Annotated in this window: 33 protein-coding genes (1 of these 33 cut by a window edge); 27 read left to right on the top strand and 6 right to left on the bottom strand. The window is 42.0% G+C overall.

What is annotated here, in order from left to right:
• Window positions 1–148: 148 nt before the first annotated feature.
• Window positions 149–1,582: an IS1182 family transposase gene (locus ACKLNX_RS04565; protein ID WP_412971398.1), complete on the top strand. Its 1,434-nt coding sequence runs from the start codon at window positions 149–151 to the stop codon at window positions 1,580–1,582.
• Window positions 1,583–2,079: 497 nt separating this feature from the next.
• Here ACKLNX_RS04565 and ACKLNX_RS04560 read toward each other — a convergent pair whose 3' ends face one another.
• Window positions 2,080–2,760, bottom strand: coding sequence for an AAA family ATPase (locus tag ACKLNX_RS04560; protein ID WP_411693139.1), 681 nt, complete (start codon window positions 2,758–2,760; stop codon window positions 2,080–2,082).
• 173 nt (window positions 2,761–2,933) lie between these two features.
• Between ACKLNX_RS04560 and ACKLNX_RS04555 the strand changes: the two genes are divergently transcribed.
• The 4 genes from ACKLNX_RS04555 to ACKLNX_RS04540 all read left to right on the top strand — a co-directional run bounded on the left by ACKLNX_RS04555 (window position 2,934) and on the right by ACKLNX_RS04540 (window position 7,431).
• The gene (locus ACKLNX_RS04555) at window positions 2,934–3,683 is read left to right on the top strand and encodes a glutathione peroxidase (protein WP_412971397.1); all 750 of its coding nucleotides are present in this window, start codon (window positions 2,934–2,936) and stop codon (window positions 3,681–3,683) included.
• Window positions 3,684–3,839: 156 nt separating this feature from the next.
• Window positions 3,840–4,955 (top strand): alpha/beta hydrolase, encoded by a 1,116-nt coding sequence (locus ACKLNX_RS04550; protein WP_412971400.1) that lies wholly within the window; start codon window positions 3,840–3,842, stop codon window positions 4,953–4,955.
• Window positions 4,956–5,039: 84 nt separating this feature from the next.
• Entirely contained in the window at window positions 5,040–6,272 is a 1,233-nt protein-coding gene (locus ACKLNX_RS04545) for an energy transducer TonB (protein WP_412971396.1), read from the top strand.
• Window positions 6,273–6,369: 97 nt separating this feature from the next.
• Entirely contained in the window at window positions 6,370–7,431 is a 1,062-nt protein-coding gene (locus ACKLNX_RS04540; protein ID WP_412971395.1) for an acyltransferase family protein, read from the top strand.
• Here the strand turns inward: ACKLNX_RS04540 and ACKLNX_RS04535 are convergent, their stop codons facing one another.
• Both ACKLNX_RS04535 and ACKLNX_RS04530 read right to left on the bottom strand, forming a co-directional pair.
• Window positions 7,432–7,707: an RNA recognition motif domain-containing protein gene (locus ACKLNX_RS04535; RefSeq protein ID WP_412971394.1), complete on the bottom strand. Its 276-nt coding sequence runs from the start codon at window positions 7,705–7,707 to the stop codon at window positions 7,432–7,434. It abuts the gene before it with no gap.
• 135 nt (window positions 7,708–7,842) lie between these two features.
• Entirely contained in the window at window positions 7,843–9,057 is a 1,215-nt protein-coding gene (locus ACKLNX_RS04530) for a dipeptidase (RefSeq protein ID WP_412971393.1), read from the bottom strand.
• Window positions 9,058–9,447: 390 nt separating this feature from the next.
• Here ACKLNX_RS04530 and ACKLNX_RS04525 point away from each other — a divergent pair, with 390 nt between their 5' ends.
• The 20 genes from ACKLNX_RS04525 to mutT all read left to right on the top strand — a co-directional run bounded on the left by ACKLNX_RS04525 (window position 9,448) and on the right by mutT (window position 33,253).
• A complete protein-coding gene (locus ACKLNX_RS04525) occupies window positions 9,448–10,212 on the top strand; it encodes a SapC family protein (RefSeq protein WP_412971392.1) in 765 nt (254 codons plus the stop codon).
• 280 nt (window positions 10,213–10,492) lie between these two features.
• Complete coding sequence (mraZ, locus tag ACKLNX_RS04520; RefSeq protein ID WP_412971391.1) at window positions 10,493–10,951, top strand: division/cell wall cluster transcriptional repressor MraZ; 459 nt, start codon at window positions 10,493–10,495, stop codon at window positions 10,949–10,951.
• Complete coding sequence (rsmH, locus tag ACKLNX_RS04515; protein WP_412971390.1) at window positions 10,948–11,886, top strand: 16S rRNA (cytosine(1402)-N(4))-methyltransferase RsmH; 939 nt, start codon at window positions 10,948–10,950, stop codon at window positions 11,884–11,886. Before mraZ ends, rsmH begins: the two co-directional genes overlap by 4 nt.
• Complete coding sequence (ftsL, locus tag ACKLNX_RS04510) at window positions 11,883–12,215, top strand: cell division protein FtsL (RefSeq protein WP_411693130.1); 333 nt, start codon at window positions 11,883–11,885, stop codon at window positions 12,213–12,215. The genes rsmH and ftsL overlap by 4 nt, the downstream gene beginning before the upstream one ends.
• Window positions 12,205–14,010 (top strand): peptidoglycan D,D-transpeptidase FtsI family protein, encoded by a 1,806-nt coding sequence (locus tag ACKLNX_RS04505; protein WP_411693129.1) that lies wholly within the window; start codon window positions 12,205–12,207, stop codon window positions 14,008–14,010. Before ftsL ends, ACKLNX_RS04505 begins: the two co-directional genes overlap by 11 nt.
• Window positions 13,997–15,562: a UDP-N-acetylmuramoyl-L-alanyl-D-glutamate--2,6-diaminopimelate ligase gene (locus ACKLNX_RS04500; RefSeq protein ID WP_412971389.1), complete on the top strand. Its 1,566-nt coding sequence runs from the start codon at window positions 13,997–13,999 to the stop codon at window positions 15,560–15,562. Before ACKLNX_RS04505 ends, ACKLNX_RS04500 begins: the two co-directional genes overlap by 14 nt.
• Complete coding sequence (locus ACKLNX_RS04495; protein WP_412971388.1) at window positions 15,559–16,968, top strand: UDP-N-acetylmuramoyl-tripeptide--D-alanyl-D-alanine ligase; 1,410 nt, start codon at window positions 15,559–15,561, stop codon at window positions 16,966–16,968. Before ACKLNX_RS04500 ends, ACKLNX_RS04495 begins: the two co-directional genes overlap by 4 nt.
• Window positions 16,962–18,050, top strand: coding sequence for a phospho-N-acetylmuramoyl-pentapeptide-transferase (gene mraY, locus ACKLNX_RS04490; protein ID WP_411693126.1), 1,089 nt, complete (start codon window positions 16,962–16,964; stop codon window positions 18,048–18,050). The genes ACKLNX_RS04495 and mraY overlap by 7 nt, the downstream gene beginning before the upstream one ends.
• The gene (gene murD, locus ACKLNX_RS04485; protein ID WP_412971387.1) at window positions 18,051–19,475 is read left to right on the top strand and encodes a UDP-N-acetylmuramoyl-L-alanine--D-glutamate ligase; all 1,425 of its coding nucleotides are present in this window, start codon (window positions 18,051–18,053) and stop codon (window positions 19,473–19,475) included. It abuts the gene before it with no gap.
• On the top strand, window positions 19,475–20,773 hold the full coding sequence (gene ftsW, locus ACKLNX_RS04480; RefSeq protein WP_412971386.1) for a cell division protein FtsW: 1,299 nt from the start codon (window positions 19,475–19,477) through the stop codon (window positions 20,771–20,773). The genes murD and ftsW overlap by 1 nt, the downstream gene beginning before the upstream one ends.
• Window positions 20,763–21,998, top strand: coding sequence for an undecaprenyldiphospho-muramoylpentapeptide beta-N-acetylglucosaminyltransferase (gene murG / locus ACKLNX_RS04475; protein WP_412971385.1), 1,236 nt, complete (start codon window positions 20,763–20,765; stop codon window positions 21,996–21,998). Before ftsW ends, murG begins: the two co-directional genes overlap by 11 nt.
• The gene (gene murC / locus ACKLNX_RS04470; RefSeq protein ID WP_412971384.1) at window positions 21,995–23,455 is read left to right on the top strand and encodes a UDP-N-acetylmuramate--L-alanine ligase; all 1,461 of its coding nucleotides are present in this window, start codon (window positions 21,995–21,997) and stop codon (window positions 23,453–23,455) included. Before murG ends, murC begins: the two co-directional genes overlap by 4 nt.
• Complete coding sequence (locus ACKLNX_RS04465) at window positions 23,452–24,444, top strand: D-alanine--D-alanine ligase (protein WP_412971383.1); 993 nt, start codon at window positions 23,452–23,454, stop codon at window positions 24,442–24,444. Before murC ends, ACKLNX_RS04465 begins: the two co-directional genes overlap by 4 nt.
• Before the next feature lie 186 nt (window positions 24,445–24,630).
• Window positions 24,631–25,335: a cell division protein FtsQ/DivIB gene (locus tag ACKLNX_RS04460; RefSeq protein WP_411693411.1), complete on the top strand. Its 705-nt coding sequence runs from the start codon at window positions 24,631–24,633 to the stop codon at window positions 25,333–25,335.
• 17 nt (window positions 25,336–25,352) lie between these two features.
• Window positions 25,353–26,582 (top strand): cell division protein FtsA, encoded by a 1,230-nt coding sequence (gene ftsA, locus ACKLNX_RS04455; protein WP_411693120.1) that lies wholly within the window; start codon window positions 25,353–25,355, stop codon window positions 26,580–26,582.
• An 81-nt stretch (window positions 26,583–26,663) separates the two neighbouring features.
• Window positions 26,664–27,821: a cell division protein FtsZ gene (ftsZ, locus tag ACKLNX_RS04450; RefSeq protein ID WP_412971382.1), complete on the top strand. Its 1,158-nt coding sequence runs from the start codon at window positions 26,664–26,666 to the stop codon at window positions 27,819–27,821.
• Between the two features lie 150 nt (window positions 27,822–27,971).
• Entirely contained in the window at window positions 27,972–28,886 is a 915-nt protein-coding gene (gene lpxC / locus ACKLNX_RS04445) for a UDP-3-O-acyl-N-acetylglucosamine deacetylase (RefSeq protein WP_411693118.1), read from the top strand.
• A gap of 194 nt (window positions 28,887–29,080) precedes the next feature.
• The gene (locus ACKLNX_RS04440) at window positions 29,081–29,953 is read left to right on the top strand and encodes a M23 family metallopeptidase (RefSeq protein WP_412971381.1); all 873 of its coding nucleotides are present in this window, start codon (window positions 29,081–29,083) and stop codon (window positions 29,951–29,953) included.
• A 159-nt stretch (window positions 29,954–30,112) separates the two neighbouring features.
• Window positions 30,113–32,809 carry a preprotein translocase subunit SecA gene (gene secA, locus ACKLNX_RS04435; protein ID WP_412971380.1) on the top strand — a complete coding sequence of 899 codons (2,697 nt, stop codon included), beginning with the start codon at window positions 30,113–30,115 and terminating at the stop codon, window positions 32,807–32,809.
• A gap of 54 nt (window positions 32,810–32,863) precedes the next feature.
• Entirely contained in the window at window positions 32,864–33,253 is a 390-nt protein-coding gene (gene mutT / locus ACKLNX_RS04430; RefSeq protein ID WP_412971379.1) for an 8-oxo-dGTP diphosphatase MutT, read from the top strand.
• 39 nt (window positions 33,254–33,292) lie between these two features.
• Here mutT and ACKLNX_RS04425 read toward each other — a convergent pair whose 3' ends face one another.
• Window positions 33,293–36,367 (bottom strand): efflux RND transporter permease subunit, encoded by a 3,075-nt coding sequence (locus tag ACKLNX_RS04425; protein WP_412971378.1) that lies wholly within the window; start codon window positions 36,365–36,367, stop codon window positions 33,293–33,295.
• Window positions 36,368–36,378: 11 nt separating this feature from the next.
• Entirely contained in the window at window positions 36,379–37,536 is a 1,158-nt protein-coding gene (locus ACKLNX_RS04420; RefSeq protein ID WP_412971377.1) for an efflux RND transporter periplasmic adaptor subunit, read from the bottom strand.
• Between the two features lie 218 nt (window positions 37,537–37,754).
• Here ACKLNX_RS04420 and ACKLNX_RS04415 point away from each other — a divergent pair, with 218 nt between their 5' ends.
• Both ACKLNX_RS04415 and ACKLNX_RS04410 read left to right on the top strand, forming a co-directional pair.
• Window positions 37,755–38,366, top strand: a complete 612-nt coding sequence (locus ACKLNX_RS04415) for a TetR/AcrR family transcriptional regulator (RefSeq protein WP_412971376.1) — start codon at window positions 37,755–37,757, stop codon at window positions 38,364–38,366.
• Between the two features lie 121 nt (window positions 38,367–38,487).
• Window positions 38,488–40,179, top strand: a complete 1,692-nt coding sequence (locus tag ACKLNX_RS04410; protein WP_412971375.1) for a diguanylate cyclase — start codon at window positions 38,488–38,490, stop codon at window positions 40,177–40,179.
• Window positions 40,180–40,297: 118 nt separating this feature from the next.
• Here ACKLNX_RS04410 and ACKLNX_RS04405 read toward each other — a convergent pair whose 3' ends face one another.
• A protein-coding gene (locus ACKLNX_RS04405; RefSeq protein WP_412971374.1) for an aspartoacylase crosses the window boundary here: on the bottom strand, window positions 40,298–40,833 show its 3' portion. It continues 364 nt past the right edge of the window; only the last 536 of its 900 coding nucleotides appear in the window; its start codon lies beyond the right edge, outside the window; its stop codon occupies window positions 40,298–40,300.

Here is a 40,833-nt window from a genome sequence, read left to right as displayed (position 1 = left end):
CATCCCAGACTGTGTGAAAACTCCGTTTTGATCACCTTTTGAACTAAGTAGGCTGTGCTTATGATCAAACAGTCTTAGCAGGTGATCCAAGTCAATGTGTGTATTTAGTATAATTAAGCGGTAAACCAAAGCAGAAGGTTAACCGCAAATGTCACATCACATAAAAGGCCAATCAAGAACCCAAGCTACCCTGTTTCCTGAAGCGTTAGATGACTTCGTCACTGAAGAAAATCCTGTTCGCGTTATCGACGTATTTGTGGATAGCTTAGACTTAGGAAAACTAGGGTTTGAAAAAGTGACAACTAAAGCGACAGGCCGTCCTTGCTATCACCCCGGTACAATGCTCAAGCTCTATATTTATGGTTATCTTAATCGCATTCAGTCGTCCCGACGACTTGAGAAAGAGACACATCGAAACGTTGAATTAATGTGGTTACTAGAGCGCTTGCAACCTGACTTTAAAACCATTGCCGATTTTAGAAAAGACAACGGAGAAGGCATAAAGAACACCTGTCGTCAGTTTGTTCAACTGTGTAGAGAGATGAACATGTTCACCGATGCAGTGGTGGCGATAGACGGCAGTAAATTCAAAGCAGTGAACAATAAACAAAAGACCTACACGCCTAAAAAAGCAAAAGACTTGATTGCTAGGTTCGACGCTAGCATTGCGCGTTATCTGGATATTTTAGCGGACAAAGATAAGCAAGAAATATCAGATGAAGAAGCGGGTGTCATGCATGAAAAAGTCGCATGGATGAAGATGAGGTTGGCAGAGCTGGCCGACATCGAAGCTCAAATACAAGCAGCACCAGACAAACAGGTATCGCTGACTGACCCCGACTCAAGGCTCATGAAAGCCAACAATATGACCAAACAAGTTTGCTACAACGTACAATCAGCAGTGGATACCAAACATCACTTGATCATTAGTCACGATGTGACTCAAACAACGGACAGAGGCAAGCTTCACTCCGTCGCAAGTTTGGTGCAAGAGACCTTAAAAACAACCGATATTACCTTCATCGCAGACAAGGGTTATTACAGCAGAGAAGATATTAAAAACGTGCTCGATACAGGGTCGGAAATGCTAGTCCCCAAAAGTGATACATCGGGCGCTGCAAAAGCGGGGATATTTAATAAAAACGAGTTTATTTACGATAAAGACAACGACCACTTTACCTGCCCCGCAGGCAATATATTATCTCATCGTCGCAATTCCGTTGAACATGGGATGGAGCTAAAAATCTATGTAAACCATATCGCCTGCCGCGATTGTCAGATACGGTCAAAGTGCACTCGTTCTCAATACGAACCAAGAAAAATGAGGCGGTGGGTGCATGAAGACATGATTGACAGCATGCATCAGCGTTTAAAGCGGGCAAGACACACATCGCTAATAAGAAAACAAACCGTTGAACATCCATTCGGCACAATAAAAATGTGGATGGGCGCGACACATTACCTCACCAAACGCATTAAGAATGTGAGCACAGAGACGAGTTTGCATGTACTTGCTTATAATCTGAAAAGAATGATGACGATAAAAGGTAACTTAGGGTTGATGGCGGCAATTCAACAATAGAAGTGTAGAATTGGCACTGAAACGGCTGAAAATCCATCCCCATCACCAAAAATGAGGGATACCTCAGATAAAATACAATCTAATCTAAATTAGTAATGTCGTGCTCAAAACACTAAAAATGGCTCGTATCATCTAAAAAGTGAGAATGCTTGCCGAACAAGTCATTGATAATGAGTTTTTACACAGCCTCATCCAAATGCGGTCGTATCCGATACATCCAACACTTCATTTGAAACTTCCCACCGTCATCACCGCGAAGGCGGTGACCTCCAACTATTTAAGAAATGTTTCGATAATAATAGGTTTTATGTTATTGAACTAACTTTCTTTTTTTGAATTATCTATGCTGTTTTGGGGGTTACCGCCTTCGCGGTAATGACCTAGGGTGTTTGAATGTAAAGGAGTTCAATCCGTCCGTTTTCTGCCTCTAAGAAGCGAATAGCGTGGCATTGCCTAGCACCCATCAGCCAAGCCCCCACCGGTCGTGCACTTCTAAATTAAGCGTACTGCATACGTATTTCTGGAGAATTTTCCATTTCATTATTGAGGACTAATGCAAACAAGCTACGTAATTCATCAGCAGCTTTGCCCTTGGGTTCACTCTCAAGTACTGATAAGCCACTCTCTTCACTGTCATCGTATATATGGCGTTCATGCAACACGGCATCTGCAATTGGAATGTCAAATAAACTTGCGGTTTGTTTTGCATCATTCACACGCGTTTGCTGATTTGGTTGAGAAGGACATTGCGTAAAAACGATATGCGCAGCGAGTTGTTGATTGACCATTTTACAACTGTTAACTAATTCATCTAAATGCACTAAAGTTTTTAAATCCCTGCGTTTAGGTCGCATTGGCAGTAGCGCAACATCAGCGGCCGACAGCGTTGAACGTAGGGCGAGTAAATCTTGTGCGCCGCAATCGACGATAACATATTGATACTGACTGTTATAACCAAGTAATTGATTTCTAATTTTGCCATTTAATTGAACACAGTCTATTGGTAAGGCATTGAAGTTGTTATTTCTCAATTTTATCCAATCTGCCGTTGTACCTTGGATATCACAATCAACGAGCAAAACACTTGCGACTTTGTCTACTGCTAGATAAGTAGCAAGATTCTGCGCGATACAGCTTTTACCACTTCCGCCTTTCTCACCACCGACTAAAATTATCATAGTTCACCCTTTTGAATGGTATTAAGATTAATAAGTTGTCAACCAACGTAAAAACGCTATACCTAATTACATATGTGATATTGACGTAATGAAAGTAACCCCTATACTGGCTTTATTGTGAATATCTATTAATATTTAAGCATGTAACTCAATACCCTAAATAGAGGATTATAATGGCTCAACCAACAAGTTTACCTAATCATGAAGGCAAGCAAGTCCCCGACGTTACTTGGCCTGTAAGAAGTGGCGACGAATGGAAGAAGATGTCGTCTAAAGAGCTCTTCGGCGGCAAGAAGGTGGTGTTATTCTCACTTCCGGGTGCGTTTACGCCGACATGCTCGTCTACACACCTTCCTCGTTACAACCAATTAGCGAGTACATTTAAGAAATTAGGTGTTGATGAAGTTTGCTGCATGTCTGTCAATGATACTTTTGTTATGAACTCTTGGTTGGCAGACCAAGAAGCTGAAAACATTACCGTTATCCCAGATGGTAATGGCGAGTTCACAGCTGGCATGGATATGCTTGTCGATAAAAGTGATATCGGTTTCGGTAAAAGGAGCTGGCGCTACTCTATGTTCGTAAATGATGGTGTCGTAGAGAAAATGTTCATTGAACCTAATGTACCCGGCGACCCATTTGAAGTGTCTGACGCTGATACAATGCTTGCCTATTTAGCACCTGATGCGAAAGCGCCTGAAGAAGTGTCATTGTTCACTAAACCGGGTTGTTCATTTTGTGCTAAGGCGAAAGCCATGCTCAAAGACGCAGGTTACGATTACGAAGAAATCGTGTTGGGAAGCCAAGCGACACTTGCATCACTTAAGGCTGTCTCGGGACGTGATACGGTTCCTCAGGTATTTATTGGTGGTAAGCATATTGGTGACAGCAACGATCTGGCTGCCTACCTACAAGGCGCTTAATAAGCCTTTAAGTATTTGCTAAATACAATTAGAAGGGCATAGTTTGAAAAAACTGTGCCTTTTTGTTTTTGCATATCAAAAAATACCGTAGACTACTAAGTGCAAGCAGCACATTACTATTAGTAGCGAGTGATTCATAAAAAGGAAAGTAAATTGATGGATGGTGATACCACCAAGATTGCAACAACGAACTGCTTAACATTCTGCATTATCAGCATGATTAGCCTGCTTCTTACTTGGCCAAGTCAAGCTCAAGAAGCGGTAGGGAATAAGCTTGCACTTCCCGTTCAACTTTTCGAAGATTTTTCAAATTTGAATGAACTTGAACTAGGCTCAGTGCGCGAGTGTGAAGACAATGTAGGTCTATACGAATATAAGGTTTGTTCAGATGCCCTGCGTAATGAAGGGAATGCGCCTTTCATTCTCTATGCAAAAGGTGCTCCCAGCGCTGATGGGAAAAGAAAAGTAGCCCCTATCGTTGTATTGTTTCACGGCTTATCCGACTCGCCTTTTTCGTTGCGAGGGGTAGCAGAGCACCTTAATAATCAGGGGTTTACTGTTGTCGTTCCTTTAACTCCCGGACATGGAAAGTTGAATGCTAAGGAAGATATGCGCGACCCAAAGCTAAAGCAGCGCTGGTATGATTATGTTGACACTATCATGTCCTTGGTTTCCCCTTACTCTGATAAAACTTTTGTTGGAGGCTTTTCCACAGGCGGAACACTAGCCACTCGTTATATGCTTTTGCACCCTGAGGAAGTCGATGGTTTGCTGTTATTTTCCGGCGCATTAGCGTTGTCGAAGAACGCCGAAAACTTAGGACGTATTTGGGGTATGAAATGGCTCGCAAAAATTGTTGATGGTGACTTTATTAGCGAAGGCCCGCATCCTTATCAATATCCAGATGTTGCCGGTTATGCAGGTTTAACACTAGCCGATGTGGTTTTTGAAGTGCGAGAACTATTGGATACGACCCAAGTCTCAATGCCCATATTTGTTGCTCACTCTTTTGCTGACACTATTGCACCCTATCATGGGGTTGAGAATCTAATGTTGAAAGTAGATGGCGAGCATCAAGTAATGACGATTGATAAAAGTTATGATACTTGCCATCGTGATCTAGTATTAAATTCCATCATGATGGTTGACTTGAAAATTGACAAAACCAAGTTGAATATTAGTGAACGTTGCGCCGTTCCTAAGCCCAATCCTTTATTTAAGAATATGATGGCGATGCTGGATTACTTTTTTAAGCAGCAATTGCTAGAATAAAATTTGAGCGCCGTGATGCGCATATGTTTATTTGATAAATGGATATTATTAGGCGATTAAGTTTCGCTACTTATAAGGATATATATGAAGTTAATTCTTGCTAGCCTGTTTTTTACTACGCTTATTTGCCAATCTGCTTTTGTACTAGCTACTAGTGTTCCACAATCCGAGGGTGCAATGTTGGCTGAGGGTTCTCTACCCGCTGAGGGCTCTTTATCCGCTGAAGGCTCTTTGCCTGCTGAGGGCTCTCTACCCGATGAAGGCTCTCTACTAGCTGAAGGCTCTTCCCTCCCCAATAACGTCGATGAAATTGTCGTGGATTTACAAGAGGATGGTAGAATTTATACACCAACTCAGGAGTCGGGATCGCTAGAAATGTCCTACCCCATGTCGGCGCAGCGTCTTAAAGCGGAAGGTTACATTGAACTTAGTTACGACGTTGATGAGCAAGGTAAGCCGATTAACTTGCGCTTTACGCGTATTAGCGGTATCGATATTTTTGAAACACTCATCGAAAAAAATATCAATGATTGGGAGTATATACCTGCCACAATGGATGGTGTTCCTATCGTCCAGAAGAATTTAAGTCGCTCCTTTACTTTTGCGTTAACTAAATTAAGTGATAAATTTCCCGAACCTTTGATGCGTAGAGAGTTTGCTCATACTTATCTTAGAATGCGTAAATTGTTGAAGGAAAAAAAGTATGAGGAATTAGGCGAAACTCTCAATAAAATGGAAGAAGCCAACATTATTCGGTTTTCTGAGAATCGACAACTTTCTCTAGTTAAATTCACATACTTGGATAAGGTTGGTGCCAGCGTTCAGGACAAAATTCTAACGCTTGAACGAGCGATTAAGGATATTGCGAGAACGGAAAAAACCAAAAAATCACACAGTAAAATTAAAGCGATGTTATTCAAACTCTATGTGAACAATCAACAATATCTTCAAGCCTTGATTCAATATAATGCTCTCAGAAATAGTGACTTCAGTGAGGACTTGTTGCCCGACTTAGCGCCTTTGCTAGAAGTCGCCAATGCCAAATTAAGATCCGGTGAGCCGTTGAAGGCTGCTGTTAAAGTGGATGCTACTGATATAGCAGCGCACTACCTTTCGCGTCGGATGTTTAAGATAGATGCGGACGAGGCCATTAGTTTTACCGAGCTTCGTTGCGGCGATTTCAACGTCAGTTTTGACTACACCAAAGACACTTTGTATCAATTGCCGTTCGACTGGAATAGCTGCAAACTGGTTGTAAGTGCACCTGAAGGAACCTTGCTGACTATTTCTGAGTCTGCTATTTACGATTCGCTTTAAGGATCGAAGTGCACCGTAATATTGCTAAATAATATAAATAGCTTTAAGGCTAAAAAGCCGTAAGATGCATAAAAAGAGATTGAAAAAGGAAGTTTAAATGAGCAAAGCATTTTTTCCTTCAATTCACGCTTTTCGCGGCTTCGCCATAATTAATATTGTTGCGATTCATGCTATTGAATTTGTTTTTTACTTTGCAGGTACGAGCAATAGCCCTCATAAGGCAGATTTAACAGCTTTCGTTTGGGGTGAAAGCATACTGTTTCATGACTCAACACTCTATTTTACTTTTATCTCTGCAATTTTATTTTCTTTAATATTAGAAGAGCGTGGTTATTCCCGCTTTTTTAAATCAAAAATAACCAACGTTTTTTTGCCCTATCTCTTTTTCACCTGTTTTTTTACTTGGCGGCAATGGGGATTTGATGGCTCGCTCACCTACTTTAGTGGCAGCTTACTTGAGTACTTTCTTTTAGTAGGAAAAAACCTCATCACGGGTGGCGCTATCTTTTCGTTTTGGTATATCCCAGTTTTATTTGTACTTTTTCTTGCAACGCCACTTTTTGCAAAACTTTTAAAAAGTAATCAGGCAAGGTACTTGGTTATTCTTTTAATTCTGATGCCGCTGGTTTGCTCTCGCGCTTGGCCCGATATAACTTGGACAAACTTTGCCTATTTTTTAGGTGCTTATATGCTGGGTATGTTGGTTGGGGCAAACTACCGTCAAACCATTGATCTGATCGAGCGATATCTCACTTCATTCATTTTGCTGGCAGTGGCTTCAACGTTGAGCTTAGTTGGCTTATTTTATTTGGAGAGCCCTAGTTGGGGAATAGTCACCTTCACTGAGTCAGCCTGGTACATACAAAAAATTGCATTTTCCGCATTAGTCATTTTGTTATTTGAGCGCACTATGGGGAATGTGCCAGCTTGGCTAAACTTACTAGGCAATTATGCGTTTACCATTTATTTTTTGCATGCTTATCTGTTATTTGACATGTACAAGCATATGAATAGCCTAATCACGCCACCCACAAGTACACCTATCATTTTAGCTCTTGCACTATTAAATGTTGTTTTTGTGATTACACTCGGTGTCATAATTACTCACGGCTGTAAATTACTTTTAGGTAAGTGGTCGCGGAATATTATAGGGGCTTAATTAGCTCTTTTCGTCTTTCGGCGCTGATTCGGCATGCGATTGCTCAGCTTTTTTCACGCGAATTTTACTACCATCGAGTTCCATATTATTAAGTTGGCCAATAGCAATTTTTGCTTCGCCAACTTTAGGCATCTCAACAAAAGCGAAGCCCTTAGACTTTCCTGTTGCTTTATCCATAACTAAATTACACGACTGAACTAAACCTATGTCAGTGAATAATGATTTGAGGGAGTCTTCAGTAGTGGAACGAGCTAAATTTCGGATTATTAGTTTCATAATATTGTTTCATCATAAGAGTTTTCGCAATTATACATGAAGCAATGAGGCATGTTTCAACTAAAGTGGTTTTGATCACTTTAGTTGAAACAGTTTACTTAAGAAGTGTCGCGAATCCGCCCTAAACAGCCAAGTCTAGCTTGCTTTAGCGACAGCTTCGACTTCGCGCCAAACTCTAAGTACGTTTTCGTTGAGTACTTTTTTAATGTCGGCTTCAGAGTATCCACGCTCTAACATGCCTTCGACTAGGTTCGGAAAATCAGAAACGTCTTTCAGATTAATCGGCAAGGAATCACCCACGCCGTCATAGTCTGAACCGATACCGACATAATCAATACCAACCAATTTCACAACATGATCGATATGGTCAAGCACGATATCTAGGCTTGCAAAAGGATAAGGGCTCTCGGTATTGTATTTTTCAATAAAGTCTTTTACTTCCTGACTATCTTGACCAAATACCTTAGCTAACTCTTCTACTTTTTTCCCGCGGTTATCACGCCAGCTTCGAGCGACTGGGCTAACAAAACCTGAACCAAAGTTGATCATGATAACGCCTTGGTTTTTCGCTAAGGCTTTTAACATATCATCGTCCATGTTGCGTTCGAAGCCCGGTGTAAATTGGCGTAATGAGGAGTGTGATGCAATCACTGGGGCACGGCTAATATCAATTGCCTGATAAAACGCAGCATCTGATACATGTGAAATATCCACGATAATGCCAAGCTTGTTCATTTCAGCAACCATCTCTTTTCCAAAAGGGCTAAGACCTTTCCACTGTCTGCGCAAGTCGTAAGAGGAATCACTGATGTGATTGCTTTGACTGTGCGCTAATGTGATATAGCGTATGCCTCTCTCATAAAACGTGCGAAGTGTGTCGAGTGAGCCTTGTACAGGCGAACCATTTTCCATTCCCATAGGTAATGAAATTTTATTGTCTTTGAAGTTTTGCTCTACATCAGCAACGGTGTATGCGAGGGCAAACTTATCTGGAGCTCTACCGACAATCGCCTCAACATAGTCTATTAGTCTATGTGCTAAAGCCGTCGATTCATCTGAATTATCTAAACTAGCGGGTACATAAATTGACATGAAAGGAGCATCTAAGCCGCCTTCAACTGCTCGAGGATAATCAAAATCACCACTTTCTGTCGCTTTTGTGACGTCTACCCATTGATTTTGTATGCGATAGGGCACATCTATATGTCCATCAACAATAATATTTTGTTGTGTGATTCGTTTCGCCGCTTGCGCGTTTGTCTCGTTACTTTGCATCGTGCTAGTTGCATTGCAGGCTGAAAGCATTAGTGCTGACACTACAGTGAGGATAGCGGTAGATTGTTTTCGCATTGGCAGTCCTTTTGGAATAGTTATTTATAGTTGTTATTTTTGTTCAATTGATTAAAACCGTATTTATTTTAGTCGCGACTAAAAGCAATAGGAAAACACAATTAGAATAAAAATTGTACGTTTTACATGGCTGACTTCGGTTGTTGTGGAAGCATTGTGCAACTTAATGGAAAAAAAGCCTAATTTTACTTGTTAATATTAGGTTACAGAGTGACTTCCAAATTTGTTTAAGCGATAATAACGGTCTTTATCCTTTGGGTAAAATTCGAATTTTTCATCGTCATGAGGCTGGTTAATCCTAGCAGGTTCATGGCAGTTTCATGACTGAACGATGTAAGGCTATCGATTAGAAATAGCCACATCAAACTTAAGTAAGAGAATTATAACAACATGGCTATTAATTACATTCCGTTAGACAAAGATAAGCATAAAGATCTAAAAATCATTCCTCGTATCGATCTTGAGTTTTCCAAAGAAACTCACCTTGCTGCAGCAACTATTCGTGAGTTCGCACATTTAGCATCAACTATGCCAGTAGTTTTCATCGAAGATCCAACAAATAAAAACATTCACACTGTTGCAATGTTAGGTGTTGATCAAAATGTAAACTTGTTCTGGGCTGAAGACAGATGGCAAGGACCACATGTTCCATTGAACATTCAACGTTACCCATTTGATATTCGCCCAGACGGCGACAAGCTAGGTGTATTCTTTGATGAGAACAGTCATTTAGTTGCAGATGAAGGCGAAGCTTTGTTCACTGAAGATGGTGAACCAACAGAATTCTTGAAAAATCGTCAGCAGTTTTTAGCTGAGTTAGCAAACAGTGAAATGCTTAACCAACGTTTCGTAAAACGGGTTGTAGAGCTTGATTTGTTAGAAAATGTACAAATCGGTATTCAATATCAAGACGGCACTGCGCGCAACGTGACAGGCATCATGAGCATCGATGAGAAGAAGCTAAATGAACTAGATGACGCGGTTATCCTTGAATTGCACAAAGCTGGTTTCCTTGGCGCAATGTACGCAATTATGATGTCATTAGCACAATTGAACCGTTTGGTTGAATTATCAAACAAAGGTGACAAGCCAATTAGAACAGTTCAAATTAGACCTGTTCCGAAAGAAGGCGAAGAAGAGAAGCCTAAAGCTTAAAATATAAGCAGTTAATAACTAACGTAAAAACCACCTTAGGGTGGTTTTTTTATGCCTGAATTTCATGCAAGGCCTGTGTTTATATACAGTCTGGACTTTCTAACTATTTAGCTTTTTTAATGCAAATGTGCTTGACAGTGGGGCATGATGGTACCTAAACTGTCAAAAGTGGGTCAAAGTGGCGAAAAATGGTTTTTTCGGTCAAAGTGCAACCAGCTTCATACAAAAATAATAAAAATAAAAGAATATGAGCTAACAATAATAATAAAAGGCTAGGGGAATGTTCCGCGGCGCTAACGCAATCAATCTGGACAGCAAAGGTCGACTAACGATACCTACAAGGTATCGACAGTCGCTGTTGGATGATTGCCAGGGACAGCTGGTCTGCACGATCGATATTTCTCAGAACTGTTTGCTACTTTACCCACTCCCCGAATGGGAAGAAATTGAGCTTAAACTCAGTAAGCTTTCAAGTACTAATCCTCAAGAACGTCGTCTTCAACGCCTGTTACTCGGGTATGCAATGGAAGGCGAAATGGACAAAAGCGGTCGCATCCTAATTGCGCCGACGCTTCGTCAACACGCCGCTCTGGACAAACAAATTATGTTAGTTGGTCAACTCAATAAATTTGAGATTTGGGACGCGGATAGTTGGCAGCAACAAATCTCTGAAGACATTGAAACGGAAAAGCATGGTCAATTCGAGCTTACTGAACGTCTTCAGGATTTCTCACTATGACCTCTGATTCTTTTATTCATCGTTCCGTACTTCTTCAAGAATCAATTCAAGGCCTAAACATAAAGCCCGATGGTATTTACATTGACGCGACTTTTGGACGCGGAGGCCATAGCGCCGAAATTCTCAAACAACTTTCAAGTGAAGGTAGGCTTATTGCATTGGATCGTGATGATACTGCAATAGAGTCTGCAAAACGTTTTATCGACGACCCTAGATTCAGCATTCATCATGTCGCATTTTCAAACATTGAAGACGTGGTCAACGAACTTGAGCTGATGTGCAACATTGATGGTGTACTAATGGATATAGGGGTGTCGTCCCCACAACTAGATGATGCCTCACGAGGCTTCAGTTTTCAAAAAGATGGTCCGCTAGATATGCGGATGGATCGCTCTACTGGCATGAGTGCAGCAGAATGGCTGAATGTCGCTAGTTTAGAAGAGATCACCATGGTATTAAAAACCTATGGTGAGGAAAAATTCGGTAAGCGAATAGCGCATGCAGTGCTAGAACAGCGAGCTATAAAGCCATTGGAAACAACGGCAGAATTCGCGCAATTAATAGATAAAGCTGTTCCGGTCAAAGATAAATTTAAGCATCCTGCTACACGCAGTTTCCAAGGTGTTAGGATATTTATTAATGGTGAGTTAGATCAGCTAAATCAAGGCTTGGAGGGCGCAGTAAAGGTGCTTAAAAGCGGTGGTCGTCTGGCGGTCATCAGTTTTCATTCTCTTGAAGATAGAGTGGTGAAACGCTTTATTAGAAGCCTCAGCAAAGGTAAGGATGTTCCACACGGCATGCCTATCATGCAGCATGAAATAGATGCTGACAAAGTGATTAAAGCTGTGAGCAAAGCCATTAAGCCCACTGCTGAAGAAATTGCCGAGAATGTTCGCTCCCGCAGTTCCGTATTAAGGGTGGCCGAAAAGTTATGAATATGCCACGTACCAACTTCAATTTGCTACTTCTCATTACGTCCGATTTAGGTCGTAATTTGTTTAAGGTAGCGTTGTTTATTGCGGTTGTTGCGACAGCTTTGGGAGTTGTTTTAAGCGCTCATCATAATCGTCAACTTTCAATGCAGCACGAAAAATTAATTCAAGAAAAAGATGAACTTGACGTTGAATGGCGTCATTTGATCATCGAGCAAAGTGCATTAACAGAACATAACCGTATCGAACAGTTAGTGAGTGAGCAATTAAATATGCGTCGTCCTGGTCCTGAGGACGAAGTTTTGGTGCGAGGGAAACCGAATGGCAGGTAACGCGAATAGGCGTGTATCTGCTAAAAGAGGAACCAGCAAAGACCGCCAAGCGAAACAAAACATATCTCCCATACTCATGCAGTGGCGTTTTCTAACGGTACTTTTTAGTGTTATTTTGGTATTCGTTTGCTTAGCGGCGCGAGCGGCTTACATACAAGTAATTGAGCCAGACCTTTTAATTAAGCAAGGTGATAATCGGACAATTCGCGTCAGAGACAACCCAAGTTATCGTGGCCTAATTACCGATCGTCATGGTGAACAATTAGCAGTGAGCGTGCCTTCTAAAGCGATTTGGGCCGACCCTAAAGTGGTTCATGCTTACGACAGTGAAACAGGTGAAACTCAGCCTTTGGATGAGCGTCGCTTTCAAGCACTTGCCGAAGTGCTCGGGCGTGATGTCGAGAGTTTGTATAGCAAAGTCGATAACCCAAAACGTCGTTTTGTTTATATTCAACGCCAGGTTACGCCAGCAATGGCTAATTTTGTAGAAGAGTTAAGCATTCCTGGTATTTATTTACGTAATGAATCGAAACGTTATTATCCTACAGGCGAAGTATCTTCTCATGTTATCGGCTACACAAATGTTGATGATAAAGGCATAGAAGGCATTGAAAAGCTTTACAACGAATGGTTAACAGGTACGCCAGATAAACGTAAAATTCGTCGTGATGCTAAAGGCCGTCAGGTTGAAATTATTGAACAACACGTTGGTGAGAAAGCGGGTGACTTAATGCTCACTATCGATCAGCGTATTCAAGCATTGGCGTATCGTGAACTCAAGGAAGCAACCTTATACTTCAAAGCTGCTTCAGCGTCGGTAGTCATCGTTGATGTGCATACGGGTGAAATTCTAGCGTTAGCAAATACGCCTTCATACAACCCGAATGACCGTGCAACAGTGTCAAATCACCGCCTGCGCAATAGAGCAATTACCGATGCATTTGAACCGGGTTCTGCATTGAAGCCACTCGCTGTATTGGCGGCTTTGGAATACGGCACGGCACAAAAAGACTCTATTGTGGATACATCTCCAGGTTGGATGCGTTTGGGCGGCAGTCGAATTGAAGACCCGCGCAACTACGGCAAAATTTCATTAACGGAAATCATTCAAAAGTCGAGCAACATGGGGACGTCTAAGTTGGCGCTCTCTGTTGACAAAAACTTCCTCATGGATACCTATTACAATATGGGCTTGATGAGTGATACCGGCAGTAATATGGTTGGTGAATCTGACGGTATATTCCATGAGCGCAACCGTTGGTCGGATCATGAGCTTTCTTCTCTTTCCTTCGGCTACAACATTTCAGTGACTACAGCGCAGTTGGCTAGAATGTACGCCACTATTGCCAATGGTGGCGTAAAAGTACCTTTATCTATTATTAAATCAGATTCACCTGCACTTGAATTGCCTGAACGAGTCGTAAGTGCTGAAAATGCTCTAGCAGTGCTTGAAATGATGGAAAGCGTGACGCAAGAAGGTGGCTCTGGTGTTAAAGCGAAGGTGCCTGGTTATCGTATCGCGGGGAAAACAGGTACAAGTCGAAAAGCTGTAGCCGGTGGTTACGGTGAGGAATACGTTAATATTTTTGCTGGTGTTGCTCCGGTTTCAGACCCTCAAATCGCGGTGGTTGTTTTAATCAATGAGCCAGGTGGCGACTTATACCATGCTGGCGATACGGCAGCTCCTACATTCGCTGCCATCGTATCTGGGACATTACAAATGCTCAACGTTCCACCTGATGACAACACTAAGACAGCTAGAATTTACCGAGGAGGTCAGAATGACGTCCAGTAATGTAAAGCTCAACATACGACCAATCGCCCGTTTACTGGCGATTTTTGACATTGTGATAGACGATGTAGAAATTGACAATATTGTACTCGATAGTCGCAATGCAAAGCACGGCTCTTTATTTATCGCACAACAAGGTATCAAAGAGAATGGCAGCCAATATATTGATGATGCACTAAGTAAAGGTGCCGAACTTGTACTAGTTGATGCAGAAGATATTGAGAAACACGGCAAGATAGAGCATGTTGATGGCGTACAAGTGATCAGTTTTTTTGAATTGGACAAGCAACTCGGTTTCATTTGCAGTGCTTTTCATCAGCATGTAACAAGCATATTACAATGTGTCGCTGTAACAGGCACGAATGGTAAAACATCGGTGGCGCATCTATGCGCTCAATTATCGGCAAGCTGCAATGAAAGTGCAGGAACTATTGGCACGATGGGCGTAGCTTTGTATGCTCAGAATCAAGCACCAGTAAAAATTTCAGAAACGATTAATACCACACCAGATATTGCATCAATGCATGAATTTGCTCATTTGCTTAAGCATCAAGGAGCTCGTCGATTGTGTATTGAAGCTTCTTCCCACGGGCTTCACCAAAATAGATTGAGCGCCTTCAATATTGAAGTCGCTGCTTTCACCAACTTAACTCAAGACCATTTGGACTATCACTCAAACTTTGAAGATTATGCAGCAGCTAAACGACTGTTATTACAACAACCTGGCCTGCGTTACTTGGTTATAAATGGTGATGATAAAGAAAGTCACAATTGGTTAAATGAAACCCCAGAACATACAACTATTTGCCTTTGTTCAGTCAAGCATACCTCTGCGAATAGCTTACTGGATGCTTATTGTGAACATCAGCATCAACTCAAGTTCTGTTTGGCCTTGAACCCGCAGTATACTTCACAAGGTAGCACTTTTGACATCGAATCTAGTTGGGGAAGTGCGTCAGTATCACTCCCTCTAATTGGCCAATTTAATATTGCAAACGTGCTCACCGCTTTTAGTGCATTGCTTTTACAAGGTCTTAGCTTCGACAGCTTGATTAAAGCACTCTCATCCTTGCAAGGCGTGCCTGGCAGAATGGAAGTATTCAAGTCTTCTTCGCACGGCAATATTATTGTTGACTATGCACACACTCCAGACGCTTTAGAGCAAGCTCTAACTGCGGCTCGTAAGCATGTGAGTGGTAGTTTGACAGTCGTTTTCGGTTGCGGAGGTGATCGCGACCATTCAAAGCGCAGCTTGATGGGAAGTATTGCAGAAAAGTGCGCGGATAAAGTAGTCCTGACTCAGGACAATAGCCGCAATGAAGACTTAGAAAATATCATTGCTGATATACAGCAAGGCATTAAAGATACATCAAAACTAAAAATAATATCAAAACGAACTGCTGCAATTGAACAAGCTTATCTCGACAGTCAAGTTGACGATCTGATTCTAGTCGCAGGAAAAGGCCATGAAGAGTACCTCGAGTTAAACTCCGTGCGCGAGTATTACAACGAGAGGGAATACGTCAAACAGTTAACCATGGAGTTAAGAGGATGATTTCCGTTTCATTATCTTGGATTGCTGAAAAAGTAGAAGGCACGCTTAACACAAAAAGTGTCGAAGAATTACACGTGAAAGGCGTAAGTACCGACACGCGTACTTTAGAACCCGGTGATTTATTCATCGCTCTAGTTGGTCCTAATCACAATGCTCATGAACACCTTTTTAAAGCTTTAGAAAAAGGTGCTGCCGCGGTTATTGTTAGCGAAGCGGTCGATTGCCCCTTGCCCCTAATTATGGTTGAAGATACTAAAATCGCACTCGGCAAATTAGGTGCAGCTGTTAAACAAGAAGTAAATCCTAAAACAGTAGCGATTACTGGTAGTAGCGGTAAAACAACTGTGAAGGAAATGGTTGCCTCTATTTTATCAGTCAAAGGTAAGGTGTTGTTTACTAGTGGTAATTTCAATAACGATATTGGTGTTCCTCTCACTTTACTAAGATTGGAAAAGCAACATGAGTACGCAGTGATAGAAATGGGTGCTAATCACCTAGGCGAAATTGCATACACTACGAATCTAGTCCAACCTGATGTCGCGACTATCGTTAATGCGGCAGCCTCACATTTGGAAGGTTTTGGCAGCTTATTCGGTGTCGCCAGAGCAAAAAGTGAAATCTTCAAAGGTTTAGGCACATCTGGTACAGCGCTTTTAAATCGCGATAGCCAATTCTATTCATACTGGGAAGGTAAGACCTCGCATTTGAACTGCCAAACATTTTCACCTGACACCGACGAAGGCGACTATCGTGCCGAAGATATCGCAATGGGCATGGATGGTTGTGCTGAATTCGAACTTGTTTGCCCAACGGGTCGAGCAGCAATCCGATTAAGTATTCCGGGCACTCATAATGTGGGCAATGCACTCCTTGCTGCAGCCTTGGCCATCAACGTAGGTGCGAATTTAGAAGAAGTTCAATTGGGCCTATTCAATATGCGTGAAGTTGGTGGGCGCTTGAATGTTAAGCAACTAACCAATCAAATTCGCTTACTAGATGATACCTATAATGCCAACGTTGCTTCGGTTAATGCAGCGATAGATTTACTTGCAACCTTCCCGGGAAATCGTGTTCTAGTTCTGGGCGATATGGCCGAACTAGGTGACAAAGCGCGTTATTACCATGAGCAAGTTGGCGAGTACGCAAAATCTAAAGGCATCTCTTCCATCTATACGTTAGGCATATTGAGCGAAAGCGCCAGTGCAGTTTTTGATGAAAATGGTTTTCACTTCGACGATAGAGAGTCACTCGTCAAGATGCTGAATGAAAATGTGTTTTATGAGCAACGAGACATCAGTATTTTAGTAAAAGGCTCAAGAAGTGCAAAAATGGAATTAGTAGTAAAAGCAATCGAGGAAAGCCCCGTGGGAAAGTTCGAAAGGCGTAGGGAGCGTATAGCATGTTAATTTGGCTAGCCGAATGGCTAACACAGTTTGACGCTGGTTTTAACGTCATACAGTATTTGACCCTACGCGCAATATTAAGCACCTTGACGGCTTTGCTTATTGCAATTCTCATCGGTCCTAAAATGATTCGTGGTTTGCAAACTATGCAAATTGGGCAAACCGTGCGAGATGACGGCCCTCAAAGCCATTTGTCAAAAGCGGGTACGCCAACGATGGGCGGCCTGTTGATTCTTGCTGCCATCTTGATCAGTGTATTACTTTGGGCTGACCTGACTAATAAGTACGTACTAGTTACTATCTTCGTAATCGTTGCCTATGGTTTAGTCGGTTTTATTGATGACTATCGCAAAGTCGTACGCAAAGACCCTAAAGGTCTTATCGCAAGATGGAAATATTTTTGGCAATCAGCTATCGCTATTTTGGTTTCAGCGTTTTTGTATTATACCGCTAACCCAGAAGTTGCCGCAGAGACTGCATTGATTGTCCCGTTCTTTAAAGAAGTGATGCCGCAATTGGGTATCTTCTATATGGTCATTGCTTACTTTGCACTTGTTGGTACTAGTAACGCTGTAAATCTCACCGATGGTTTGGATGGCTTAGCTATCGTACCGATTATTTTGGTGGCAGGCGCCTTCGCTATTTTCGCCTACGTCACCGGAAATATTAACTTTTCAGCGTATCTCAATATCCCATTCATGCCGATGACTAGTGAGCTCGTCATTGTTTGCACCGCGATTGTTGGTGCTGGTCTTGGGTTCTTATGGTTTAACACATACCCAGCACAAGTTTTTATGGGCGATGTCGGCTCACTCTCTTTGGGCGCAACTTTGGGTCTTTTGGCTATTCTAGTTCGCCAAGAAATAGTATTCATCGTAATGGGAGGCGTGTTCGTGGTGGAGGCGCTCTCGGTTATTTTACAAGTGGGCTCATTCAAGATGCGCGGAAAACGTATTTTCAGAATGGCACCCATTCATCACCATTATGAATTAAAAGGCTGGCCAGAACCCCGCGTCATTGTGCGGTTTTGGATTATTTCCTTAATTTTAGTCCTAATTGGACTGGCAACTTTGAAGTTGAGATAAATGAACAGGAACTTGGCACATCAATCGATTGCCGTTATTGGCTATGGTATTACCGGGCGCGCATGCGTCCGGTTTTTGCTTTCTCAAGAAGCAAATGTATGTGTTCTTGATCGCGACGCCAATATCCAACAAAAAGTAGCCAATGAAGAATACGATAAGCAAGTGGACGCTGCCGTTTTCGAACCAACGATGTCATTATCTGCATTTTCAATGGTAGTACTTAGCCCCGGCGTGAACCCACATCAAGCGTGCTTCCAAGATTATAAAGACCAAGGTGGATGCTTAATTGGCGATATCGAATTATTTTCTTGGTTCAACAAAACACCATTGATCGGTATTACAGGGTCGAACGGTAAAACTACTGTCACAGATATGCTAGGAAAAGTGCTCACTAAGGCTGGCCTGAAGGTTGAGTTGGCAGGCAATTATGGCAAATGTGCTGTGGACTTATTATTAGAGGAAGCGGCAAGAAAGTCGCCACTCGATATCGTGGTCTTAGAGCTATCCAGCTATCAATTAGAAATGACCGAATCACTTCAGCTTGAATTCGCTACAGTACTAAACATTACCGAAGACCACTTAGATCGTCACGGTAGCTTCGAAGCATACAAAGAAGCTAAACAACGTATTTTTGCTATGTCGAAACGCATTATTGCTTGTCGCGAAGAAGAGTTTAGTTATCCTCCTGCTTCGAGCTCAATAGCTTCAGTAGGTAACGAAAAAAATATCAAGCCAATCATATGCGCTGAAGTGAGCAAGGAAGAGTCGGGTGCATCTTATTCCATTACAAACACCGCAAATTCTTTAGGCTATATTCAATTTGAAGGCACTCCCATTTTTGCACTATCTGAATTGCATTTGCGTGGAACACATAATTACGTTAACGCCATGATAGTGCTAGCGATATGTGATCAACTCGCACTTGATAGAAATTTTACTGTGCCTGCTATCTGCAATTACACTGGGCTTGCGCACCGCTTCGAATTTGTAAAGCAATCGTCTATTGAAAAAGATGGAACACTCTACAAACAAACTTGGATAAACGATTCTAAGGCGACAAATATTGGCGCTTGCCAAGCAGCGCTTTCATGCTTCGCTAATTCAGATGAATACCTAGTACTGATTGCTGGTGGCGATGCAAAAGGAGTTGAGCTTGCGCCTTTGAAAACAAGCATTGATGAACATGTTGATCAGTTAATTGTTTTGGGTAAAGACGCGTCTAAATTTATGCAACTCGTACCCAATGCAATTTTGGTTGCTGATATTCAAGAAGCTGTTGCATCATCGTTGTTAACCTTGCAAAAAAATCATGTGACTAACGCAACGGTATTACTTTCTCCGGCATGTGCGAGCTTGGATATGTTTGCCAATTATCAAGAGCGTGGTGATGTATTTACCGCTGCAGTGCATGAGCAGGTGGCATAATGACGAATACAGACTCACAATTAAGCACTAAGCTTTCTGCATTATTTGCCGCTAAACATGAGTCATCGGCAGAGAAAGACATAGCAAAACAACGACCTTATGATCTTGTTCTCGTCCTCATTGCATTGAGTCTGCTAGCGATTGGCTTTGTGATCGTAACTTCAGCTTCAATGCCAATTGCCGACAGGCTTCATGGTAATCCGTTTCACTTTGCAGTTCGCCACGCTATATATATCGGACTTGCCCTTATCGCAGCAATGATAGTCCTGAATTTACCTATGAATTTTTGGCGCTTTGCAAACCCTTATTTGTTGTTATTCGCAATAGGCTTATTAGTGACTGTATTAGTTGTTGGCCGCCCAGTAAACGGCTCGACACGATGGATATTCATTGGACCTATCACGATACAAGCAGCCGAGCCTGCTAAGCTATTTTTCTTTTGCTATTTGGCCGGCTACTTAGTACGACGGTACGAAGAAATTACAGAAAACTTTAAAGGGTTCGTGAAGCCTTTGGCCGTTTTCTTTTTGCTTGCAGTGCTACTACTCAATCAACCCGACTTAGGTACTGTGATCGTCATGTTCGCAACCACGATTGGTTTGTTATTTTTAGCGGGTGCGAAATTATGGCAGTTCTTCGGTTTAGTATTCACTGGTGTTTTGGCGGTCGTCGCTCTGATACTTTTTGAACCATACCGCGTGAAACGAGTGACAGCATTTTTAGATCCTTGGGCTGATCCTTTCGGTTCAGGTTACCAGTTGACGCAGTCGTTGATGGCATATGGTCGAGGTTCTTGGTTTGGTCAAGGTTTGGGAAATAGCTTACAAAAATTAGAATTCCTTCCTGAAGCACATACCGATTTTATCATGGCCATTTTGGCTGAGGAATTAGGTTATGTTGGCGTGATCGTTGTTTTATTGCTTATCCTATCTATGGTCGCAATCGCCCTTCGGATCGGCAATAAAGCAATGACACAAGAGCGCCCATTCGACGCATTCTTAGCTTACGGAATTGGCATTTGGTTTAGCTTTCAAACGGCGGTTAATGTGGGTGCTAGTACAGGTATTTTACCTACGAAAGGCTTAACGTTACCACTAGTGAGCTACGGTGGCTCATCACTTATCATTATGTCGATTGCCGTCGCTATCTTATTACGCATCGATTTTGAACTCAGAGTAGATGGTGTACAAGCTCTCAAACGCGGTGGCCCCGCTAAAAAGGCAAATAAAAAAAGCAGCACCAGAAAGGCTAGTCGCAAAAAGGCACTTGAAAAAGCTGAGGTGAACGATGAAGCCTGAAGCTAATTCAGTTACTCACTTAGGTACTCACTCAGGTACTCACTCGATTAGTAGTGACGCTCAAAATTCAACACATCAAAACGTGCTTGTTGACACTGACATGAGCGAACAGTCAAAAGTGAAAAAGCCTTTACTCATAGTTATGGCTGGTGGTACTGGCGGTCATGTTTTCCCTGGTTTGGCAGTTGCAAAGGAATTGGTCCAACAGGGCTGGCAAGTTGAATGGTTCGGTACTTCAGATAAAATGGAAGCACAACTTGTTCCTAAGAACGGATTTAAGATCCACTTTCTGAATGTCAAAGGCGTTCGCGGTAAGGGAGTCATCACTAAGTTATTGTCTCCAATCATGCTGCTCTCGACAGTTATGCAGGCTAGAAAACATTTAAAAGCATTAAAACCTCAAGCAGTTTTAGGTATGGGCGGTTTTGCTAGTGGACCCGGCGGTATTGCTGCGTGGACATTAGGCATCCCTGTTATTATCCACGAACAGAATGCCGTTTTTGGTATGACAAATCGATGGTTAGCAAAAGTGGCTAAACGAGTACTTTGTGGTTTTGATCTTAAGGCAAGTAAGTTTGCCGCTAAATCACCAAAGAACGTCGAATTTGTGGGTAATCCTGTGCGTTCAGAGTTTTTTAATGTGCGTAAAATAGAGCGCAGCGATGATATTTTTAGACTACTCATAGTGGGCGGGAGTTTAGGTGCATTAGCATTGAACGAAGTCATTCCAAGCGTGATTAATCAACTTCGCGAAAAATATAAAATTGCGGTGGTACATCAAGCAGGTAAGGGGAAGGCCGAGCCAGTTCAGAACACCTATGCCGCAATGCCAAATCATCAGGATGATGCTTACGATACTGTGCTTGAGTTTATTGATGATATTCCGGCTCAATTTGCAAAAGCAGATATTGTTATCTGTCGCGCGGGGGCATTGACTGTCGCCGAAGTATCAGCAACTCAAACTTGTGCCATTTTTGTGCCATTACCAATTGCAGTTGATGATCATCAAACTTACAATGCGAGATCATTGAGTGATAACAATGCGGCCTTGCTTATTCAACAAGATAAACTTGCCGACAATCTTTATTCGCAATTAGATGAATTGTTGTCAAAACCGGAAAAAATAACAGAGATAGGGCGTAAAGCAAAAGCGCTTAGCATTCAAGACGCCACTCTAAAAGTCGCTTCTGCCATTGTGCAAGAAGGCTTAAAGGAAATTGTATGAGTACTGAGAATAATATATCGGCATTGATGCCACACAAAATGCGTCGAGTGCAAAAACTGCATTTCATTGGTATTGGTGGTGCTGGTATGGGCGGTATCGCGGAAGTTGTTCTGAATTTGGGTTATCAAGTATCCGGTTCAGATATGAAACATAGCAAAATGACCGCTCGTTTGATTCAGCTCGGTGCCGAAATATTCATTGGTCATGCTGTTGAAAATGTCCAGCAAGTTGACGCAGTGGTGGTTTCAAGCGCAATTAACGAAGCCAACCCTGAAATACAAATTGCTACTGAGCAACGCATCCCGATTATTCGCCGAGCAGAAATGTTGGCGGAGCTTATGCGTTTTCGTTACGGCATAGCGGTAGCGGGAACTCATGGCAAAACAACAACGACAAGTTTGATTGCGACAATCTTTTCACAGGCGAACCTCGACCCAACGTACGTTATTGGCGGACTGCTTAATAGCGCAGGCACTAATGCGAAACTCGGGGCAAGTAAGTACCTAATTGCAGAAGCCGACGAAAGTGATGCGTCCTTCTTGCACCTTCAGCCAACATTATCAGTGATAACCAATATCGAAGCTGATCATTTGGAAGCGTATCAAGGTGATTTTTCTAAAATGAAAAATGCCTACGTTGAATTTCTGCATAATTTGCCGTTTTATGGTTTAGCGGTGGTTTGTGGTGATGACGAGGTTATTCAGGAGCTACTGCCGAAAGTAGGCAGAAAATATCTTACGTACGGTCAATCTGAAGGTAATGACTACCAAGCAGTAGATGTGCGTTTCGAACTTAACTACAGTCATTTCACTGTTAAGCGTCAAGATAAACCTGCGCTTCAAGTGAAGCTAAGTTTGCCAGGTATTCACAACGTTTTGAATGCTACCGCGGCCATTGCAGTTGCGACTGACGAAGGTATTAGCGATGCAGATATTCTTTTAGCTTTACAGAACTTCCAAGGCATAGGCCGTCGTTTTCAAGTGCTGGGCCAATACACTCAAGATTATGGTGATACGATCTTGGTTGATGACTATGGACATCATCCAACTGAAGTTGCGATGACGATAGCAGCGGCTCGCAATAACTGGCCTGAGAAACGCGTAGTCATGATCTATCAGCCACATAGATACTCTCGTACTCGTGATTTATATGAAGATTTTGTAGAAGTCTTATCACAAGTTGATGTGCTCCTGTTGCTAGATATATACGCAGCAAGTGAAGAGCCGATAGATGGCATAGATAGCAAATCTTTGTGTCGTTCAATTCGCCAACGCGGAAACCTTGAACCTATTTATGTGAGCTCACAAAAGAACTTATACAAAATTTTGGCCGATGTGCTGAATGACAACGATGTTTTGTTTGCACAAGGTGCGGGCAATATTGGCGATATTGCACAAACTTTAGCGGCAACTGAATTAAGCAAACCTGCTCTTTTGCAGAAGGCAGGCGATGCATGAGCAATCCAGTCTTCAGCGCAACTGAATTAGATTCGCAAAGCACGATAAAAAGTTTTGGCAAAGTTGCAGTCTTGTTTGGCGGCAGTTCTGCTGAACGCAAAGTAAGCTTGGCGTCTGGGACGGCGGTATTGAACGCACTCAAAAGTGCGGGTGTTGACGCTCACAAGTTCGATCCAGCCGAAAACCCTATTGGTGACCTGATTTCTTTAGGTTTTGATCGGGCGTTCATTATTTTACACGGCCGCGGCGGCGAAGACGGCAGCATGCAAGGCGCTTTGCAACTACTTGGAATTCCTTACACAGGAACAGGTGTGCTTGGTTCAGCCTTAGCAATGGACAAAGTTTATTCTAAACAGGTTTGGTCAAGCTTATCGCTGCCAACTGCAAATTATAAAGTACTTACCAAAGCAGAAGTTAATAGTGAGCTTACTAATTCAAAGCCAAATCCTGATTATGCAAAGGTTCTAGCTCAATTATCAGGTGTCGCCATGGTGAAGCCAGCTCGAGAAGGTTCGAGTATTGGTATGGCTAAAGTGAGTAGCGCGAAAGAACTTGAAAGTGCGGTTCAAGAAGCTCTGAAATACGATGATGACGTTTTAATTGAACAGTACATCAATGGCCCTGAATATACCGTTTCGATTTTAAATGGTGTTGCGCTTCCTTCAATTCGAATGGCGACACCGCACGTATTCTATGATTACGACGCAAAGTACAATGACAATACAACAGAATACCATTGCCCTAGTGGTTTAGATGATGCAACTGAGAAACACGTAGGCCAGCTGGCGCTGAAAGCCTTTCATGCATTATCCGGCAGTGGCTGGGGAAGAGTTGACTTGATGCGAAACGAACTTGGGCAGTTTATGCTTTTGGAATCTAATACTGTTCCTGGTATGACGGAAACAAGCTTGGTGCCTAAAGCCGCTAAACAAGCTGGCTTAAGTTTTGAGCAATTAGTGTTGCAAATTTTAGCGTCAAGCTTGGAGTAAAACGTGGCAAAGGGTGAGCTGACGAAACAAGGACGAAACGAACGCAGAAAACCTGCGAGTCGTGGCGAACTTGTAGAGCAGGCAAACCTAGAAGGCGCATTAAGTGAAACTCAGTTAGAGTTAGAAGAGTTTGATGAAAACGATAGAGTTGGTGAGACAGAAGAGCCAAATCGAGTTGTTGGCTTAATTGTTTTTATATTCGTTATTGCAGGCTTTATCTACGGTGGATTGCAGGTAAAGCAGTGGCTTGAAGACGAACAGCAACTACCAGTACAAAAGATAATATTTAGTGGTGCTCGAACGGTTTTAGACGATCAACAGATGGAAGCGCTCATTAGACAAAATCAGAAAGGCAGCTTTTTTGCTTTAGATGTCAATGAAGTTTACGAGCTATTAGAGGATATGCCATGGGTTTACCGTGCTTCAGTGCGCAAGCGTTGGCCAAATAGCTTACATATTTATGTTGTTGAACAAGAGCCGGTTGCTATTTGGAATGATGACCTTTTGTTGAACACTCAAGGTGACATTTTTGACGGTGGTGATCCGAAGCAAAAATTGCCCTTGTTATTTGGCCCTGGTGGGAGTGAAAAAACGGCCTTAGCAGGCTTCAATGCAATGCAGTCATTATTGAGTACCACTGGACTCACAATAAACGAATTATTTTTGAGCGAAAGATTCGCTTGGAGAGTGGAGTTAAGCAACGGAATACGCCTAAATATAGGGCGTCAGCAGTTTATTGCTCGACTGCAAAATTTTATTGATATTTTTCCGCTCTTACAGGCACAAAATAAGGCGATTAATTACATCGATTTGCGGTATGATATAGGGCTTGCTGTAGGTTGGCAGAAAAATGATAAAAAAGAACAAGAAATTACTGAAAATAATGACTAAAATGAGTGATAAGAAACATGTCTAAAGCTATGGAAAGAGACCTTATTGTCGGTTTAGACATCGGAACCAGCGTAATCAAAGCTATTGTTGGCGAATTGCTCGACGATGACAGCATCAGTATTATTGGCGTTGGTACACACAAATCCCGCGGTATGGACAAGGGCGGTGTGAATGATTTGAACTTGGTTGTTCAGTCTGTAAGACAAGCAGTTAATGAAATGGAATTGATGGCAGACTGCAGTGTATCGTCAGTATTTATGTCAATTTCAGGGCGCCACGTTCAGTGTCAAAATGAAAGTGGAATGGTGCCGATCAATAACCAAGAAGTAACTCAGGATGATGTGGATAACGTCATTCATGCTGCGCGCTCAGTGCCAATGGCCGCAGAGCGAAAATTACTTCATGTGTTACCACAAGAATTTGTTATCGATGTGCAAGAAGGGATTAAAAACCCTATTGGTATGTCGGGTGTAAGAATGGAAGCCGCGGCACATATTATTACTTGTGCCGACGATATGGCAAAAAATTTAGTTAAGTGTATTGAAAGTTGTGATTTGAGTGTCGATCAAACCATCTTTTCAGCACTCGCATCAAGTTATGCTGTTTTAACTGATGATGAACGTGAATTGGGTGTGTGTGTTGTTGATATTGGTGGCGGTACAATGGATATCGTGATTTACACCGATGGCGCAATCCGGCACACCGCGGTTATCCCATTGGGTGGAAACCAGATCACAAGCGACATAGCAAAAATCTTCCGCACGCCAATGAGCAATGCAGAAGACATTAAGACAAATTATGCATGTGCACTGAAAGATATGGTGAGCATGGAAGAAAGCATTGAAGTGCCAAGTGTTGGTGGTAGGCCTGCGAGAGTTATGTCGCGTCACACATTGGCCGAAGTCATAGAACCTAGATATCAAGAGCTATTTGAATTGGCTTACGAACAAATCAAGGCTAGTGGCTTAGAAGAACAGATAGCTGCGGGACTCGTCATTACTGGCGGAACAGCTAAAATGGAAGGTGCCGTAGAGTTTGCCGAGGAAATATTCCAAATGCCAGTGCGGGTTGGAAAGCCTCATTCAGTCAAGGGTTTGGCTGAATATGTTGATGATGCCTGTTTTGCTACGGCAGTAGGTCTGTTACAGTATGGTAAGCAAAATTTAAATAATAAAAGAACGTCTTCAAAGAAAGGCGAAGAAAGCGTGTTAAAACGCATACAAAGCTGGTTTAAGGGCGAATTTTAGGGGCCCCTTAACCTTTAGCGCTAAAACAATTTGAAACCGAAATAATAAAAGAAATAGGTTTCAGTATACCGGAGAAGCAGAATGTTCGAACTAATGGACAGTCAAAGCGACGAAGCCGTCATTAAAGTAGTTGGCGTCGGAGGTGGCGGTGGTAACGCCGTCGAATATATGGTCAAGCAAGTGATCGAAGGCGTTGATTTTATCGCCATGAATACTGACGCTCAAGTATTGAAGACATCAAGTGCAGACATCAAACTACAAATTGGTAACGAAGTTACTAAAGGTCTAGGTGCCGGTGCAGATCCAAATGTGGGTCGCGAAGCAGCTCAAGAAGATCGTGAAAAAATCCGTCAAACGCTGGAAGGCGCTGACATGGTATTTATCACGGCTGGTATGGGCGGCGGAACAGGAACTGGTGCAGCACCTGAAGTAGCTAAAATTGCGAAAGAAATGGGCATACTGACAGTTGCAGTCGTCACTAAACCTTTTCCATTTGAAGGTAGAAAACGTTCTGATTTTGCCAATCAAGGTATCGCGGAGCTCTCAAAGCACGTCGATTCTTTGATCACGATCCCAAATGAAAAATTATTAAAAGTAATGGGCAAAGGTACACCTTTGCTACAAGCATTCAGTGCCGCGAATGATGTGCTACGTGGTGCCGTTCAAGGTATTGCTGAACTCATTACACGTCCAGGTCTGATAAACGTCGATTTCGCCGATGTGAAAACGGTGATGTCAGAAATGGGTACGGCGATGATGGGAAGCGGTGTTGGTTCTGGTGAAGATAGAGCAGAAGAAGCTGCTGAAGCTGCTATTGCTTGCCCTTTACTTGAAGACATCGATTTGTCTGGTGCTCGCGGTATTCTTGTGAATATCACCGCAGGTCTTGACTTCGCTATCGACGAATATGAAATTGTGGGTAACGCGGTTAAAGCATTTGCATCAGAGAATGCGACAGTTGTTGTTGGTACAGTCATTGACCCAGAATTAACTGATGAAGTTCGAGTAACTGTTGTGGCAACTGGTATCGGCGCTGAAAGAAAGCCTGACATCAGCTTAGTCAACGATAATGCTAGAGTGAGTGCTGTTGGCCGTGAATATAGTGCAGGTTCGAGAGAGCATAAATCTAATGGCGGTACTGATGGCAACCAAGCGCTTAAGTTAGACGATGAAGCACAACCTAGCAGCGAACTAGAATATCTCGATATCCCAGCATTTTTGAGAAAACAAGCTGACTAAACATTCGACTGCAGCTGAACTTGATTTAGTTGCAGTGGTCTGAACAGTTGGTTTTTTTAAAAAAAAGCTTGAAATATTGTAACTCATTGACATTTCGGTCGTTGGGTGATAGATTATGCGCCGTTTTTCTGTTTGGTGAACTTAAACAAAATGATTAAACAACGTACTATTAAAGAGTCTGTGAAAGAAACCGGTATCGGTTTGCACAAAGGGCGTAAAGTTACTATGACTTTGCGTCCTGCGCCTGCAAACACGGGTATCGTTTTTCGTCGCGTTGATTTGCAACCGTACGCAGACATTCAAGCCAAAGCCGATGCCGTGGGTGATACTATGTTGTGTACATGTATTACTAACGCTGACGGTCATTCCATTCATACCGTGGAGCATTTAGCTTCTGCGTTGTCAGGTCTTGGCATTGATAATATTATTGTTGAAGTAGATAGCCACGAACTTCCTATTATGGATGGTAGTGCATCTCCATTTATCTTCTTACTCCAAAGCGCCGGTGTGCAGGAGTTAGACGCCCCTAAAAAGTTCATCAAAATTACCAAAACTGTGCGCGTAGAAGACGGCGACAAGTGGGCTGAATTCAGACCGCATGATGGTTTCAAGGTCAATTTTGAAATTGATTTCGAACATCCTGCAATTGCCGCTAGTAGACAAAAAGTTGAACTAGACTTCTCAGTCGACTCTTACGTTGACGAAGTTAGCCGTGCTAGAACCTTTGGTTTCATGAAAGACTTGGAACTGATGAATTCTATGAATTTAGCGTTAGGTGGCAGCATGGATAATGCTGTTGCCCTCGACGAGTACCGAGTACTTAATCCGGAAGGACTTCGTTGTAATGACGAATTTCTGAAACATAAAATTTTGGATGCGGTTGGCGATTTATATCTAGGTGGACACAGTTTAATCGGCGAACTTGTAGCGTATAAAACGGGTCATGGTCTAAACAACAAGTTATTGAATGCCATACTTAACGATGCATCCGCATGGGAATATGTAGAGTTCGAAAATGAAGACAGTTTACCAATTCGTTATATCGAGCCATCTCTAGCTTTTTAGTGTAGCTCTTCATTCCTAAAGGCCCGCGCTGGAAAACGTCAGTTTAAACCTTCAGGTATAAGATAGAATAAGTATGTGTGCTTAGTAAATGTTTCCTTGTGCCGATAACGTAGGTAGACTAAGTACATTCAGTTTGTTTCGACGACATTTCAGCGTCAATTAAGCAAGCTAAGATTTTTTGAAATAGGGTACTGATGACTTTTACGATACTTTACAAAGGCAACAAGCGCAGATTTGTGAAGCGGATATCCGCTCGCAAGCTGTTAAGCTTTTCTGTAATTGCATCTATCGTCTTCCTTATTTCTAGCCGTTCAACCGAATCTGTATATGAAAACCATGTGCGCGTTAGTGTTGTCAAAACAGGCTTAGAACAGCAAGCAAAATTAGTGGAACAGCTTAAAACAAATACCGAACAACAGGTCGGTGGAATTGTGAATCAACTAGCTGTGCTGCAAAACCGCATCAATAAGATGGAGTTGCTCACGGCAACTATGGCTGAGAAGGCCGGTCTTAATAAAGAAGATTTTACGCTAAGTGAAGAGATGCAAACCCTCTACAGCGATGAGTCTTCAATCACAAATCAAATCAAAAAAATGTCTGAGACATTAGATTTTAAAATTCAGCAACTCACCGCCCTTGAATCTTTGATGTTAGGCCTCAATATAGAAAGAGAGAGTGAGTTAGCAGGACGTCCAGTCACTAAAGGTTGGTTGTCTTCATATTATGGTGTTCGTAAAGACCCTTTCACTGGCCGCCCTTCTATGCATAAAGGCATAGATTTCGCAGGCAAAGAAGGTGAAGAGGTTATTGCGACGGGCGCCGGTGTTGTGACTTGGTCAGGCGACAGATACGGATATGGTAAATTAGTAGAAATAGATCACGGAAACGGTTTAAGAACAAGATATGGTCACAACGCAGAGTTAACTGTCACAGTTGGCGACGTTGTTACTAAAGGTCAGAGTATCGCTTTAGTGGGTAATACTGGCCGTTCAACAGGTGCACACGTGCATTATGAAGTTCTAAAAAGCGGTCAACAAGTCGATCCTCTGCCATTCATCTATCGTTAAGAAGCTGGTTTTCAGCCTTCCTCGTTACACTCACACCTTGATTTATTAATTGTCGCTTCGCAGAGTCCTTACTTTGCCTAGCACGCCCTAGTTTATTCGCGACATAATTGTTATTATATCGCGCGTTTTATATTAGTCATTTTTGGAAAATCAAATAGCATGTTTGCAAGTATCTTTAAGAAAATATTTGGCAGTCGTAACGACCGTTTACTAAAAAAATTAAAAAAGACAGTTGTTGCTGTAAATGCATTCGAGAAAGCATTCGAAGAGCTATCCGACAATGAACTGAAAAGTAAAACAGTTGAATTCAGAGAGCGTCTTGAAAAAGGTGAAACTACTGAAGCCATTGCTGCTGAAGCTTTTGCCGTCGTTCGTGAGGCCAGCAAACGCGTATTCGGTATGCGCCACTTCGACGTTCAAATGAAAGGTGGTTTAGTTTTACATCAAGGCAAAATAGCGGAAATGCGAACGGGTGAGGGTAAAACATTAACCTCAACACTCCCGTCTTACCTAAATGCTATTTCGGGTAAAGGCGTTCACGTAATAACAGTGAATGACTACCTAGCAAAGCGTGATGCCGATTGGAGTAGACCACTTTTTGAATTTTTAGGTCTAACCGTTGGTTGTAATATCCCAGGTTTAAGTCCTGCAGAGAAACGTGCCGCTTATGAATCTGATATTACTTACGGTACAAATAACGAATTCGGTTTTGATTATCTGCGCGACAATATGGCATTCAGCCCACAAGATCGCGTCCAACGCGGGCTTCACTTTGCGGTAATTGATGAGGTCGATTCAATCCTTATCGATGAAGCAAGAACACCACTCATCATTTCAGGAGCGGCTGAAGACAGTTCAGAGCTTTATAAGAAAATTAACCTCATTATTCCTGAATTGCAGCAGCAAGATAAAGAAGATGAAGAAGATGACATCGGCGATGGTCACTACACCATTGACGAAAAAGCGAAGCAAATTCACCTGACTGAAACGGGTCAAATATTCGTTGAAGAACTTCTACACAAGTATGGCATTTTAGAAGAAGGCGAATCATTATTCGCTGCAGCTAATATTTCCCTATTACATCACGTCAATGCCGCACTTCGCGCGCACAAGTTATTTGCAAAAGACGTAGACTACATTGTTAAAGGCGACGAAATTGTAATCGTAGATGAGCATACTGGGCGTACGATGGAAGGTCGTCGTTGGTCAGAAGGTTTACACCAAGCTATCGAAGCAAAAGAAGGTGTGAATATTCAGAACGAAAACCAAACATTAGCGTCAATTACTTTCCAGAATTACTTCCGAATTTACGACAAGCTTGCAGGTATGACTGGTACAGCTGACACCGAGGCTTTCGAGTTTAATCATATTTATGGACTTGAGACGGTAGTCATCCCAACTAACAAGCCAATGGTACGTGATGATAGAGCTGATAAAATCTATCTGACAGCGGAAGAAAAGTACGATGCCATAGTCCAAGATATTATCGCTTGCGTTAAGCGCGGTCAGCCAACGTTGGTTGGTACGGTTTCCATTGAAAATTCTGAACTACTTTCAAGTGTATTGAAAAAAGCCAAAATTCCACACAAAGTGCTAAATGCTAAGTTCCATGAACAAGAAGCAGACATTGTCGCAAATGCTGGTATGCCAGGTGCAGTAACGATTGCTACCAACATGGCGGGTCGTGGAACCGATATTGTATTGGGTGGTAATTTACAATCTGAAATGGAAAAGCTTAAAAACCCAACTGCACAGCAAATAGAACATGTTAAAGCAGAATGGCAAAAACGCCATGATGCAGTTCTTGAATCTGGTGGTTTGCACATAATCGGTACTGAACGTCACGAATCACGTCGTATTGATAACCAGTTGCGTGGTCGTTCTGGTCGTCAGGGTGATGCCGGTTCTTCGCGTTTTTACTTATCCCTTGATGATGGATTAATGCGCATTTTTGCCTCTGAAAAAATGGGCAACATGATGAAGCGTCTTGGTATGGAAAAAGGCGAGTCAATTGAACATCCATGGGTATCACGCGCTATTGAAAACGCACAACGTAAAGTAGAAGGGCGTAACTTTGATATACGTAAGTCACTCTTAGAGTACGATGATGTTGCTAATGATCAACGTCGTGTTATTTATGAACAACGAAATGAATTATTAGATGAAGGCGATATTGGCTCAATGATCGCTAACATCAGAAAAGATGTTGTTTCTGGCGTCATTGATCAGTACATACCGCCACAATCACTTGACGAAATGTGGGATATCAAAGGCTTGGAAGAGCGTCTGAAGAGTGATTTTGCGATTGATCTTCCAGTTCAAGAATGGCTAGACAATGATGATAAATTATTTGAAGAAATTATCAGAGAACGTATTTACGAAGAAATCGTAAAAGCTTACGAGTTAAAAGAGAAAACTGTTGGTGCAGAAGTTATTCGTAATTTCGAAAAAGCAGTGATGTTGCAAAGTTTAGATGGTTTATGGAAAGAGCATTTGGCTGCGATGGATCACCTTCGTCAAGGTATTCATTTGCGCGGATATGCTCAGAAAAACCCTAAACAGGAATACAAGCGCGAATCGTTCGAGTTGTTCTCACAAATGCTAGAAACACTGAAAGTGGATGTTATTAGCGTATTGAGTCGCGTTCAAGTGCAACAGCAAGCTGATGTTGAGGCTGTGGAAGAGCAACGTCGTGCAGCAGAAGTTGAGAAGAACTTTGAACATGAGTCGGTAACAGAGCCAGAAGCTGAAAAACCAGCAGCGGTTCAACGTTCAGGCCCTAAAGTAGGCCGCAATGACCCTTGTCCTTGTGGTTCAGGCAAGAAGTTTAAACAATGCCATGGTAAGTTGTCTTAGGACGCTTACCGAGCCTGTTAAAGAAGACTTACTAGAAAGGTCATAATTGTTTTGATGAAACAAGTTCATGTAGCAGTAGGTGTTGTTCGTAGGAACAACACCTTTTTTATATGTAAAAGAGCAGATCACCAACATCAAGGTGGTAAATGGGAGTTTCCAGGCGGCAAGGTTGAACCTGGAGAAAGCGTTGAAGAAGCCTTGGATAGAGAACTGCATGAAGAGATTGGTATTCGTGTACTTAACTCTTCAGAACTCATCGAAATCGCTCATGAATATCCAGACAAACGTGTTCTTTTGTCGGTCCTATTCGTCAATGAGTTCAGTGCCGAGCCATTTGGGAAAGAAGGACAGCTCCATAAATGGGTCGCTTTGAATGAACTCAGAAACATCGACTTTCCTGAGGCTAACGCCGCTATTGTTGATGCGATACTGTTGAATCGCTAGCAATCAAGTTATTCGGTAGCATTTTGCATCATCCTCATTTCAAACTTTTCTAATATTAAAGAAGAAACTGTATAACACTGGCACGACGCCTAATGTTAGCAATGAACCAATAAGCAGGCCAAAAGCTAAGGCACTCGCCATGCCGAAGAATAAAGCATCTTGGCCGATTATTAATGGCAGCAAACCAAGTATCGTGGTGACAGTAGACATCACAATAGGACGCAATCGGCGCAAGCAGGCCTCTACTAATGCTTCATATTGATCGTCATTTTCCTCACGTTCGATATCAATTCTATCAATGAGCACAATTGCGTTATTAACAATTATTCCCGCCAAAGCATACAAACCTAATATGACCATAAAGCCAAAATTAGCTTGGACCGTTAGCAGGCCAACAACGGCTCCGATTAGGATAAGTGGAACGGTAAGGATGACGATACTTGCTCGGCGCAAAGAGTTAAACTGAGCGATGAGAATAAGCATGACGATAGCTAGGCAAAGCGGTAAATTAGCATTCAGCGAAGCCTGAGATTCCTTAGAGTCTTTTACCACGCCATCAAACTCTATTCTGTGAGCTGGCGGTAACTGAGCCCGAAGCTTATCAAACTCCACTTGTAAAATGGGTACCATATCCTCAGCCGTCATATACATATTTTTAGCTTCAACAGTGACAGTACGGAATAAATTCTCACGGGCAATTCTTGCATATTGCGGACTAAATACGATATCCGCGACTTGTTCCAAAGGCACATTCACATTTCTCGAAGATGAATAAACGTTAATTCCATATATGCGGCTTATGTCATATCTATCCTCAGCCTGGCCTCGAATAATAATGGGTATAAGGTCATCTCCAACTCTAAATTCTGATATTACGCGCCCAGAGAAAAACGTTTCGAGTGACTCTGCAACATCTGCCGAGCTTACACCCGCTCGCTTTGCCCGGGCTTGGTCAATCTGAACATCGACTTGTGTGATCTTGTTTTCCCAGTCATTTTTAATTTCAACTGTGCCATCCAAATTACGGAATATTTCTTGAACCTTAAGTGCTGTATTGTAGATATAGTCCTTATCCGGTCCGATTACCTGAGCATCAATTTTATTAGAGTCAGAAGGGCCTAAGAACACCTTCGTGACTCGCGCATTTATCATAGGAAAGTCGCCATTCGCAAAGTCTTCTCGTAGGCGTTTTATCGTGTCGTTTTGATAAGCTCGATCACTCAGATTCAGCATAATGAAAGCTTTGCTAGGCTCGGGGGTTATCGGCGTTAGCGACAAAACAAAGCGAGGCCCACCAAAACCACCGTAGGCGGCATAATTTTCGACATTAGGGTAACGCTCCTTATCGTCAAGAACCTTGAATAGCTTGTGTAAAACCATTTCAGTTTCAGGCATGGAAGAACCCGCGGGCAAATCCATATACACTAATATTTGAGCACGATCTGAATCAGGAAAGAATTTTACGGGAACCAGACTCATCGCTACTCCAGCGCCTATAAATAAAATGATAGTGAGCGCCATGGTAAATACACGAAATTTCAACACGAAATACAATATGGCTTTATAAACAGGAAGGATGAGATCGAAGAAGCCTGCGACTCTTGCTTGTATGCCTACTTTCTTACTATCCGCTTTGATATCTTTTATAAACACATAACATAAGAAAGGTGTGACCATTAACGATAGAAGCCACGAGGTTGCGAGAGAGTATATGATCACGATTGAGACTGAACGTGTGTATTCTCCAGAATCGCTTTCGGCCAACATTAATGGCAAGAACACTAACATTGTTGTTGCTGAGGATGTTAATAATGGGATGGCTAAGGTCTTGCCAATAGTCGTGACGATATCGCGTCGCTTTTCACCATTCTCCAAACGCTTTTTGAAGTCCTCGGCGACGACAATACCGTTGTCTACTAACAAACCTAAGGAAATGATTAAGGTTGCTAAACTCATGCGTTCTAGTGCCATACCACTGAAGTTAAGTATCGCAAGTACAATAAGAATAACGGCTGGTACTATCGCTCCAACTATTAAGCCCATCCTAAAGCCAAGGAACAATATAACGACACCTAATACGATACTGAGTGTTTGAATGACGTTAGTCGATACGCCAAGCACCGCAGCATTTACTTGGTCAGCTTGGCGAGTGATGACATTCAGATTTATACCCGCTGGCATTTGTTGTTCAAGAGTTTTAAGCATGCTTTCAAGGCGAGGGGTGTATTCAGTCACACTAAAGCGCTCGCTTTTAGCCACCGCTAACACGATAGCGCGTTCACCGTTAAAATAAGCTGTTTGAAAAGCAGGGGATTGGATGCTGCGGTAGACCCGTGCAATATCCTCTAAACGAATAGAATTGTTGGTATTAGGGAGTGTAAAAATAACTTCTTTGAGGGATTGTATGCTGGTGAAATCACCACTTGGTACAATATTAAAACTTTTGCCCTCAACGTTTACCTTACCACCTGAGCGGATCACGTTCTGCTTTTGTAGGGTTTCAATAAATTGCTCAGGCGACACACCCAGTTGAGCGGCTTTTACGTCCGATACTTCAATGACAATATTCTCTTGTTGAGCTCCAAGAATACTGACAGATTGTGTTCCATTTACGGTGTAAATCATGTCACGAGCATGTTGAGCCATATCAAACATTTCGCCCATGCGAATGCCTTTGTCAGCCTGAAGGGCAACCGTGAGTATCGCAACATCCCCAAAGTTATCATTGATAATGTGGGCTTGCGTTCCTTCTGGTAAATCACTTTTAATCTTTACCAGTTCATTTCTGACTTTGTCCCAAATTTGGTCGAGATCGAAATAACGGTCATATAAATCCACGTAAACGACTGAAGTGCCTGGCATGGAAATGGAACGAATCTCTTCAACTTCGTCAACATTGCGCACACCTTCCTCAATCGTTTTGGTAACTAGAAGCTCTATTTTTTCAGCTGGCATGCCGGGAAAGTGGGTCGTAATAACTGCTTCTCGAACTTTTATCGAGGGGTCTTCCTGAGCAGGTAGCGTAAAATAACTAATGCCACCGAACAGCATCAGTGACAAAACAACCGTCATCACAAAGCGGTTGTAACGTAAGCCAAAATCAGACAAATTCATTTCTATGCGCTCTATTGGTTATATATGATTGTTGTCGTTTCAACTACAGAGATGGCTTGATCAGGTCTAATGAAATCAAGTCCGGTTTTTACGATTCGTGAAGGCTTTGTTGTTAATGAGCTAGGCTCTTGTTTAAATCGAATAATCGCCGATTCGGGCTTTAATTCGACAATATCAATGTAGTACTTTTTCGCGATGGCATTTTGCTTATTCTCTTGTTGTGCAACAAAATACAAATACGGGCCAGAATTGTCTGTTGTGAAAGCACTGAAAGGAATTTCAAAGTATTCTTCGCCGTCAAATAGGCTACTCACCATTAATATTATCTCTGCCGACATCCCCGGATAAAAACCGCTGAAATGCTCATTGAAGGTAATGGTGATTGGAAATGCATTAGCGATTGAAGCCTGAGCACCAATTTCCGTTAAAGTCGCTGCATAAGTCTTCGAAGCACTCAGAGACGGCACTACAACATCAACTTGGTCAAGTAAGGTAACTTTGCCGATTAAGCCTTCAGGGATCGCTGCGCTCACTTCAAGGTTGGCATTCCCTTGAATACTAAGTACAGAAGTGCCAGCTTGAATTTGCTGTGAGGGTTCTACTAATCGAGCAGACACACGCCCAGAATATGGTGCAATAAGCTGCGTGTCTGAGAGGTTCTTCTTAGCAATATTCAATGCACTTTCAGCAACTTTAAACCGTTGCTTCGCGATATCATAATTTGCAGTAGAAGTGTCCAAGGCTGCTTGTGAAATTAAGCCTTGTTGTCTAAGTTTGTTGTTACGCTCATGAGTTTGCTTTGCATCAAGAAGGGCCGCATTAGCTTCACCTAATGCACTCTCACTTTTTTGCACATCTAGTGAGTAGAGCGCAGTATCAAGCTCCGCAAGCACATCACCCTTTTTAAATGCCTGGCCTAAGTCGACATGCATTTTTGAGATAACTCCACTCACTTCAAATGATACTGAAACGGCATCCGCCGCTTGAATAGTTCCCGTTAAATGCCTTTTTATACCTTCTGAGGCTTTGCTTAGAGGAGTCGTCCACACTTTTTTAGCAGGTTCACTCTTACTACTATCCATGCCATTCTTATTTTCCTCAGAACCTGAGCATGCACTTAGAGTAAAAAGGATGGTTAATGTGCTCACAACACTTTGCAAAAATTTCATTTTATTTCCAGTCAAATAGCTCAACTACTAGAGCGACTATTGAATTTTACTTTTAGTACTGTACAGTACAGTACCATATGGTTTTGTAATTGTCAGCATATTAGAATCGCATTTTTTGAACCAGTCATTGGGATATAAGAGATGCTTATTTTGGCAATTACAGGTATGGTTGAGATAACTGAACAAGATTAAAAAAACAATGGAAATGAACATTCATAATGAGTCGTAAAGATGCTGAAGGCAGAATTTTAGCCGCTGCGAGGGACCTCTTCTTAGAGTTTGGGGTTGCTTCTGTGACAACTGATAAATTGGCAAAAGCCGCCAAAACTTCCAAAATGACTTTGTATAAATACTTTGCAAGTAAAGAAGAATTGCTAGAAGCGGTGGTTGAAAAAGAAGTCGCTAAGATATACGAACCATCCAAAATGGAAGTAAATAATCAACTTGAATATCAGAAAATGCTTAAGCTGTTTTGTGTCAACTTGGTTAATATACTTTTTGATCCTCAAATAGTTAGATTTGACCAGTTAATGATTAGCCAAGCTTTATCTAGCCGCACTATGTCGCAAGATCATTATAAACGGTGTTATTTACCGGCTATAAAAGAACTAGTTCGCTTAATTACAATGGGTCAAATTAGACAGTATTTGAAAACAACTCAAGATCCAGAAGATATCGCGGACATGGTCTTGTCCTCAATCTCTGGTTTAAGCTATACAAAAGCTTTGTTTGGCTTTGATATTAGTAAAGATAAGCTTGAAGAAAAAATCGCGAATGTGTTAGATATTCTTTTCAGTGCCGATGATAATCATAAGCAATCAAAAGCCTGAAAATATGGGTTAAACATACAATTTATTAGGTAGTGATAGCTGTTAGACAAATGAGCGCGTAAGATATATTCTTATCTGAGTATTTTTCATTATGTGAGCGCTAGCCATTCGACTTTTACTTTTGTTTTTTGCCTTTTTCAGCTTTTACTCTTATGGCGATCCAATCTCATTATACAATAATGATTCTAAAGTATTCGTTAGTAATCACATTGCGCTTTTGTCTGATCCTGAAGGTAGCCTGTCGCTACAATCCGCTCTGAAAACCTACAACGAGGGAAAGTTTACTTTTAACACCAATCAAAAAGTAAGCTTTGGCTTTACCCGCGATGTCATTTGGGCATCAGTTCTAATAAAGAACCCATCTTCAGAACCCTTGAAACGGGTATTTTATCTCGATTCAGCTTGGTTAGATCGCGCAGAGTTCCATTTCATTCGACAGAGTGAAGAGACTGAATCACGTATTGTAGGGGACACTTTAGAATTTAAAGACAGAAGTCTTGCGACACGAATGCCTGCAGTCATGTATGAGTTTAAGCCAGGCAATACGCAGGTTTTAATGCGATTTGAATCCCAAGACCCATTACTTATTCCAATACATCTATGGTCTGAAGAGCAGGTACAAGAACATCTCAGTAGCGTTAACTACTTTTATGGTTTCTTGTACGGTGCATTTATTATTTTACTGGTCTATAACATTGCATTGTCTGTTAGCTTAAAAGACATGCGCTATATATTCTATACGCTTTATTTGGTCTCATTTTTAAGTTTGAATATCGCTTATACTGGGCATGGCTTTAAGTACATTTGGCCAGACAGTTTACTCGTACAGAAATGGGCAATGATTTTCTTTTTGTACTGCTATATTATTTTTGGTATCGCATTCTGTATTGAATTCTTGAAACTGAACGTATTTTTACCTGCCTTGTATCGGGTGAAAATGGGCGTTTACGTATTTCTACTTCTCCCGATGATCACATTGTTCATGTACGGTGACCAATTATTAGCAGTGATGGTCGGTGTGGCTCTTACTTCAATACTAGTTATTATTTTTCTAGGCTTAGGCGGAATAGCCTATAAACGCGGGCATGATATGGTAAAATTTTTCATTCCTGCGGCAATTATGGGAGCTGGTGGAGCGGCAATTTCAGCAGGCACTACGTGGGGAATAATTCCTTACGATGGCTTACTCTTTCATAGTATTGAGGTAGGCATGTTGTTTGAGATGTTCATACTTGCTTTAGCCCTCGCTTTCACTTTGAAAGAAGTCAATAAAGCTCGCACTATCGCTGAGATAAATGCACAAATTGATTATTTAACGCAGCTATACAATCGTCGGGCATTTACCTCGGCAGTGCAACCGCAATGGCACTTCGCGGATAGGAATCAAAAGCCCTGTTCAATTATTTTGGTAGACATAGATTGGTTTAAAAAAATAAACGACCATTTTGGTCACGCGGCAGGAGACACAGTATTAAAGAGTATTGCAAGTACACTAAAACATAAAATGAGAAAAAGTGATATTTTAGCGCGTTGGGGTGGTGAAGAATTCATCATCTTTCTGCCAAATACTGAACTTAGTGCTGCGACTAATCTTGCATCATCTATTCGCACAACAATACAAGAGACTAGTTTTGTGCATGAAGGACGTTCGTTGGCCATCACAGCTAGTCTTGGTGTTGCAGAATATAGCAAGTCGATGACTAACTTAGAGGACTTGATTAAGCAAGCGGATGTGGCGCTTTACAAAGCAAAAACTGCTGGGCGAAACAGGGTTTGTAATGTGAACGATTTTGTTGAAGCAAATTCAAAATAATTTCAATTAAAAGAATCTGGATTGAAGTTTGCCCTTTGTCATCAAAGTTACCTAGAACATCCTCGCGAGAATGACTTGTGGGGTGAAAAAAGGTCTGTGGGACGAATTCAAAATAGGTTTAAATAACTGTCTTCGTAGCCAACGCAAAGGCTACATCAAGGTGATAATATGCCGACTCTCCTATGAAATGAGGGTAGACATTATCATCACCATCCCATGTAATCGTTTTGCCTTCGAAGCTCTGAAATACAGGTTCGCCATTATTTAAAACGCTGAAGTCTTTGTTTTGCAACTGCGGATGGATCATGGCCAATTTTCGGCCTTCAGCATTGACAGGAAACTTTACTTCTTTCGTTAAGCGGAAAGCTTCGACTTCGTCTGTTTGTGGCACAGCACTCTTGTTCCAAAGGTCGCAAAAACTAACAAGGATTTGAGTCATTTGTTCTGTTTGCAAATATGCGGCAGGCCTAAGAACGCCCTGAGGCTGCGGGCCTACTTCAATCATAACTCCTCTTTTACCTACGGTGCACAAGTATGCATGCTCTTGGTAAGGGATATGATCTTCAATGAGGATGACTGCTTCGGGCATATGGCTTTTCACATACCGCGCCATTTGCTGATGGAAGTCGTCTGTTTCCAATATAATGAGGGTTG

The organism is Glaciecola sp. MF2-115 (genome assembly GCF_047250385.1).
Taxonomy (GTDB): domain Bacteria; phylum Pseudomonadota; class Gammaproteobacteria; order Enterobacterales; family Alteromonadaceae; genus Glaciecola.
Note: the sequence above shows the minus strand (reverse complement) of the source record. Positions and strands in the feature narration are given on the sequence as shown.

Excerpts from the sequence above, each read along its gene's own strand:
- ACKLNX_RS04440 (WP_412971381.1), top strand. The coding sequence starts at position 29,081 with ATGACTTTTACGATACTTTACAAAGGCAACAAGCGCAGATTTGTGAAG.
- ACKLNX_RS04545 (WP_412971396.1), top strand. The coding sequence starts at position 5,040 with ATGAAGTTAATTCTTGCTAGCCTGTTTTTTACTACGCTTATTTGCCAA.
- ftsZ (WP_412971382.1), top strand. The coding sequence starts at position 26,664 with ATGTTCGAACTAATGGACAGTCAAAGCGACGAAGCCGTCATTAAAGTA.
- ACKLNX_RS04465 (WP_412971383.1), top strand. The coding sequence starts at position 23,452 with ATGAGCAATCCAGTCTTCAGCGCAACTGAATTAGATTCGCAAAGCACG.
- ACKLNX_RS04425 (WP_412971378.1), bottom strand. The coding sequence starts at position 36,367 with ATGAATTTGTCTGATTTTGGCTTACGTTACAACCGCTTTGTGATGACG.
- ACKLNX_RS04495 (WP_412971388.1), top strand. The coding sequence starts at position 15,559 with ATGATTTCCGTTTCATTATCTTGGATTGCTGAAAAAGTAGAAGGCACG.
- murG (WP_412971385.1), top strand. The coding sequence starts at position 20,763 with ATGAAGCCTGAAGCTAATTCAGTTACTCACTTAGGTACTCACTCAGGT.
- ftsW (WP_412971386.1), top strand. The coding sequence starts at position 19,475 with ATGACGAATACAGACTCACAATTAAGCACTAAGCTTTCTGCATTATTT.
- ftsL (WP_411693130.1), top strand. The coding sequence starts at position 11,883 with ATGAATATGCCACGTACCAACTTCAATTTGCTACTTCTCATTACGTCC.
- ACKLNX_RS04500 (WP_412971389.1), top strand. The coding sequence starts at position 13,997 with ATGACGTCCAGTAATGTAAAGCTCAACATACGACCAATCGCCCGTTTA.
- mutT (WP_412971379.1), top strand. The coding sequence starts at position 32,864 with ATGAAACAAGTTCATGTAGCAGTAGGTGTTGTTCGTAGGAACAACACC.
- ACKLNX_RS04555 (WP_412971397.1), top strand. The coding sequence starts at position 2,934 with ATGGCTCAACCAACAAGTTTACCTAATCATGAAGGCAAGCAAGTCCCC.
- rsmH (WP_412971390.1), top strand. The coding sequence starts at position 10,948 with ATGACCTCTGATTCTTTTATTCATCGTTCCGTACTTCTTCAAGAATCA.
- ACKLNX_RS04525 (WP_412971392.1), top strand. The coding sequence starts at position 9,448 with ATGGCTATTAATTACATTCCGTTAGACAAAGATAAGCATAAAGATCTA.
- ACKLNX_RS04540 (WP_412971395.1), top strand. The coding sequence starts at position 6,370 with ATGAGCAAAGCATTTTTTCCTTCAATTCACGCTTTTCGCGGCTTCGCC.
- ACKLNX_RS04565 (WP_412971398.1), top strand. The coding sequence starts at position 149 with ATGTCACATCACATAAAAGGCCAATCAAGAACCCAAGCTACCCTGTTT.
- secA (WP_412971380.1), top strand. The coding sequence starts at position 30,113 with ATGTTTGCAAGTATCTTTAAGAAAATATTTGGCAGTCGTAACGACCGT.
- murC (WP_412971384.1), top strand. The coding sequence starts at position 21,995 with ATGAGTACTGAGAATAATATATCGGCATTGATGCCACACAAAATGCGT.
- murD (WP_412971387.1), top strand. The coding sequence starts at position 18,051 with ATGAACAGGAACTTGGCACATCAATCGATTGCCGTTATTGGCTATGGT.
- ACKLNX_RS04560 (WP_411693139.1), bottom strand. The coding sequence starts at position 2,760 with ATGATAATTTTAGTCGGTGGTGAGAAAGGCGGAAGTGGTAAAAGCTGT.
- ftsA (WP_411693120.1), top strand. The coding sequence starts at position 25,353 with ATGTCTAAAGCTATGGAAAGAGACCTTATTGTCGGTTTAGACATCGGA.
- ACKLNX_RS04550 (WP_412971400.1), top strand. The coding sequence starts at position 3,840 with ATGGATGGTGATACCACCAAGATTGCAACAACGAACTGCTTAACATTC.
- mraZ (WP_412971391.1), top strand. The coding sequence starts at position 10,493 with ATGTTCCGCGGCGCTAACGCAATCAATCTGGACAGCAAAGGTCGACTA.
- ACKLNX_RS04530 (WP_412971393.1), bottom strand. The coding sequence starts at position 9,057 with ATGCGAAAACAATCTACCGCTATCCTCACTGTAGTGTCAGCACTAATG.
- ACKLNX_RS04415 (WP_412971376.1), top strand. The coding sequence starts at position 37,755 with ATGAGTCGTAAAGATGCTGAAGGCAGAATTTTAGCCGCTGCGAGGGAC.
- lpxC (WP_411693118.1), top strand. The coding sequence starts at position 27,972 with ATGATTAAACAACGTACTATTAAAGAGTCTGTGAAAGAAACCGGTATC.
- mraY (WP_411693126.1), top strand. The coding sequence starts at position 16,962 with ATGTTAATTTGGCTAGCCGAATGGCTAACACAGTTTGACGCTGGTTTT.
- ACKLNX_RS04420 (WP_412971377.1), bottom strand. The coding sequence starts at position 37,536 with ATGAAATTTTTGCAAAGTGTTGTGAGCACATTAACCATCCTTTTTACT.
- ACKLNX_RS04535 (WP_412971394.1), bottom strand. The coding sequence starts at position 7,707 with ATGAAACTAATAATCCGAAATTTAGCTCGTTCCACTACTGAAGACTCC.
- ACKLNX_RS04505 (WP_411693129.1), top strand. The coding sequence starts at position 12,205 with ATGGCAGGTAACGCGAATAGGCGTGTATCTGCTAAAAGAGGAACCAGC.